This is a genomic window from Clostridium sp. (assembly GCF_036642255.1).
GTDB lineage: Bacteria > Bacillota > Clostridia > Clostridiales > Clostridiaceae > Clostridium_J.
The window spans coordinates 1-53,296 of record NZ_JAVWDJ010000003.1; the positions used below are offsets into that span (position 1 = coordinate 1).

The following is a 53,296-nucleotide window of genomic DNA, read 5'->3' on the forward strand; positions in this document are numbered from 1 at the left end:
ATGAATTAGTAAAAAATATTGAAAATCTACTTGAAGAACCAGTTAAATCTTGGCGATTCAATAACAAAAAGGTGAAGCATGTGGGCTTAGTCTGTGGTAATGGAGGGCCAACAGCTTGCCTTAAGGAAGCAGTTGAAAATAAGTGTGATGTATACATTACAGGTGAATGTAATTTGTATACCATTCAATATGCTCAGTTTAAAGGGATAAATCTTATCATTGGGAGTCATACTTTCACAGAAATCTTTGGAATTCAAAGTTTAGCATTGAAACTGAATGAGAATAAAAAAGTACTTAAAATAGTGAGACTTAATGAAAAGCATTATGAAGCGAATATAAAATAACACATAACATTCTAATTTAACGACTAAAATAAAACCAAATAATTATTAAAATACTGTACTATTCATGAAGGAATTTTACAGTATTTTTATGTGGCAATTTAAAATCCACAATCACTTTTCTATAAATTATGTATATAATCTACATATTGTTATAAAAAAACAATGCCAAACTCCTACAACTTTCCAAGTCACTGATAACTTATTCCATGAAGTATTATTTGTACCATGGCTCTATACAGTTTGTACAATATTATTTTATATATGCTGCTTCAAGTAGCTCTAACATTTCATCACTAAAACCATACTGACTTTCGTTTTTATTGGCTTTGCAAGCCTTTTGATATATATTAAGAAACTCAATAGGGTCTCCAACTACTTTCCCTACAACATCATTCCCAAATGTGTTGCTTATTGTTTTTGCTAGAAAGTATCCAATAGTATGAAATCTCACATCTTCACTAAGAAATTTCACCAGCTCCTTAGATGTCTTTCTACCTTTAAGAATTTCAGTAATGAGGTTATTTGTTTCTTTTATATAGTAACTTATATTTTGCAAAGTCTCGCTGATTTGTCCTGGCCTTGCATAACCAAAATCCGAGTATATTTTAGCTGTTTCCTGAAAATTGCATAAATCAGCAGTCCCCTCTGATTCGAACCAAAATAATGCTTGCCCAATTCCCTCATATTCTTCTTTCCATAGGTATTCTTTCTCAACTTTACTCCTTAGTATATGGTGAAGTTCATGAGCAAGAATTCTTGATATTTCATCCTCACTATATTGAAGTAAAAATGGCACATCAATAATAATGCTTTTATTTCCACCAGCATTGGGTGCAAATACAAGAACTATGACTTCTATGCTATCTTCAAATACATCATTAGGGATGTATTTACTTGCAATTTTTATAAATTCTCTACTTTCAATTGCCTTTTGGATTCTATGTTGCACCTTATTTAGTTCTACTATATTACTTCTTGCTTTTTTTAAGTGGTCTGCTCCTTGCAATTGAATTGATGATAGTAATACTGAATTTACTGTATCATCATCGCACTGAAAACCCTTTGAAAAATATTCTATCCAGTGTTTCTTGTGAGGTAATCCCCAATTTGCTCCCATAAGGTCAATGGCTTTAGTATATGAATTTATGGATAGCAATCTCTCAACATCACTGTTTGATACTGATTTCTTTTGACACAACTCAGCGAATGAATCATAACCTGAAATATCTAATATAACTTCACCTATTTTTTCGCACATTTTTATCCCCCTACTAACTTCAACATAAAGACATTTCTAACTAACTAAATTTATATTTCATGAATTTACCTTGATTTCTTTATATATCTGGCCACTTTCAGCCAAAGCTAACTTAAATGCATTGTTACTTATATTCCATTTAAGGTTATTTATAGCTATGAATTCAACCCAGTATAATTTCTTTTCTGCTTTATCAACTAATGTTATAAGTCATCATAAATTCAATATTACCAAAATCTTTTAGATAATTGTATCAACTCTCCAGTTAGTGGATTAACAATAAAAAAGTATTTAATGCCCTCTTCTGATGCAACTTCATAATAATATGCTCTATTAGATACGAATAATTGTTTAGGGTTATTACTAAGAGGTATGGAATTTTTGCCCATTGAGTAATAATTAAATGAAATATTTTTGTTTTGTCCAAAATGTTGTTCAACCTTCAGTTTCCCTTCAATATATGTATAGTTAGGTAGTGTGAAATAAATTGTTACAGGTAAAATAAATGATATTAGTACTGCAATAACAATCCTTAACTTATAAAAAACTTTTTCTTTTATAAATAATGTTTTATATACATCAGGTTGAAGTATGAAAGGCATAAAAATCCCCACTTGGTATATTCCCACATAATCTATATACACCTTATAACCAAAGTATGCTTCTACTGCTGTTACTAAAATAATAACAATAAATATAAAGTTTTTTGCTTTCTTATCTTTAAGCATTATTTCTTCTCCTCTTAAATTTCTCTTACTATCTATTTTATCACAAGCTTTGGTAAAAACAGGATAAACTATCATACTTTTCAAATAAGTCTCCATGGAAAACCTATACCTTATTCCCTTTAGTCAATTGATGAAGCCATCTTTTTATACTCTTCATTCACTACAAATGAACTTTACAGTGATAATTTATTTATTCTGTGATTATTAAGGTGATGCTGAAGTTCTAATTTCTTAATCATTCTTGTTGAAAAGCACAAAAGCAAAAGCTTATGAATAAGATAAATGATACTGAAATTAGGAGGTGAAGAAATGGAAATGCCAGTTATCATAAAGGGAGTTATTTCTTTATTTTTAATAATGCTCGCAGGTATATATTGTGGTAAAAAAGGAATCATAGATGGCAGAGTGAGTAAGGGGCTAACCTCTATACTTCTAGACATAGCACTGCCCTGCATGATTATTACCTCTTTTAACTTCTCCTATGATGAAGCTGTGAAAAGTAATGTTTTGAAGACCTTTTATTATAGTTTTGCAACATATATTATACTTGCACTTGTATCTAAGATTTTAACGATACCAATAAAAAAAGAAAGAAAGATCATACTGCACTTTGCAAATATATTTACTAATACTGGCTACATTGGTTTTCCTATATTAAATGCTATATATGGTGCAGAAGCAGTTATGTACGGTTCAATATTCAATGTGTTTTTTAATATTTTTCTTTGGACCTATGGAATTATCATCTTTAAAGGTAACCTAGAGAAAAATGAGCTGATAAAAGAAATACTTAAGGCATTGCGGAACCCATCACTTATTGCTGTTTATCTTGGAATAGCTCTGATGGTCTTTGATCTGAAACTTCCAGAAGTAATTTCAGCCAGTGCTAATTCTATAGGCACCATGACCGGTCCATTATCAATGATTATAGTTGGCGCAGCTTGCTCTAAGATTAACATAAGGGAACATTTAACGGACTTAACATTATACTATGGCATAGCTGTAAAACTAATCATAATCCCTTTGATTCTATATTCTATATCCATATTAATAAAAGACAGATCCGTAGTATCAAATTCACTGATTATTTTAGGTTCTATGCCTGCTGCTGCAATGACTTCCATATTTGCAGATAGCTTTAATATAAAAAGAGAGTATGCTGCTGTAGTTGTAGTTGCCACTACGCTGCTGTCCATATTCACCTTGCCTGTACTTCTACGGATAATAATATAAAAACCATCCACTTCACTAAATATACTTATGTTTTTTACGTTCTAAATATGAAAAGCATTAAGAACTTCAAAACTCTTAATGCTTTCTTCAGTTATAATTTAATTGTTTTTAGAGATTACTGGAATTAATATTCTAGCTATATTATAAAAAGAGAGGAACTAAATAAAAATTAACTGAGGAAAGTTCGTGTAAATAAGTGTAACGTATAAAGGAGCTAAGCTCTTAACTCAACTCCTTGAAATATGTATTAATTTTATACTGTAATCTATATCTATATGAATATATTATGATTTATCTAATATTAATTAGCTTCAAATTTACCAAACAGTAAATCATCATAATATTTATCTTCTATGAAAAAGTGATCTTTTAATCTTCCTTCTAGCTCATACCCGTTCTTCTCTAGTAATCTAGCTGAACCGATATTTGCCCCCACTACACTTGCATGAAGTTTATGAAGCTTAAGAGATTCAAAACCAAATTTACTCACCAAAGCTATACTCTCTGTGCCATACCCCTTGCCCCAATAACCTCTATTAAACACATAACCTACTTCAGCTTGGTTTGCTTCTTTGTCAAAATTAAAGAGCATAACAGTGCCTATAACTTTGTCATTTGATTTTAATACAACAGAAGCATACAAATGAGTACCTGCTGATTCACGCCTTACTAGTTCCTCAATAAACTCACGTGTTTCATCAGGATTTTGCATAAGTCTCCAACCTATAAATCTTTTACATTCCTTATCTGAAGTATATTCATGCATATCTTCTGTATCCTCAGTGCTTATTAATTTAAAATAGATATCTGTTCCTTCTAGTGAATGAAATAAATCTTTGTCCATGTTTTTCTCTCCTTAAATTTTAGTTTAGTATATATTTAAATAATAATTTGCCCCAAGTTTATTATATATAAATCTTTGTTATTTGTATAAATGAGGCTCAGGATAAAAGTATTCAATGAATATCTCCATTTGAACTTTCACTATTTTAAAGTTGCCTTGAAGCCTTCAAGTTCATAATATATAAAGCTTTATCATATAAAATTAGAACTCTAATAAATTATTGTATTTCATCATAAGTTAATCCCTTAGGAGATTCATCAGAATAACTGCTTGAATCATCATAATTTTGTGATTTCCATTTATTTAAAACATCAGTACTTACAATTGTATTTGGTGGTAATTTGAGCTCCTCAGGATTATCCAAAAGAAGTGTTTTTCTAAGCTCATCAATGTTATTTACTTTCTCTGAAACCACTGTACTTGTATAAGGATATATACTGCTTTCAACTCCGTTATAACACATAAAATGTCTTATTAATTGGCTTGTGTTAGGATTTTTCACATCATTACTTTCAAGGTACTCATCAACTAGAACATAATATATTAGATTAGGCTTAATACTGTATTCCTCATTCTTTTCATTTGTTTGATTTCCTGAGTTAACTTTAGGTTCATTTATGGTTTTATCCAATTGAGTAACCTTTTCCTTAATGTTATTTCTACAACCAACTATAAAAAAAGTAAGCAATAATAAGCCCCATAGCATCCTATTTCTTTTCATTTTATCACCTCTCACACAAACTCTGATAGATAACAATGATTATTGTAATTTAACACTTAAGATAACTTTTAAATGTAATTTTCACTTTAACTTTTAATTAATTTTCATTAATTTTTAGCAACTTATGTAGTTTTAAAGTAGAAGAAAATACAATATATACTTTTTAACTTTATCTTATATACTGTTTTGCTTTTCCTATTAATATTACTAAATAATTTATAAAGTGGAATAATACCGGAAATAGCGCTATATATACGTTAATTAAGTTATATTCGATCACAATAAATCCAAATATAATGAGATATGCTGAATTTAAAATTGAAATATATAACTGTAGCCTTAAAAACTTGTGTTCATTAAGTATGATTTTGTTATCTCCTCTATTGTAAATATTTACTTTTTTTCTTGATATAACAGAATAAACAAGAAAGATTATTCCTACACTAACCATGAATGCACCAAGAGTATTCAATTTATTTCTCCTTTATTATGATATTACTTCCTTAATTTCATCAATTCTTACTGAAAAATTTCTTATATATCAAAAATCCTATCTCACTACTTGCTACTGGTTTACCCATAATAACCCTTAAATGCCACAGTGTCTTAAAATCAGTGCCCTCATACTGGACAATTATATTTCCCTTGGTATAAAACTTAACTGCTGTTCCCCAATCTATATATGCTGTCCCTATCTTATTTGCACCTTTTGAAATTGTTTCTGCCGCAGATTCTGCTAGTTCCTCTGTTTCAAATTCATAAAAATTTATATAAGAAAAATTCTTAATTATAATAGCTTTATGTATATTAGAAAACTGAAAAAATTTAAAATTATTCTCTGGCATCTCAATAACTTCATCATTATAACCTTTTGACTTCAAAGCAATAATAAAGTCCTGTGAATTTTTTATGTCTTTACCATTATTAAAGATACCGAATAAAGTAACAGAAAGCATAGCAATTACTATAGCTAACATAAATACTTTAACCCATGTTCTTTTAATAAGCTTCAACATTAAAAACACCCTGACTTATCTTTATTTACTCTAAATGATTTATTATCTATTGCCTTTTATACAGCTAGTACACCATCAAGGTGGTCATATTCATGTTGTATTAATTCAGATAAATCCCCTGAAACCTCTAAAACACAATCCTTCCATTCCAAATCTTTGTAGTAGATTGTACACTTTTCATATCTATATAGCTTCACTTCTAACCCTGGGAAGCTCATACAATCATCCCACATCTCAAATTTTTCAGTGTCACTGACTTCTAGTCGAGGGTTTATTAAGGCTATTGAGGAACCATCAAAATTCATATATATTATTCTGAAAAACTCATTAATTTGAGGAGCTGCAATTGCTCTCCCAAAACCATACTTTTTTCTGAATTCCATCATTGTATCATGTAAATCTGTAACTACTTGTTTAGCTTTATCAATCTCATCCTTTGATACTTCCTTACAAATTGTATATAAATTTTCATTTCCTAATAACAATATTTCTCTTGAAGCCATAATTTTTACCCCCTAAATACTATAAATTTATTTATAGTTACCATTGTGTAATTAAAATCATTTAGGATTTTTCTCATAAACTCCACCAGAACCCATTAGTCCTCTTATAAAGATACGGTTATGCTCTTTGTCATTCTTATATTCCATAACCCAATATGGCCATATATAGTCGGTTATTATTCTTTTACCTTCTATGGCTATTCCTATAGTTTTGCCTAGGCCTTCTTCATCAGAAATATCGATAGAATTGCTACGAATATAAATACTATTGTTGATTATTACTGTATTGCCATTATCTTTCATTTCATATCTATCTAAACAAAATCTTGTGTATATAAAGAATGTTATTATGAACATAACTAATAAGATCACACTAATAAAAACTATTTTTCGAATTCTCATTGCATTCCTTCTTTCACCAACAAGATAATTAAATTACAACTATACTTCACAATATCTTACTCTGCCACAATTAAGAATAGTATTCTGTAAGTTATTTTAGAACTTTTGAAAAAATAACTATATCTTCTATTGCCACTCCATCGTTATTAAGCTCAATTTCTATTAAAGCCACTTCATTTATTTTGCTGCTTATTCTAGTTATGTGGTTTTTACAGTACTTAAAGGCTTGTACCATATTTTCTTCGCTTAGTCTACTTGCTATAGTGCAGTGTGGGCTCCATTTTCCAGGTAGATAAAATGAATTTTCATTTTCGTTAAATAATTTAAAGTAGCTATGATGACCCTTATGAAACTCAAACAGATCAGTGCTTATGGTTGGAGCAATAAACAAAGTTCCTGTGTTAACAAAAGTTCCTAATATGTTTAATGAAATATCTATTTTTGATTTGTCTTTGTAATATTTATTTAACAGTTCAATGAATCTGTTTTTATCCAAATTATCATAATCTGCAATAGTAATATGCGGTCTCTTTCCTTTGTTTTCTACTCCATATTGAGTAACATTATTATCACTCAAATCACTCCATATTTTCTTTAATTGTGCTTCGGTTTCATTATCTAAATAACCTACAAATGCATATGCATACATAAAATCTCCCCCTAGAACTTGTTCTTATATCCAGCTGTTTCAAAAACAATTCAGTGATCCAATATATTCTTTATTAACATATCCCTTTTAAAATGTTTTAAGAGAACCATATATACCTTAAGGTTTGACTTTGGTCCCCCTGCATTCTACTTATTTCCCATTCTGAATATCTTAATATTTTCTGATAAATTCGCCACCATATTACCTAACTCCTTTAATGAACACTAATTTCTTATTTAGAGGCTATTTGTTCTTCTACTGCAATATTCAATAATATAAAAGTTGTGTGATATCGTTTATTATTGAACACAAAGAAAGAAGTTATCTAATACAGATTATTTCTATATTAGATAACTTCTTTTTTTGGAATTATTTAAGTCTGAGATTGATATTATAAATTTCTTTCGTAAGCTTCTACCATTCTCTTAACCATTTGTCCGCCAACAGAACCTGCTTCTCTAGAAGTTAGATCTCCATTGTAACCTTGTTTTAAGCTAACTCCAACTTCTTTTGCAGCTTCCATTTTAAATTGGTTTAAACCTTCTTTAGCTTCTGGTACTAATGCTCTGTTGTTACTTCTGTTTGACATACAAATCCTCCTCTATTATACATAAATTGTGTCATTTGACACTTGTATTGAATGTAATATAAGTTTGTGCAATTTCACCTATATTAAACTAGGATTTTGGAGGAAATACTGGGAAAAATAAGTAACCTTTGCAATTCTAAGGCTGATTAAGCTTCTTTTGTAAGGTAGGGAAAATTTTAATGTTAAGTATCCTACAGATTTCACTGCATTTCCCACTATATTAGGCAGTATCTGGCGTGTCTCACTTCATCGAGAAGAACACAATAATCAAAAATTACTTAACATTAAAACTTTGATAAATGATAAAGTCATAGAGTAAATGTGCTTATTTTAATTTTACTTTTACGCTTTCATCCACAAAAATTGTTTTTCTATATCCACTTATATTCATCTTAATAGCATCTTCCTTCTTAATATCAAATCCATCCACAGGCTTAAGTCTCCAATTAGTATTTTCTATATACATTGCTGGATTCTTTCCCCTTATTTCATCCCAGTTTAGAAGTGCATCATAGAATTCATATTTATTATTATCTTTATCTATATAGTAAGCTTTAGTATAATTTCCCCCAGTAGAAAAGTACTTCTCTGAACCGAAGCCTTCAACAGAATAAAAGTTGGTTGATAATATTTCATAGTCCTTATTATAAAGTGGTTGTTTTAAGTCAAAAGCAATTTCCTCACCAACTTTTAAATTCTCTACATATAGCTTTGTTCCAAGATAATCAAATTCCTGAGGTGCAGTTTCATCTAGCTTAATGGTAAATTCCTTTGGCTCCTCCTCAGTAATCTCTTTATTTATCCTACTTATCTTTATTTCAAGATTCTTAGGTTCATCAAAATACATGGATTCAAAAGTCATTTCAGAATCCCCAAACCCAATGCTTGAATAGGGGTTCCAGTCTCCATGTCCAAAGTTGTAGTGCTTATATTCTCTGCCATTGGCAACTATTCTCACATCTTCTAGGCCTATTAGTTCTGCATTTTTATTTGTGCCACTGGTGTGACTAAAGCTTAGTTTAGTAAGGGTTGGTGCTATGGTTATTTTATTGAAATAAATAGTGTAGTCATCAATCTTGACACTTGCCTTGATATCATAAGTTTTGCCTTCATATTTCTTAATTGGGATTTCAAAGCTCCAATTTCCTTCTACTTCTTCTAAAGAGCCATCCACTTTTGTCTCAAGCTTATTAAATGAAAGATTTATTGTTTTTTTCTCAGTATCAATAGGATACAAGGTCAAAATCCCCTTACCTTCCTTGCTAAACATAGAGGTATACATTTCTATATCTGTATCTTCTAATTGCTTTACCCATCTTTCTTTTATATCAATTCCATCATTATATTTCACTCTGTATTCTTTGCCACTTTTTAAGTCCTCAATTTTATATGAAATTAAAGTTTGAAGATTATCTGCCACTACATCCGTAATAGTAATCTTAATATCCTTATCTATTTTAGATATATTTAATCTATCTCCCTTTCCCTTATCTACAATATTCTCAATTCGGGGTTCGGGGTTCATTAACTTGAAAAGCTCAGCAAAGGGAAACTTATCTGCAAATACGGTGCCCACTGACAAAGTTAAAATCACTGCAGCAATGAAAAATACCTTTAAAGGTCTTTTCTTTCTCTTTGCTTCTGGATTATTTATTTTCAAAGCTCTTTCTCTAATCTTATCCATAAAGTCTACTGGTACATTTATCTCTTCTTTGTTTTCATTTATTTCATTAACTAAACTTTTAAGTTCCAACAATTCTGCTCTACATTCTGAGCAACCCTCCAGGTGGATATTAATATTTAGTTTTTCTTCATCAGCTAAATTGTCCTCTAAATAATCTATAAAATATTGTTTAACCTCATCACACTTCATATTTAATCCTCCCTTCTCAATATATCTTTCAGTATTTTTAATCCTCTGAATAGCTTCGTCTTGACAGTTCCAAGGGGCATATCTAACATTTCTGCTATCTCCTTTTGAGAATAGCCACTGTAATACTTTAGAATGATTAACTCCTTGTATTCCTCTTGAATCTGCTTTAATCCATCAATAAGATCCAATCTTTCAACTTGATTTTCTGAATCTGAATCTTTTATATCAATTTCTACATACTCTGAAGGCTGCACTTTACGTCTATATCTCAATGTTTTTCTACATTCATTTAGCATTATTGTAATAAACCAGCTCTGAAAAGCCTGTTCCTTTTGAAGATTGTTAATCTCTTCGACAACCTTAATTATAGTGTTGTGAAACACATCCTCAATATCTGATTCATTTTTAAGATAAGACCAACACAGCCTATAAAGTTTCTGTTTATTTTCATCTATCCACTGCAGTAAAATCTCAACTTTTCCTCTTTTAATACTCTTAATAACCATGGATATATCCATTTCATCAATCACTATCTCACTCCCTTTCTACACTAATAAGATTCATAACCTATATAAAAAGTTTCAGTATTTAAAAAAATATTTTCCGCGTAAAAACAATATATTTAAGTAGCAACCTATTTTCACCTTATGGGGTTTCAACAATCACCTTTTAGGAAAGACGATACAACAAAATCACAAATTAATTTAGCTTCCATATTGTATTTTACAAATCAAAGATTATGTATCTATATACCAACTATACCATCCCTTGTCACAAAATGCATAGAATGAAAAATGATGTTGAATTTATCTAAGTTTAAAACTTAATCATAAAAAACTATTTATTTTTGCAGAAAAAAAACAATCACCCAATAGGTGATTGATTTTAATTATTTTGCTAATAATTGAGCAACTAATGCTTTATTTCCTTCTATACATCCACCACATCCAGTACCGACTTTTGTAATTGCCTGTACTTCTTCAAAAGACTTAGCACCATTTTTTATAGCATTCATTAAGTCTTGTACGGTAAGTTTAAAACATCCACAAACTACTGCATTTTCATTGATTTTTCTTTCTAGTAATAAATCATCTACTAATTTTTTCACACTACCTGTACAATTTCCACAACCAGTACCTACCTTAGTAATGGCTTGTACCTCTTCGAAGGAATTAGCACCATTTTTTATAGTATTCTTTATATCTTCATCTGTAACTTTAAAACATCCACATACTACTTTGCTATTATTCAACCTATTTTCACCTTTTGCTTTAAAGATTTTTGAAATTATTGATTTTATCATTTGTAAATTCCTCCATTTAAGTGTTATTTTATTTAAACCTTTTTTCTATTAAAATGCCGGCAAGCTATTTATGTCTTCAACTCAGGACTTAGATTTAGACTTAACAAAGTACCTTTATGAACAAAATTATTTTGTTACACCAAAATAATTTTTTCATAGGTTGAGCAACTACTATTATAGAAGCCTACAGATTTGAAGCTTTCAAACTGCTTTTAAATACTATTTAGACTTTGAAGTAACTTCTCTATTTCGATTCCATGAACTGCAGCCGCTTCCTCTATACTCTCACTTTGAGATGCAGGGCAACCAATACACCCCATACCAAAGCTCATTAATATTTCAATTGCTTTTGGCCCCACTTTAACTATATCTTTTATTAATGTTGTTCTTTCAATTTTCATTTCATACACTCCTTATTAATTTCTATTTATTTGAACTTAGTTTTCTAATTACTTACTATCTTTTCACTTGGATAAACATACTGCTAATTAATTTTCTGCAAAACACATATTTTCTATTTTTTTGTTTACTTGTAAATATTACTAATTAGTAATATCACTCCAAAAGATAAGGTGTACATATTTATACACCTTATTTTTCTTTGTTAATATAATTGAATTTCTTTTCACTAATATCAATACATTGAAAATATCATTAATTAGTTTTCTTCTTGAACAAATTATTTAAATACCTTAACTCTCTCTTCTAATGGCTGAAATTGTTTTTCATCAGGCTGTGCTGTTGGTTTTCCAAAAGGCATTTGCGCTATTAGCTTCCAGCTCACTGGAACACTCCATGCATTTTTAACTTCAGCTTCAATTAATTCATTATAGTGTTGAAGAGATACTCCAAAACCTTCTATTTCTAAGGAAGTCCATATAACAAATTGGTGCATTCCGCTTGATTGCTGTGACCAAACTGGGAAGTTATCCTTGTAAAGAGGAAACTGATTTTGAAGACCTTCAACTATGCTGTTATCTTCAAAGAATAAAACAGTGCCATATCCACTTTTGAATGAATTTATTTTTTCCTCAGTTGGTTTAAACTTGTCTGCAGGAACTATTTTTCTTAGAGCTTCCATTGTAATATCCCACAATTTATCGTGCTGCTTATCAAGCAGTAAAATCACTCTAGCACTTTGAGAGTTAAAAGCTGATGGTGTATGTTTTACTCCATGTTCAACTATTTCCTTTATTCTTTCATCTGATACTATTTCTTCCTTACTTATACCATAGAATGAACGTCTTTCTGCTACTGCAGAGTAAAAATCTTTTTTCATATTAATAATCCTCCAATTTTATTTAATTATTTTACTTTAATTTTACTTTAATTTTACTTTAATATTAATTTTATTTACTTAAACTGATATTTAATACCTATTTTTATTACTTTAATAAAACTTAACAAATTCATCAGCGGGTTTTCTATAGCCCCTTATTTTATTGCTAGTGTTATCCATTTTTCCCATGGTAATCATTATAACTGGCACTTCATTATCTGGAATATTTAATATATCACTGATTTTAGCTTTATCAAAATATATCATTGGACATGTATCCCAACCTTTATTTTTAGCTAATAACATAAATAACATGGCTGATAGTGAAGCATTTCTTATAGCTTCATCGTGTTTAAAGCTTTCTCCCCAACCTTCGTAGAGATTATTAATAGTGTTAATCATAATGTCATATTCAGTTTTATCAATCATTCCCAATAATCTTGAGCCTTCATAGATTTTATCCGCTGACTTATATGCATTTTTATTACCTGTAACTATTATTGTGGCAGAAGCAGTTTTTATTTTATATTGCTTATAGGCTGCATCATAAACCTGTTCTGTAAGTGCCTTGTCTTCTACAACATAGTATTTTCCGTGTTGTAGATTAAAGGCAGATGGTGCTAAAGAAAGTTCTCTAAATATATCTTTAAAATCCTCTCTTGGAATTTGAATGTTTTCTATGAATTTATTAGCTGATCGTCTTTCCCTTACTACTTCTAAAAATTCTTTCATTAATTACCCGTCCCCCATAAAACAAATTTAATTTATATTTTATTTACCTTTACTTCCATTTTCATGAGTTTTCATGAATAATGGCCTAAACTTTATTTTTATTGACTTTTTTCCATTTCAATTATTAAATAATGTGAAAGAGATTTAGCTTTAATTTTTATATTCTCTTCAATGATTTCCATTGCATCTCTTGGATTTAAATCTATGCCATTAATATTTCCTTCACCTTCTATTTGTACTAAATAAGCCTGCCTGCCTTTTTTAACTTCAAACTCTATTTCTTTGTTTTCTTCTAACTCTAAGGCTGATAGGTTTACGTCTTGATTAATCTTAACAGGTGCATTCCCTTCTTTATTTGATACCATGTGAAGCCACTTATCTTTTCTCTCTTCCCACTGGAATCTATATTCTCCGTAATTTGGTTTATATCCTGCTTTATCTGGATAAATCCATATTTGAAGAAGTCTTGCTACATCATCACCTAAGTTATGTTCACTATGATAAATTCCAGTACCTGCGCTCATATATTGCACTTCTCCACGTTTTAAAGTTCTTTTGTTTCCCATGCTATCTCCATGAGTTAGTTCACCGTCTATCACATAGGAGATAATCTCCATATCCCTGTGAGGATGAGTATCAAACCCTGTTTTTGGATTTATTAAATCATCATTAATAACTCTTAAGCTTCCAAACCTTATATTATTAGGATTGTAATACTCTGCAAAAGAAAAGTGGAATTTACTTTTTAACCATCCCAAGTCACTGGAGCCCATGAGTTTACTTTCTATCTTTCTTAACATTTCTATACCTCCTGTTTTAAATATTTCAATTAAATTTTTCATTAATCTATTACTAATTAGTAATATTATTTTAAAATGCAAGGTGTATTACTTATACACCTGATAATTTCTTCAATAAACTTATTAAATTTTTCTTTTCTTCCGCTGTTAAACTGCTGAAAATTTCATTTATGTTTTCAACATGCTTTGGAAAAATGCTATCGATAATAGCTTTTCCTTTGTCTGTTATACTTACTAAACTAACTCTTTTATCTTCAGGATCTTTATATCTCATAACCAGTTCATCTTTAACTAAGTTCTCGATAACCACCGTCATGTTTCCACCTGTTGAAAGAGTTTTTTCTATTATTTCTTGAACTCTTAAAGCACCTTTATGGTACAAAACTTCTAGGACTGAAAATTGTGAAACCGTTAGGCCTCCTTCTTTTATAGTTTTATATTCTCTTTTATGAACACTATTTGTTGCTCTGCTTAATGCAATTAAAGTTTTTAAATTTAGATCGTTTAATTCTCCGTAAGATGTTTTCTTGTTATCCATGTCTTAATTTTATTACTAATTAGTAATAATGTCAATAGCTTTTTAATTTAAATTTATTCTAACTTGTTTTTGAAATTATATAGAAATTTAAATGGGTAATAAAACCTCACCATATCTTTTGGATCCAGCTATAAAATCAAATTCCTTAGCTTGGCATAAAAATCAATAACAAAGAAAAAAGCACTAGAATCACTAATGCTCCTTCTTATAACTATTCTTCCCTTATATGTGAGTTTAATTCACCTAGGCATTGTGGACCATTAAGCACTTTCCCTATGCTCTTTACGCCTTAATAATCTCCCCCTGATTACAAATTCCATTAACAAAGTAAAACTTGTATAATATCTTAGGAATATCTTTCTAACACGCAACAATTTCCTTAATCATAAACTCTTTCCCACCTAAAAGCTCCCAAACCTCACTTTGACAACTTGGACATTTGCTATTATGTTCAATAAGATTAAAAACTTTATTACACTTTTTACAAATCCCATTCCCAGGTAATATCTCAATTTTTAATTCCGTGTCTTCTAGCAAGGTTCCCTCCACTGCAGCTGGATAACAAGCTTCAATATATCTTGGAATCATGGAAGACAGCTCCCCAATTTGAAGCACCAAAGTCTCAATTTTTGTTAATCCATTTTTTAATGCTATGTTTTCTACAGTTTTGATAACTTCTATCACAACTCCTAATTCATGCAAAAAAAATCACCTCTTTTGAAATGAAAGTTCAAACACGGAAAAGCCATACTTTCCCGTGTTCTATTTATGAACTTTGCAATTTTTTTATTTTATTATTACTTATATTAATTATTTTACCTTTGTTACTCTTTAGCCTTTTCAATTCTTTATCATCACTTATTTTTGCAACTTCTATTAATAAGGCTTGGTACTTCTTACTCACACTATTTTTTACTAAAACTTCTTTATTGCTTTTATTATTTTTTTACTGTATATTGATGAATTACTATTATTATTCTTTTATTAAGATTTGTTTCCTTAAATCTATTATTCTTTTTCAAAAATAGCTTTGAATAATTTTACTGGCTTTTTCACTGCAATTCTCACCTTACGTTTTAAAGCATGTTTTATAATACCAGACTTCATACGATTAAATTCTGGATTTTCTTTATCATACACTCTTACTAGTTTAATTGCATCATATTTGCATTTTGTAGTACAAGCCCCGCAGCCTACACAAAGGAATTCATCCACAACTGTAGCACCACAGCTAAGGCAACGTTCTGTTTCCTTCTTAACCTGCTCTTCTGTAAAGGTAGTACGTAAATCCCTGAAAGTTTCTTTTGATTTATTTCCATCAATATGGCTAACCTGTTCCCTTGAAGCATAATCATAGCCCCCTAGTTCAAGATTATCTTTATCAAGACTTCGATAATCTCTTCTTATACGGCCTATGGTTAAACTTTGTCCTGTATGAACGTAGCGGTGGATTGAAATTGCACCTTCTTTGCCTAGTGCAATAGCATCTATAGCAAATTTGGGTCCTGTTAAGGCATCTCCACCAGCAAACACATCGCACTCTCCTGTTTGCAAAGTAAGAGGATCAGCCTTCACAGTGTTGTTTCGGTTCAATTCTATTTTGGAGTTTTGTAATAGACTGCCCCAATCCATTCCTTGCCCTACTGAAATCAGCACATTATTTGCCTTCACTATCTTAATATCATTTTCATCAAATTTAGGATTAAACTTCCCATTGTCATCGAAGACAGAAACACATTTTTTGAATTCTACCCCTGTAACGATACCGTTTTCCACAAGAATTCTCTTAGGACCCCATGAATTATTTATGCTAATATCCTCTGATAAAGCCTCTTCAATTTCTTCTTGTAGAGCTGGCATTTCTTCTCGACTTTCTAAGCAATACATATCTACCTTAGAAGCACCAATTCTTTCAGCGGTTCTAGCCACATCAATGGCAACATTTCCTCCACCTATTACAATAGTTTCTCCTTGTAATTTCAACTCTTCCCCTAGATTTACTCTTCGCAGAAAATCTACCCCAGTGATAACCCCTTGTGCATCTTCACCTTCAATGCCAAGCTTTCTGCCACTTTGAGCACCTATTGCCAAATAAAACGCCTCAAAGCCTTGTGCTCTTAAATCATTTAGACTTATATCTTTTCCAACTTCAACCCCTGTGCTAAACTGAACTCCCATTTCTTTCAAAATTTGAATTTCTGCATTAACTACTTCTTTTTCTAATCTGAAGGAAGGGATTCCAAGAGTAAGCATACCACCAAGAGCCTTTTGTTTTTCAAACACTGATACTTTATAACCGTCAATAGCTAAATAAAAAGCGCAGGAAAGTCCAGAAGGACCAGCACCAATCACCGCAATTTTATTTCCGTATTCATGTCTTTTTTTAGGCACATATCTAATGTCCTTGTTCAAATCCTGCTGTGCAATGAATTTCTTGATATCATCGATAGCAATAGGATCATCAATATCACCTCTAGTACAAGCTGATTCACACTTTCTTGGGCAAATACGTCCACATACTGCTGGGAAAGGATTTTCCTTTTTGATAAGTTCAAGGGCTTCAGTATATCTTTCTTGAGCTGCAAGCTTTATATAACCCTGAATACCAATGTGTGCAGGACATTCTGCTTTACAAGGACTTGTTCCTGTATCCACTACAACTTTTCTGTTAGTGCGATAATCTGGATTCCATTTTTCTGGACCCCACTCTGTATCGTGAGGAAGCTCTCTCTTCTTCTCTTTAATAGGAGTTTTTGTACAGATTTTTTGTCCTAGTTTCAAGGCACCAGTTGGGCAATTTTCAACACATTCTCCACAAGCAACACATTTATCTTTATCTACCTGAGAAACATAATTTGAACGCACCATATCAGGATTTATGAACATATTTGCAATTCTTAAAGCAAAGCATGAACAACCACAACAATTACAAATGGCGTGGGTTTTTCCTGGACCATCGGTATTAGGAATACTATGCATCAAACCATTTTCTTCTGCTCTTTTAATAATTTCAAAGGCTTCTTCTCGAGTTATCTCTCTGCCTCTACCTGTACGAATATAATATTCAGCAGCATGGCCAAGTTGAATACACATATCTTCCTTCAAGTGGCCGCAGCCTTCTCCCATAACTTCTCTTGAAGTACGACAGGAGCAATCAGACACTGAAAAAATAGTATTTTCATTGAGATACTTGGAAACTTCTTCATAGGAAGCTCTTCTAGTTTCACCTTGAATAGCTTGTTCGATAGGAATAACACGCATAGGGCCTGAGCCTACTGGTACATTTCCTGTGGCCTTAGGACCTCTTAATTTTCCATAGTCATCAAAAGCCTTACCAATTTGCGGATACTTTTTAACATTCTCTTTATGATTAACCATCATTTCCATATGTCCTGGCACCCAAATTTCATGCCAATATTTATCCACACCATCAATTTTATTAACAAAGGCAGCTCCTGCCATTGCTAATTCCCATAAAAGCTCTGATGTTCTTTCTTCAGATTTGCCACATAGTGCAGCAATTTCTTTTGCACTATGTGGTATTCTTAATTCTAGGAAGAGTGCCACCTCTGCCATTTCTTCTGTAACAACAGGTTCCAAAATCTTATACTCCGGATTTTCCGGCTTAATTTCTGATTTTGAACCACGCTTTGTCCTACTAATCTTGTTCGCAAGATCTAAAACTTTTTCTTTTACCATTTATATTTGCCCCCCAAATAATGTTTCACTATGGCTTTATTTACTGTTCCAGTTTTTCACTTCAGTACGTATCCAATCCATCCACTCATCCATTCCTTCTCCCTTTTTAGCAGAGATTGGAATAACCTTGATATTAGGATTTAATTTTTTTACTCGTTGTTTCACTGCTTCTAAGTCAAAATCAAAAATACCTATTGTATCCATCTTGTTAATTAGCAAAATATCCACGATGGAAAACATTAAAGGATATTTTAAAGGCTTGTCATCTCCCTCTGGTACACTTAAAATCATGGCATTTTTTGATGACCCAGTATCAAATTCTGCTGGGCATACCAAGTTCCCTACATTTTCTAAAATCACAAAATCAATGCCTTCTGTTCCTAGACCTTGTAGCCCTTGTTTAGTCATATCTGCGTCTAGATGACACATACCCCCTGTATGTAATTGGATAACCTTTGCACCCGTCTTCGAAACAGTATGAGCATCCACATCTGAGTCAATATCCGCTTCTAAAACCCCAATGTTCATTTCCTTCTTCAAAGCTTCAATGGTTCTTAAAACAGTTGTGGTCTTACCAGACCCTGGGGATGACATCAAATTCAATAAAAAGGTCTTCTCTTTTTTTAGTTCTTCCCTAAGCAAATCTGCTTGATGATTGTTGTCCTCAAAAACACTTTGCTTAATCTCAAGAATTTTATAGTTATCCATATAATCTTTCCCTCCAGTTTATCTTGAATTTTATTCTTTCTCTTGAAAGATAAAAAACAGCTTTTAATCTTTTAGTTTTGTATAGTAATATAAATTCATTGTTATTTTTTTGACACTTCATTACATATTTAAAGGGATCCAAAATCAATTTAAACTTTTATGAACTTACCATGATTTCCTTAAGAATTTTAGGTACTGATATAATGATTTTTTAATTTTGAATCCCTTTTAATTAACTTATCTTCTGAAAGCACCTTAACTTTCTCATATTTATTTAGACCTGTGCAAAGCTTTCTCCATATGAATTCTAGCTTCTGCTAACTACCTTTATTCTCTTAAGCTTCTAGCCCATTGCATAATGACCTTTTAACATGGAGCCTTTTTTTAGAAACTTATATTCTGCAAGTTCCTTACCTCTTGATATTTATATAAGTCTCTTCAAAGCTTCCTCTCATATGAATTCCACTTTGTGCTAATTATCTTTGTTCTCTTAGACTTCTAGCTGCTTGTATAATGACCTTTTAACTTGGATCCACTTTTTACTAACTTATATTCTGCAAGGTCTTTAACCTCTTGATATTTATATAAGTCTGTGTAAAGCTCCCCTCGATATGGATTTCTCTTTGTCTTCATTATCTTATAGATCATATAAGCAAATACTGCAATATTAGCAAGTAATGCAGCAAAACTAAAGGCGAAAAGAGGCACAGGATTATAAGATGATGCCACTGCAAATGCACCCTTATCAATAAATGCAGGGAATGTTTGTGCAAACATGCACCATAGTGCTAGGGTTTGTGCGCGATGCTGTAACCATGCTCCTTTTCCCACTGTAAAAGCACAAAGAGTTGGTGCCAAAAGTAATGCAAAACCGCAATACCAAGCATGTCCTGGTAAACAGTTATAAGTATAAGCAAAGTTCCAAAGATCATAAGCTATAATCCAAAACCATAGCATATCAGGCCACAACATGTCTCTGCTTCCATCCTTTGCGGTTTTCTTTCTTATACATATTCCTACCCATCCGGTGATAGTTATGATATTTAAAATACCAGCTATACCATTCATGAAATTCCATGAACCACCAAGTACATACATAGCATCATCCGCTAAGATTCCTCCACCTTGATATAACATACCAACTTGAAAATCACGAGCTACTGCTTCTAATATATTTATAGCAAGGATTAGAGGTGGGAAACATAATGCCCATTTCATTTCAGACATTCTCCATTCCTTACCTGTTAATTTGTTTTTACCCTTAACATGCCTGATGCACCAAAAACCGATACATCCTGCAGTGGAAGAATAAACTTTTGCTAAATGGAACCAGTCTGTGTAGGTGGTATCTCTTAGTACTGTGAACCATACTGTTGAAAGTATTATTGGCAAAATAACAAAACAAAAAAAACCGGCATGTTTCCATCTGCGAGTTATTTCGTTTAAGCCAAAGAGTATTGCAAAAACTAGTATCCAAACACCCCAAACGTTAAATACTGTTGCCCCTTCAGCATAATTAAAAACAAACATAAATTAACCCCCTTATTTTTATAAATCTAATATTGTTTTTAATTTAATTATACAATTTTTGTTAAAATACTCACAATAGACACATAGCCCAAAGTGTCTGGTTGCAGGCATTTAAACGTTCTCTCATAATAAAAAAACTACAGAGTGGACTTTTATAGTTTGTCTTCTCTGTAGAATACCTTTTAACCCTAGCTAGGTTTTATTATTTAATTTTAAATTTAGAAACAACTCCTTTTAAAGAATTAAATATTACTGAAGTTGTTTCTCTCATTTAAATTGGCTTATCATAATGCTTTTGTGTCATACTCTACAAAAGCAACAACTGAACGAGGAATACTTCCAGTTATCATTAGTAAAAGCTTTCTAAGAATAACTTGGGGCTCTTCTTTCATCCCCTCACTTACCCAGTCCAACATTAACCCATTAAAAATATGTCTATAAAAATTAACAATAAAGAGTAAATCTTTATCCTGTAATTTCAACCCTGCATTACTAGCACATTCATTAACCACATTGTTCAGCAGCATATTTGAGAAATCTGCAAAGTATAGTTTAGCATCATTCCAATAAGAAGAATTGTATATATGCAAAATCATTTTTGAATTTTTCTTGAAATAATTCATTGTGGCTAGAAAGCCACCTTCCCAGGTTTCAAAGGTTCTGTTTTGTGCAATTTCTAGCGATAATTCTTCAAAAATTATAAAACTTAGGATGTCTACAATATCTCTGAAGTAGTAGTAAAAGGTCTGTCGGTTTACACCACATAATGTGCATATTTCTTTTACAGTAACCTTATCCATAGACTTTTTACTTAATAATTCCTTAAATGAATTGATTATTGCAGGCTTAGCGCATTGTTTCATAAATATATCCCCCATTATTTAAATAGACCATTTTATTTATCCCCAATATATATCAACTGAATTTCCTTAGTCTCCCTCAACATTGCTTTTAAACTTTTGAAAATTTGTTAAAATTTATACTTTCTAGTTCTATTATATAATATTTATAGAGTTTACTGTAATAAAAAATTATATCTTCTAACCTGAAGATTTCTATGCTTCATCCAGAATCATTGCAAATAAAAAACGTATTAGATTTCTCCAATACGTTTTTATTCATTATTACCTTTTTTCATTTATTCTCTTTTTTATTTTTTTTATTCTAAAATTGTAGGCTAAATACGGCATAAAATTAAAGGTAAATACAAAAATATTAATTATTGATAATCCAAGGAGAATCAGAAACATAGGTCTTGCAACCTTTATGGAAACATTTGATAAATACATCAGTATTATAGCTACTATTGCAGAATAAAGTGTTCCTTTTCCTGTGCGATTTTTCATGCTTGTGTATTTATCTATTTCTGATTCATAATCACTATAAATTGGTTTAGTTCCAGCTTGTGCTGAAAAAATGTGCATTTGTTTTTCTATAGAAATAACAAGTTTCCATCCTGCTTCTTCAAATATACTAAAATATTCCTCTGTAGCCTCTGTTTGATAGTCTAAGGTATATACAATGTCTTGAGGCTTATCTTTTTTTAATTTATAAAAAAGACCTCCCACTATATCTTCAAGAATCCAACCTTTACTTGCATAATTGTTTAACTTTTTCATATCATTTTCTTCACTAAAAGCAAGTCCGCTAATCATTACATATTTGCTTCCCATAAATATCCCCCCCTACTTCAATCCAAAAAATTTTCAGCAAATTTTATCATCCTTTTTTTACGCTCAATCTCTTTTATAAGCATATCTCGCCCTTTATTTGTAATCTTGTATACTTTTTTATTTTCATCTGTGTCAGAATATAACTCCACCAAATCTGCACTTAAAAGCTTTTTTAATGTTGTATAAAGTGATGCCGGCCCCATACTAACTTCATTATTAGTATAGTTCTCAATAGTTTTCATAATTAGGTATCCGTGCTTTTCCTCAATAACACTAGATAAAATATAAAAAGCAGAATCTGTTAGCTCCCCAATATCAATAGAATCTTTTCTTGCCATGAAAATCTCCTTCCTATTCATATATATATCATTTAATGATATATCATTAAATATAGTATATCATTAAATGATATACATGTCAAATGTTTACATATTCCTTTTTTATTTATATATCTTGTAAAAAAAACACTCACAAGGAAGGCTCCTACTGTAGCCATCCCTATGGGTGTTATCCAAACTCCTCAAATATTCTACTATTTCAACTTGACATTAAGTAACATTTTTCATATATTATAGGTTAGGTTTTAAGTGTCCTCATTTTAAATTAACATGAATCTTCAGGTCTTCTTAGCTCTTTTTCTTTTGTAATTATCCCTTGATCGTATCTTTCTATTTTATAATCTAAACGCTCTATAGTTTTCTTCATATCTTCCATTTTTTCCACTAACTGCTTTCGCTGTTCAGTTAATAGTTCTTTTCTTGCATTAATGGTTTCATCACCCTGTTGAAACAGCGCAACATAATCAATTAATACTTCAATAGGAAGACCTGCACTTCTCATGCATTTGATAAATTCAATCCATCTACAGTCTTCTTCAGTATAGTCCCTTATTCCATTCTTATTACGATTTACTCCAGGAATAAGTCCAATGCGCTCATAATAACGTAATGTATCCGCTGTAAGTTCATATTTTTTGCTCACTTCTGCAATGGTCATATAGCCTCACCTCCAAATATTTAATATTAAAATCCTTAGAATTTACTAATGTGAACAGCAATCTTATGGAAGTCTCTGATCTATATAGATTTTTACTTTCCAAATAGTTTAACTGCCTGTTTCATTTTATTAATAATATCCACACCAAACGGACAGTTTTTCATACATAAACCACATTCTATGCACTGATTTCCGTGATTTTCTAGTAGGTCATAATGATTCTTTAAGGTTTCAGGAACATCCTCTTGAATTAATGCTAGATCTAGATATTTATTTACTGAGGCAATATCTATTTTTTTCGAACATGGAGCACAATGTCCACAATACATACAATGGCCACTAAATGAACTTCTTGGGGCATTTGCAAGGACTTCACTATAATCTTTTTCTTTATTACTGGAAGTAGTATAGGCTGCTGCTGCAAGTACTTGTTCCTTATTAAATACTCCAACCATTACGGAAGAAACTGCAGGTCTAGTTAAGCAGTAGTGTAAACATTGCACTGGAGTAAGCGCCTTTTCAAAGGGTGATTGTTTATCACTTAGTAGCACCCCAGCAGCATATCCTTTCATAACAGTTAAGGCAACACCAGCATTTTCACAACTTCGATATAAATTATCACGTTTTGGGTCAATACCTTCATAAGTTCTGTGTTTAAAGGTGCTTTCTTCAAATAGTGAGTATACATCCTCAGTGGCTGGCAGCATATCATAAGCAGCATTGATACTAAACAGAATCACATCTATTAATCCTGTGTCTACTGCTCTGAAAGCAATGTCTGTATTATGGGTTGACATCCCTAAGGACTTAATAATGCCTTTTTCTTTTAAACCTTTTGCATATATAAATATCTCTCCATTAAAAATGTTATCAAAATCTTTATCATCATCAATGTAATGAAGCATACCTACATCCACATATTCTAGCTGCATTCTAGCTAAAAAGTCTTCAAAAGCACACACAACTTCATTAAAATCCCTGGTGCGTCTATATTGTCCATTATCCCAGGTGGAACATAGATGTCCTTCAATAACAAAACTTCTTCGAGGATATTTACTTAATGCCTTGCCAACATTACTTCTAACTTCCGGATTTGAATTATATATATCAATAAAATTAATACCTTCTTTAATTGCACAATCAATAATTTCTTCACATTGTTCATAATTCTTATTTTCAAATCCCTCACCGCCAATACCAATGGCACTTACTTTTATTCCTGTTCTTCCTAAGATTCGATATTCCATATGATGAACCTCCTAACTTTACCAACCTATTTTTTCAAAGTCTTCCTTGGTGATATTTTTACATCCTTGGCTTTCATTCTAGCACTTGGAGTTAACTCCAAGTCAAGAACTTTTTAATAGAAGAGCTATTAATTTAAAAGTCAATATTATTAAGATAACAAAAAAGCCATGTGATCATTCACATGGCTTTTTCTCCTCTTATCTCAACTTGTGAATAGTAAAACATATTAATATACAGGTATTTTACTACTTCTTTTCACCTTTAATAGAAACCCCAATTCCTGTTGCACCATCATTATTTTTAGCCTTTTCTAAAAGACTTACAAGCTGCCCACTCTCAATATCTTTTGGCGTAACCCCATATACCATTACATCTATCCCATCTTTGCTGGAATATAATCCATACTTCGTGAAATTGCAATTATTGTTTACAAAGGCCTTGTGGGCACCAGTTAAAATCTTTGCAATACTTTCTATTGTGTTATCACTTAAATCCAGTTGAATTGTAACCTCAGGATCCAAAGGTAATGTTTTATCAAATTTCATATCCAGTTCAACAATATTTTTAGCATTTTCCATATCAGCTTTATTATACAAAACCATGGTATTGTTATTTTCATATCCAAGTTCTTTTGAAACGATGTCTTTTGTAATAATAGAATATTCTTTTGAAAATCTATCTAAGGTATTAAACCTACTCTCTACAAAGTACTCATAGTCATCCCTCTGCACCTTACCGCCTCGATAATATATCTCAAATTTAGTATCAATACTTGTTTTAGATTCAGCCATGGCTGCATAGGAAGAAGTTTTAAAGTTGTATTTTGCTTTTTCTATTTCAAGATCCAAAGTGGAGTACTTTTGATTCACATATTGCTTTATAGCCCTATTGGCCATCATTGCTGATATTGGATTTCCAACAAAAGAATTGGTAATAAAGATTATGCCGGAGATAAGTGCTATGGCTACTACCCCTGCAAGTATTTTTAATAATGACTTTTTCTTACTTTTCACTGTGTTCTACCTCTCTTTCTTCAATGCATATTTTAAAAGCATTGTAATAATAACTCCTACACCAACGAGTGAGGCATAAATTATACTGTAGAATAATCCGTAATATAGGTATCCCCATTGAAATCCATTTGAAGCAATACCCACAATTGTTTGCCATAGATAGGATAGTAGAAAAACTCCAAGGGATGCCAAGTACCATTTTCTTTTAAGTGTAAATAAAGAAATACCCCCAACTATTGGCATTATGATAAAATTATAAAACATACTCATGGAATTTGACAGTGCAACACCAATAATGGCACCTGCCATAAGAATACTAAGCTGAGTGATAAAAATACTGCGTTTCATAGCAGAAATTATTTTTTCATCTTTTATTTGTGACTGTTCTATGGTGACCTCTTCAAAAGTTTCTAATTCAGCCTTACAACTGTCACAGTTTTTAATATGGTCCTTAACTATTGAATTGCTATCATCACTTGCAATACCATCCTTTACAAGTGGTATTAAGTCGAGAATTACCTCACAAGATATATTCAACTTAATCCCTCCTTTTCTAAAATTTCTTTAATCCATTTTTTGGTACGAAAATCAATAACCCTAGCTGAGCTTTCTGATATATCCACTTTCTGGGCAATTTCTCCATAACTATAGCCTTCTACTCGCATATTTATTATTTTTTGAGTTCGCGCATCTTTTTTCAATAATAAACTTTTTATTCTAGCTACTGTTTCTTTTGTAATAAGGCCTTCATCTATGCTATTAGATACATATATATTCAAAAGATCATTATATTCCACTGTATTTCTTTCTTTTCTCATTTTTTGAAGCCATAAATTTCTAGCTATAGAAAAAAGCCAGGTTTTCACGGAAGATTCTCCTTTGAAGTTTTTAATAGATGCTATGGCATTTACAAAGGTCTCTGATAGCAAATCTTCTGAAAGGGTAGGATTATGGGTAAGTGACAGAAGATACACGTACACATCCTGCTTATAAAGTATATATAAATCCTCTATTTTCTTCACTTAAATCCCCCTTTCATATAATTAGTCGCATTTTTTACTAAAACGTTACACACTTTATGAAAAAAAATTAGCGTTCTTAGAAATCAAGTACGCTAATAAAGTGGTAAAACTAGCTCCAATAATCCTGGTTCTCTCCACTTGGAACTAAATCATTATTTATTTTTATTTTATTTTTTATTTTTGTTCTTATTTTTGTTTTTATTTTTATTTTGATATGTGTTTTTATTTGTATTTGCACTAGTATTAATTTTAGTGTTAGACTTCTTATCTACTTTATCTGTAATTTTTGAAATTAAAAGTTTTGCTAGAAGATAAGCAATTACAAAGATTACAAGACTTATGCCCATATCCACCGAAAGAATCTTTTCCGTATTAAGACCTATATAATTACTCACATTATCTTCAACAACAAAGGCAATAAAAAATGGTATAACTTCAAGGACATAATTGATTACTTTATTATTTTTCACAACATTCTCCTCCCTACAATATGTAGTTTCTATTTTTACTTCATTTCTTCTAAGGCCATAAAACCCTTCATACTAACTGAAACTTTCCTTATATTTTCCTATATTATAACAAAGGTAAGCCCAAATAACATCTATATTATTATCAATTTATTGTCTTGCCTCTTTATCTTTAAAGTATCCCAAACAGGATGAATCCAACGGTATTTATTGCAAAGTTGGCAAACATATGCACCATCCATGAGGAATATATATTTTCATTTTTCTCATTTAAAAAGTTAAAAATAATTCCTCCTACTATGAGTCCTATCATCACTAATAAAAAAGTAACAATGGAAAACCATCCAATCATCATTGCAACATGATACAATGCAAAAGCCATAGAACTAATACTATAAGCAAAGTACCTAGAAGTAAATCTTTTTAAGGATAAAAAAGCAAATCCTCTAAAGAAGAATTCTTCAAGAAGGGAATTAACGAAAGATATATACAAAGAAACAAATACAAAATTATCTTTACTTACACCCACATTATTTTGCAATGAAGTTGTAATTTGAGACAAATCAAATACCTTTCTAAGGGAGAAATAAGCACCCAATATTACACTGAAAACGCCAATGCCCAGTATCATTGAAATAAAAAAAACTCTTTTCTCAAAAGAAAACAATTTTTTTAAGGACATATTTTTAGCGTAATAAGAATATGCCAAAGGACATCCTAAAAATAAAACAATTTTAATTATTGATTTAACAGCATAACTTGGCCTTATTACAGCATCAACAATCCCCATGATAGTGCAACATATCACCACTATAGCTATAATCACACCTAATTGAGCAGACTTGTTTTTTATTACATTTTCATTCATGTTCATATAATTCCCCCCCATTAAATAATGAACAAATTCGTTTTGATAAGCATCTCTGTAATGAGCTTTAACTTAAACAAAGCTGCCTTTGATATAACAAAGAATCCTTTATTTCAAAGTTTAATTTTCACATAGCACTTCAATTTAAAAGGATTAGATAATTCTCCTTTAAAATGTGGTTAAAGTACCTGAAATATAATAATAATTTCCAATTTTATTATACCACAAATAAAAAACGTATTAGATTTCTCCAATACGTTTTATTTGTACAATAAATTCTCCAGTAGCCCCATATAGCACATGTGATGCTGAATCTAATGATTATTTATATGTGAACTAAGTAATATCACCCCCATTATAGTAATATTGCTGATTTTTCAATACCCATTTAAGGGCATCTTGGAAGGACAAGTGTCCCAACTTAAACTAGTCTAAGGCTTAACCAAGAATAAGATGGTAGTCATGTTCAAAATGCTACATTTTCATTGTAGTCAAATCTCCTTCCAAAGAGGTTGAACAATATGAACTTGTCCATTATTAATAAAATATTTATATCATTAATCTTCATTTTCCTTCATATAAGAAACTAAAGTTAAAACTTAACTTATACAAGAAGCTAACTTAATTTCCTTTAGGCTTTTGAAGATGAATAAATTAAACTTTCCTTTTAGAAGCTTGTGTCTTCTTCCAAAAGTTCTTCTGTTTTTGTCATTACTACATCCACAATTTCTTCATTTTCTTGTATTGCTTCTTCAATATGATTTTTATTTTCTTGCAGAATTTCTTTCATAGAATCTCTATTTTCTTTTATAATTTCTCCCATAGATTCTTCAAGGGATTCTTTATTCTTTATAATATCTTCTTTTACAGGTTTTCTTTTATCTTTTATAACTTCGCCCGAGGTCTCCCTATTTTCTTCTATAGCTGCTCCCCCAAGTGCTTCGTTTATAACTGCTTTTGCTATTGGTAAATTGTATTTCACCCTAATTAGATTTTCTATTTCAAGAGCTACCTCAGGATTATCCTTTAAATACAATTTTGAATTCTCTCTACCTTGACCCAGTCTTGTCTGTTTATAGGAAAACCATGCTCCACCCTTTTGAACTATCTCTTCATTTACAGCTAAATCTATCAAGCTTCCCTCTTTTGAGATACCTTCATTGTACATTATGTCAAATTCAGCCCTTTTAAAAGGTGGCGCAACTTTATTCTTTGTTACTTTTACTCTAGTTCTGTTCCCAAGAAAATTTTCACCAACTTTTATAGTGTCAAATTTTCTTATATCCAACCTAATGGAGGAATAAAATTTAAGAGCTCGTCCACCTGATGTTGTTTCAGGATTACCAAACATAATACCCACTTTTTCTCTTAATTGATTTATAAATATTACAACACATTTTGATTTGTTAATTACTGCAGTAAGCTTTCTTAAAGCCTGAGACATGAGTCTCGCTTGCAGACCAATATGTGAATCCCCCATCTCACCTTCTATTTCAGCTCTTGGAACAAGTGCTGCCACGGAATCAATGACAATTACATCTATGGCATTTGATCTTACAAGAGCTTCTGTTATTTCTAAGGCTTGTTCTCCAGTATCTGGTTGAGTAACTAGTAAGTCCTCAATATTAACTCCCAACTTTTTTGCGTAAGATGGATCTAAGGCATGCTCAGCATCAACGAAAGCTGCTGCACCGCCTCTTTTTTGGGCTTCTGCCACGATGTGTAGTGCAACCGTTGTTTTTCCAGAAGACTCAGGCCCATATACTTCTATTATTCTACCTTTTGGTACTCCACCAACTCCTAAAGCTATGTCTAACGCCAGACATCCAGTTGGTATCACTTCTATATCCATTATTTTGTTTGCACCAAGCTTCATAATAGAACCTTTTCCAAATTGTTTTTCTATTTGTTTCATGGCCGCATCTATTGCTGCAACTCTTTCATCCGTCATATTCATTATTCTTAGTCTCCTTCTAAAAATTTTTATAAATTCTAGTTATTTTCGCTTATAGCTATGAGACTCATGACCTTTTCATATATTTCTTCAAAAGTAGTGTTGAAGGACATTGCCAGTTCAGCGAACAATATATTTTCAACATAAGTCAAAAGATAATTATCTGTCTTATGAAACTTCCTTCCATTACATTCTGCTTTGTATTTTTTTCTCATCAATGTATTGACAACCTTAGCAATTTCTTTTCGATTACCTTGCGTTACCACCTCAGGGCGCTTCATCTGTCCCATAAACTGCCTTGCATAAGATGACAAGGACTCCATATATCGTCTCTGACCGTCTGCATAAATGGTATCAAAGGCTAGAGAGGACTTACCTGATCCACTTAACCCAGTTAGGACAACCAATTTATTCTTTGGAATACCTATATCAATGTTTTTTAAGTTATGTTCTGAGGCTCCCCTAATTCGCATGTACTGGGTCTCTGCCATTGATATCAATCCTTTCTCTTTTTGTACTTTAGAATCTACACTGTACTTTTGTAAATTTACAAATTAAACTTCCTCTATAATAGGCTTCTTTTTCACAGTTTTTCTTACTGCTTTTTTCTTTACTGGCTCGGCTTTTACCATTCTTTCCTTTATTTCAGCCTCTTTACGTTCTTTTACTTCACGTTCAAACTCAATGATTTCTTGCTTTACTCGCAACTCTTCCAATACATCTTCCATAACTGCTTCATTTGTTGCTTTCAGATATTTTTCAAAGGCTTCTGGATATAAAAACGTTTTAATTCCAACTTCACCGGGAAATTGTATGCAGATCTTGTTACTATTTACTTCAGTAATAATCCCTTCACCAAACACTCTGTGTTCCACATTCTCATTTACAATATTCATTAAAAATACCTCCTCTAAACTATTTCAGATTTAACATTAATATTTCTACTTGCCAGAGTTGATTTTAATTATTGCTCTAAATAACTTTAAGTAAACGTTTACATATTCACCTATACAAAAACTAAATATACTACTCATGATTAATCTAATTCATTTTTCTTCTGAAGCTCTAAATTCTCATTCCCTATATATGTTATAACAGTTTTTCCTTCTTTCCAAGGCATAAAGCCGTCATAATACTTTTTAGCGATATGGATTTGAGTTGATATATCTAAGTTTGATAAACGCTCATAGGCATATTGTAAAGATTCACTATCTTCTTCATTTGTTCGTTTAAAGGCACATTCTACACCATGACAATTATATGCAGTTAGCCGAGTGCATCTTCCCCTTTCCGATCTAGCACAACAATCTGAAAGCCTACTCAAATCAGATATTCTGTATCTCGACACACTATTCCCCCCCCTTTCTAATTAAACAAAAATAATAGGAGTTCTTCTTGATTCTATCACAAAAAAATTGGCTGATGTAAGTAAAACTTTTTGTACAGGAGAACTTTTTTACTTAATATTGCGCCTGTTGGTGTCGAAAAAATGAAGATTAAATATCAATAAAGGGAAGTATTCAATTTACTTCCCTTTATTTTTTCTATTATATTTTTCTATTATATTTTTCTATTTTCTATTTTCTATTTTCTATTTTCTATTTTCTATTTTCTATTTTCTAAGCATGATAAACTCTCACCTATTTTAATACATTAGATAACCTACCTATATTTTCAATAGAAACCACAACTTCATCGCCAGATTTTAGCCATTGCTGTGACCCTTCCGAATAACCTAAAATTACTCCACTTGGTGTTCCAGTGAAAATAATATCTCCTGGTTTTAAGGTCATATAATTTGAAATATAGCTCACAATTTTAGCACAGTTAAAGATCATATCACTGGTGTTGCTTAACTGTCGAAGTTCCCCATTTACTCTGCAACTAATTTCTAGATTGCTAAAATCAAGTTCATCAGCTGTAACTAAATATGGACCAATTGGTGCAAACTTGTCACAAGTCTTACCCAGAAGCCATTGTGCACTGCGGAATTGAAGGTCTCTTGCACTTAAATCATTTCCAATGGTGTAACCAAAAATATATGAAGCTGCTTCTTCCTCTGAAATATTAGCTGCTTCCTTTCCAATAACAATAACTAATTCTGCCTCATAATCAAATTTCTCAGCTGCTTTTGGAAGTGTAATAGTTTCATTATGAGCAGCCAAGGCATTGTTAAATTTACTGAAGATTACTGGTGAAGTAGGGATATCTTTGTTACACTCCTTAGCATGACTTATATAATTCAAACCGACACAAAGGATTTTTTCTGGATTAAGTATGCAGGGTGCATAAGTAATATTTTCTTCACGTAGAATTTCCACATCTTTTTTCATCAATTCAATAAGTTGTAATCTGCCCACTTCCCCACTCGAAATTACATCTTCCATTGTGTTTGGTGCTTCAAGAAGATAATCATTGGCAGCTTGCTCAACGTCAATTATCCCTTTTTTACATTTAATTCCTAATTTAATTTTTCCATCTAGTTTGAAATTTACAAACTTCATATTTCTATCCCCTTTTACTCACTATTCCTACAAAGATTCTTGATAGGAAGTATCTAATCCGTATGGGCCCATTTATCCTATTTTTTTATCTAACCATATCTTTATAAGTATTTTTAACACCAAATTTAACGGGCGCAATTTTGCACTGGTTAAATTAACCTTATAAAAATTATTCTAAACATATATATAACTTCTATACTTTAAATACTAACACTTTCAAATTCTTAGTGAATTTATCATTTCTTATTTTATTTTCTACCCTTGTATCTAAATTCCTTCTACCTTAATAGCCTTTATTTTTTATAACTCTGGCAAATTCTCGTGCCATTCTTAAATCTTCATCATTTTGTCTCCCCTTATTTAATCCACCAAAATATTTTGTGAAACTATAATCCATAAAGCCTCTACATGCAAATTCCTCAATTACATTAAATCCTTTTTCACTTAAACTTTTTCTTAGTTCTTTATGAATTGAAGTTATTATAAACACACCAATGTGAAACCATATTATATATGTGAATTCAATGTATAACATAATAGAATATAGCATTTAAAATATTGTTTGCTTTGGAGAATTCTTCTAAACATTTCTAATTTAAAAATGAAAAGAGAGCCTAATTACCATCAGCTCTCTTCTTTAAAGATTTTCCTATATATATGCTTATCTACATCATTACTAAGTTAACACTTTTCATTAATACAATAGATTTTTCTAATCTATTAATATGCTTCAGCAAAAAGCGTGCTATGACCTGATTGATTGCCTGATAAATAAAGATGGGTGGTATTTTCAAACTCAATAGCCATATGCGATGGTGGAAAATATCCCCCCGACTCCTTACTGAGTCTAAGCAAATCCCCACCAACCACTCTTTCAACTTCAGGCAATACATAATGTTTTTCTATGGACCCACCACTTATGATTGCATCTGCTTCTGGAACATCATCAACTAGGAGTATTCCTTCAGTACCATCAATTCCACCAAATTCAAAAGTTATGGCAGAGGCCTTAATGCAATTTTTCTCTGCACACTGTATAGTGAGCATGCCATCAACAGCCGCATTTCCTCCACCTTCCCAGGCCATGACAAGCCCGTTGGCATTCAGAAATTTTGCCAGTTTTACGTTAAAGTTTGCACATCTTTCCTTATGCCAATTGGTTGGGTTGTGACTTCTGCAGAATATTACACCTCGGAAGTTCAAGGTTTTTCCATGATTTTTGTATAATTCCATAACTATAGGATGATTGGTATGGAGATAAGTTGGCACTTTAAAGGCGGGCCATACATAGTTTCCACTCACAATGCAACCATCCAAAAGCTCATTTGGATGCAACAAGGTTGGCACAAGATTATCAATACTTTCACCATATAAAAAGGTGTTTGCATATGGTCCCTGATTCTGACATTGCCATACAAGAACTACATTAGGAAGTTCAGGATTCATCTCATCAATGCTATAACAAACACTTTCATCCGGTACCATATGCTTTGTTAGTGATGCTATAAAGTTAGAAATCTTAATTGCAATAATGCGTATATCATTATCATACTCTAAAGACGATTTATTCTTTGCAAGCTTATATAGAATTACAAGGTTCAAGGTCTCACTAAAAGGTGTAAAGCCTGCAATGGGCCCATCCATATCCATGATGGCATCACGGGGATAAAGTAACCCGCTACTTGCGCTTGACTCATCCCAAGGCAAGGCTGCGCTTTCCATCACAGTAAGTCCTTTAAGTATATTTGTAGTACCGTCTCCAACTGTAACTGGACTTCCGAAAAAACCAGAATACTGCATGCCGTTACCCTCTATCTTATACATGGGTTGAAGGGTATCAAGGAGATGAATAATACGAGTGTTTTCACCAGGTTTAACTATTTCAAAGTCAATATCCTCTACTGCTTTGAATAGGGTTTTCACTTGTTCTTTCAATTCCCCTTTTGAAATTGTAACAATACCTTCTGAGAGGAAAGTTTTATCACCCCACAATATATCCTTTATATTAAAATACTGTCTTGTAAGTTTCACGTCCTATCCCTCCCTGCTTTCATCAACTTCGAATATAGTAGGACCTGGTACATCCTGAGTTATTGCATACAGTGCCTTTATTAATATTTTGCGTCTGTATGCTTTTTCTCTTTCTATAGGAAGTTCAGGATTACCAACAGGTGACGTAAAATCACCACCAAACACTATTCTATTGGCTCCTACATTTAGGGCTATAGAAGTGAATGCAGTTATATGTGCATTGGGAAGACCCTCTCTATCCATTTCCTTTGCTATGGTTGCACAGCAACGCGTGCAGGTTCCTCATGTAGAGGTTAGGATTGCGGCACTAACTCCTGCATTTTTTAATTCAGCTACTATTTTTCTTCCCATATCCTTACTGCTTTCAATATTTGTGCCAACTCCACAGGTTGTGAAGAAATATTTATATACTCCACCTATTACTCCTTCTTTTTCAAGCTCTCTCATCTCATCAAGAGGTATAAGCCTATGTGGATCACTTGTTGCAAAAGTAGTATCATACCCTCCGTGGATAGACTCATATACCCCTTTGTTTAAAGAGTTTACACCTTCCATATCATATCTTCCATAAGTAACAGCAAATGCCTGTTTTATTTTATCCGGATTACCTGTTGGCACAAGACCTCCAGTTGTAACTAACGCAATAGTTGCATCTTTAAGTTCTGTTATTTTGGGAGCTGGCGACACTACTTCGAAGCCCCTTAGTGGTATTTCTGTAATATACTTCTTATTATTAAGCTTGCTTAGCAATATATCCACTACTCTTCTAGCTCCAATTTTTTCATGATATTCATTATATCTATGGCCAGTCCTTAGGTAACCTTCAAATCTTGATGGGCCTATAGCTTCTTTCCTTGCAAGTTTCAAAGCAAGTCTTGCGAGAATCGGTAGAGATTTTGACATACCTGCAGCTGTTTCACTTGTGGAAACAATATAATTATCCTTCACATACATATCTACCGCAGGATTCTCATGCCACATAGCTGTTACACTTGGTATTCCTAGATCCTTCTTTACATAGTCACATAACTTAGCACATGCAACTCCATAGCGACCGGCATTAAAGGCTGGTCCCGCGATAAACACATCAGGTTTCTCTTTTTCTATAATCTCCTTGATATCTAGGATGACACCTTGAAAGTTATCGTCATTATTTATAAAATTGTCTCCACAAACAATTATTTTTACAACTTCCATCTCACCATTCCAGAGCTTCTCCAGACCTATTGCAGGACCTTTCTTTTCCTCTAAAATACTGAGACCTACATCTGCCATAGTTTCTCCACCGAGCCCTGCATAGAATTGGTTTATATAATGTACTGCTTTGAGCACAGTCAAAAAGACCACTCCTTTCAATAACTTTTCTACTTCTTAAATTGCGTTACTCTTATACCTGTGGTATGTTGCCATCAATCATATTAACAAATACAGTCTTTGATATCATATATTTTTGGATGCCAGCCACACCGATTCCACTTTCCTTCCATCCTGTACCTGGGGATTCTATCATTCCTTTACTGAAATAGGTATTAACGTAGATTTGTCCTCCTTTTATCTTCTCTGAAACTCTAAGAGCTCGTTTAATATTTGTTGAGAACACAGCTCCAGCTAGTCCGTATTTTGTTCCATTTGCAATTTGGATTGCCTCTTCTTCTGTTTCAAAAGGTGTTATACACAAAACAGGACCGAAGATCTCCTCCTGAAATATTGTCATATTGGGTGTTACATCAGCAAAAATTGTTGGTGGCACAAAATTACCTTTTAAAAGTTCAACATCCTTATATGGCTCTGCCCCCATGACTACCCTTGCTCCCTCTGATTTTCCTTTTTCAATATAGTCCCAAACATTTCTTGCATGCTCTTTTGATATTAAAGTGCTGAAATTAACACCCTTCTCATAATCAAAACCGTTGCCAGGCACAAACTTCTCACATTCTACTTTTAACTTATTTATAAACTCTTCATAAATATTCTTATGAAGTATAAGTCTTGTTCCCGATACACAGACCTGTCCAGAGTTCAGAGTAAATCCAAATCTTGCCCATTTCACCACTTCATCCACATTCACATCATCAAAAATGATGTTTGGACTTTTCCCTCCTAGCTCCAAGGCAATGTCCTTCACTGTATCTTTTGATCTACCAATAATTTGCTTTCCTACTTCTGTTCCTCCAGTCATGGACACCATATCAACTAGTGGGCTCATTACAAGTTCATCCCCAACTTCACTACCTGAACCTGTAACCACATTCACTACCCCTGGAGGAAAACCAGCTTCATGAAATACCTCGGCAAGTAATAGCATACTGAGTGAAGCCCAAGAAGATGGCTTTATCACAACTGTATTACCAGCTGCAAGTATTGCGCACACCTTTTGACACCCCATCATAAGGGGGCCATTCCAAGGAAGTATTTCACCAACAACTCCACAAGGCTGCCAAAGCACGTAATTTAAGTGCCCAGCTTCGCAGGGAACAACCTTTCCTTCAATACAACGAGCTCTACCTGCAAAGTATTCAAAAGCATCTATACCCATCTGTACTTCGTAATACAAGGCACTCGTGTATAGCTTTCCGCATTCTAAAGTTTCAATGGTTGCAAATTCTTCAACTCTTTTTGAAAGAATTTGACCGGCTTTGACAAGTAATTTGCTTCTTTCTTTAGCTGACATTTGACTCCATGTTCCTTCATCATATGCTCGTCGAGCAGCAAGTATAGCTTTTCTTACATCCCTAATCCCACCTTTATAGGCTGTTGCAAAGGGCTGGTTATTTACTGGATTAATAATCTCAAAGGTGTTTCCTGATTCTGAAGCTATAAACTCACCATTGATATATAACTTGTAGGGCTCCTTCTTTACAAACAATAATGGGTTCAAACAATATTCCCCCTTTTTTAATATTAATTTCACGCAAAGATGGAAAATCAAATATTCTATATATAAATTAATTGCAATTGTAGTTATTCATTCAAGTGTATAACAAACTCTATTTCCGAAAATTCACAACTTTTCTATGTTTGTCCTAATCCACAAAAATGCTTGAGCAAAAGCCATAGCTTCCATTTAATGAGTTCTGTTTATTATGAAAGTAACTCTAACTTAAAAATTTATCTATGGTACTATTTAGATAAATTCATTGTGACTCCTTGATACTTTCTTTAAAAATCAGATTTCTAGATATTTTAAATTTGGTCCAGATATGCTCTGATTGATTCTATGTCTAAATTGACTTGTGCCTTCACTTCATCAAGGTTGTTGAATTTTTTCACACCTCTGATGTACGCGTGAGTTTCAAGAGCAATTGTTTTATCGTACAAGTCACCTGAATAATCAAGAAGGAAAGTCTCAATTGTTACATAATTATAGCTGTCCACTGAAGGACGTCTACCAATATTAGTGAGTCCCTTTACATTTTTTCCATCAATTTCTGAAAGTGTTCCGTAAACTCCGAAAGTAGGTAGTTGCTTAAACTCGCTAAAACCTAAATTTGCTGTAGGCATACCCACAGTTCTACCAAGTGCCTTCCCATGCATAACCTTTCCCATAAGTAAATATGGTGCTCCCAGCAGTTCATTAGCCTTTTGGAGATTTCCATCTTCAAGTGCCTTTGTAATACGTCTCGAGGTAACAGCCTCACCATCGTTAAGTACTGTGTCACATTCCACAAGTGTATAATCATATTTTTTCGCACATTGACGTAACGTATTGATGTTATGGTTGTCTGCGCCCACAACTATAACCTTTGCACCCAACTTATCCACCAAAATTTCCTTAATGTACTGCTCCATTGTAGTGTTTTTGTTTTCCTCTTGAATTTTGTATGAAATCATAACTTCAGGGCCATTTTTACTCAAAATATATTGCTTTTCTTCCTCTGTAGAAAGAATCTTTTTCTCATTTAACAATGTTTCATCATAGTGAAAGCTCAAAATAACGGAAGTAAATCCCTGTGTTGATGTTTCAATTAATTTGCTTATAACTGCACGGTGACCCATATGTACACCGTCAAAACTTCCAAAAGCAACGCAGGTATTTCTCATATTAAAATCATTTCCAATAATATATCTCACAGAAAATCAACTCCATTCCCATACTTAGTCATTCTGCCATGCAGTTTACCCACATGGCAGAATTAAAGAGTCATATTTAGGGGATAAATAAAACTAATTTACATTTCCAAATGTTTATCTAATTAGCTTTCTTAGTGCCCATGAAATAAAAGATCATACCAATTAAGAAATAGCCAGCTGTCCATGCCCAAAGCTGCCAACCACCATTAAGAATCCCAGGGATGTATGCAGCAATAATTACAATTAAAGTTACAATTGGAAGAAGATTTCCTCCTGGAGCCCTGAAGTGATTTTGAACTGATGGGTTTTTCTTTCGAGCTGCAATAATTGTGAGACAAACAATTGCAACAACAATTGCATTACATAGTGAACCTAGGTTTACGATTAAATTTGTGAAATCTGGGAAAGCCGATATTACTCCAACTATGATAATAACAACTATTTGTGCATTAACTGGAACACCTGTTTTTTCATTGTTCTTTGCAAGGAATTTAGGAAGTATTCCACTTTCAGCAGAGGCTTGAAGTGCACGAGCTGAGAGAGTCATAACTACAAGGATTGTTGTCATAAGTGCCAAAACTGCTGAAATAGAGATAAGCTTTGTAAGCCAAGTAATCGTAGCTAGTTTTGTAAAAGCTGCTGCATAAAGTGGAATATATGCCATGCCTGGATTCTTTTGTAAGAACTCAGAAGTAACAAGACCAAGTACTGAAACCATAACTAAAACGTAAAGAGTAACAACAATTAGCATAGCGATGGTCATAGCCTTTGGAACTGTCTTACTTGGGTCTTTAATCTCACCTACCATAAATGAAACAGCTACTATTGATCCGTATGCAACCATTGCTATAGGAATAGCACTCATGAAACCAAATGTACCTTCAGCACCCTGTGTGAAGAATGGCGTTAATAAGCTTCCATCCCATTGGCCGCTAAAAAGTGCAACAACAATGAATATAATCATTGTGCCAGCAAGACCAAATGTCATAATTGTGTTAGCCTTACCTGTTATAGCAATATTAACTAGGTTTAAGAGTCCGCAGATAACAACTGTAGCAATTGCAATAGGAACTTGATATTCACCAAAAGCTGGAAATCCAACCCCTAGATAAATACTGACATAAATTGCTGAAAAAGCAGCTCCTGCCCAACAGCCAAAGAGGTAAGCCCAGGTTGAAATCCATCCCCAGAGACGTCCTTGCTTTTCATTTTTACCAAGTGATCTTGCAGGAAATACAAATATGCCTCCTGAATGTGGATAAATAGTAGAAAGTTCAGCTGTTTGTAGACCATATGCAAATAAAATTACAGCTGCAATAACCCAAGATAATATTGAAGCAGGACCCGCGTTGAGAATTGTCATTCCTGAAAGAGAAAAAATTGCACTACCTATCATTCCGCCAATTAGAATAGTTGAGCTGTCTAGTAAACCAAGTTTGCCATTTTCATTGTTTAACATAAAATCTCTCCTCTCTTCTTTGAAAATTCTATGATTCCAGTGTTTTACTTACAGTAACAACCTGATGTCCATTTCTGTATTTGAGTTAAAACTATCTGTCATGGCAAATTTACTTCATTTATTCCTTAGTACATTGTTTCAATTACTGGCACGAGTTCCCTAGCAATGCTATCCACATCTATTGTACTTTCTATGTGTAAGTTGTATATTTCCAATCTCTTTAACTTTTGTAATCACCTTAAGTCCCTTATCTCATATTTATATATATAAAACCCCTACATCTTTACAATGATGCGGTATGTTTTTGGATCTACTGCACGCTGAAATGCGTACTGAATATTTTCCATGGGTACAACTTCTGATATAAGTTCAGATGGATCTATCATCTTGTTAGAAAGTAGCTTTGTTGCCGCTAAAAAATCACGGGTATTAGGATTTACAGCTCCTGTAATATTCATTTCTGTAGAGTGAACTCTATTGACGTTTAACTCAATAGGTTTATCTGGATGGAAGGATGAGTACATTACCACACGGCCAAGCTTCCCTGCCATCTGAATACTTTCTTCAGCTAACTTTGGGAGTGCTGCAGTGCAAAATACAATATCTGCTCCTCTACCTTCTGTAAGTTCTTTAACTTTCTCTATTGCATCTACCTCTTTAGAGTTAAGAAGAATGTCAGCACCCATTTTTTTTGCAACATCAAGGCGGTGTTCATCAACTTCACAAGCAATAACCCTTGCCCCTCTCATTTTTGCCAATTGGATATGGAAGGCTCCCATGATTCCAACACCGATTACCACAACGTCATTACCAAGTTCAATATTTGCATTATTTATGCTGTGTACGCAACATGCCAAGGGTTCAGATAGTGCTGCGAAGGTCAAATCCAAATCATCAGCCATTTTATAAAGAGCCTTTGCCTCAAGAAGCATGTATTCAGCAAAGCCTCCTGGTCCTCCTATGCCCTCATGGATATTTGCCTTAAAAGAAATAATACATTGGTTTTCGTGACCGTTTCTACAATAATAGCACTCGCCGCAACTTGTAAGCATTCTTGTTGCAACCTTATCTCCTATATTTAAACTTTTTACTTTACTTCCCACTGCAACCACTGTTCCTGCAGCCTCATGACCTCCCGCGAAAGGATATCGCTTCATAACACCATTAAATATCCTTTGTTCTAATGTACAAATAGCACAACTGTCCACTTTAACAAGAACTTGGCTTCCCTCAGGTTGTTTTAAATCTTTTTCAACGAACTCTATTTTTTTCTCATCAGAAATAATTGCTACCTTATATTTGTTACTCATAATACCCCTCCTAGAACTTTTTATTTAGCTCTTTAAGTGCTGCCTCTACACTACAATCCTCATGAATAAGTCTTGCTATGGCACTGGCAAATCTAGCTGGGTTCTCATGATTCCAAATGTTTCTTCCCATTGCTATGCCTGCGCCACCTGCTCTTAGTGCATCTTTGATATCAGTTAGAAGTTTTTCTTCCGCTACCTTTTTGCTTCCACCTAATATAACAACGGGCACATATACACTTTCACATAATTCCTTAAAAGTTTCAGGATCACCAGTGTATTCAGTTTTTATAATGTCAGCTCCCATTTCAGCTCCCATACGGCAAGCGAAGGTGATATTTTCTGGGGTTCTTGAGTCTGCTCCCCCTTCAAATCCTCTTGGAAGCATCTCAGCTGTTAATGGAATTCCCCATTTATTACAATCAAGAATATTTCTTGATAAGTCCGCCAATATTTGATCTTCCCATTTCGAACCTGGAAATCCCATGCTGATTACAGAATCTGCTCCTAAACGTATTGCATCTTCAACACCTACTACACTTTGAAGTGGCTTGTCTTTAGATCCTAAAAATGAACAGGACCCATCAAGTCTTAGAATAATGCCCTTGCCATGAAAATCCTCTGCAAATTTTTCTGCAAGTCCAACAGTAGCTAAAAAAGCATCTGCCCCAGCTCTTGCCACCTCACTGATAATTTTACCTGGATACTTCATACCAGGAAGAACATTAAATCCATTACCGTGATCCATTGCCATAATGAAAGTTTTCTTATCCTCTCTGAATATGTGATTTAAACGATGTATTTTGTTTGTCATGTTGAACTATCTCCTTTCCTCTCTGTGTCCTTATAATTTGAAAATTTATAAATATCTTAAGGCATCCTTGTGCCACGTTACCCCTATGCCCCAATCATAAACTTTTTAAAGTTAACTTATTAAATGTTACATTTGTACAGTATATGAACTTTTGTAACCCGATATGACTTATGTAATATTATTTTTGTAATAATATTACATTTGTAATAATATTTTTAATACATAACTAGGTTTTAGCTGCTAGTTGAATTAACTATATTATTTTAAAGAGAAGAACCTGTGAGCATTTGTAACACATTATAGTAACAAAGTATGAAAACTTATGAAAATAAAAGAATTGTAGTACTTTAACTAGTTTGGAGAGGAGGATTGATGAGAATATAAGTCATGTGTACAAGTAGATATTGTGGTTTATAATGATTCGTAAGCATATTTATATTTACTATACACAAATATTAGTAGGTGTTATAATATAAATGGAATATTTAACAAATAATGGTAGGTGATGTTGTGCAAGAGGCAAATACAAAAAATGAGTACACAAAAATTGCATATTACTATTACAAGCTGGGAATGACCCAGGATGATATAGCAAAAAAGATGTCCATGTCTCGTCAAAGAGTTAATAGAATTCTTAAAAAGTGTCTAGACACTGGAATTGTGAAAATTGTTATACAGGATTATGAGCATGAAAATGTAGAATTAGAAGTACAATTGGAAACACTCTTGGGGCTCAATGAAATAATTATTGCTAATACTACCGATGGTGAAATTAATGAATCCATTGGAGCAGCAGCTTCTTCTTATCTTGAACGTGTTTTGAAAGCAAATGATATAATCGGCTTCTCCAGAGGTAGGGCATTGTCTTCCCTGGTAAGTAATTTACAACCTATAGAAAGAATAAATCTTACAGTAACGCAGCTTGTTGGCGGACTTAATGCTGAGGAAGCACACATTAATTCAGATTACATTGTAAGACACTCATCAGAAATCTTAAATGCAAAACCCTGTTTCATGTATGCTCCTATTATTTTAGAGAATAAGAAACTCCGTGATTCTTTGATGAAAGAAGGCTTTTTTTCCAATGTGTACGATACCATGAAAGCCTGCACTATTGCAATGGTTGGTATTGGTGACATGTCAGTGAATTCCGCCTTTGTTAAGAAAAAATATATATCCAAGACAGAGCGTGATATTTTACAGACTGAGAATGCAGTGGGTGAGATTTGTACTCATTATTTCGATATTAAGGGAAAAATAATTGATAGTGGTCTAAACGATAGAGTTCTTGCCATAGATTTAGACAGTTTCAAAAAGATTCCCATCCGTATTGGTGTAAGCAGTGGTCCTGAGAAGCTTTCTGCAATCATTGGAGCTGCGCGAGGTGGACTAATAAATGTACTTATCACTGACTTAGAAACAGCACTTGAATTATCCAAAATGCTGTAGATTTTATAATTCTTAGACGATCCTTGATGATGAAGATATATGACCATTTTGTAATTCAGTATTCTTTGAATGCTATGGGCTAAGCCTTCTATTACCTTATTTAAAGACTTGAATAAATTAAAAAGAGACTAAGAATTTCATTCTTAGTCTGCTTTTTAACTCTTTTCCTCTTCTTCATAGCAAATAATAGGAGTTCCCTCCTCTATATTTTCATATATTTTTTTAGCTAAATACAGTGGAGAATTTATGCACCCATGGGATCCTCTGCTTTTATATATCTCTCCTCCAAAGGAATATCTCCAACTTGCATCGTGGATTCCTATATTTCCATTAAAAGGCATCCAATATGTTACTTCAGCTTCATAATCTGCTCCTCTTAAAGTTGATCCCTTTTCTTTATAATTAAGCATATACACTCCAAGTTTAGTACCGCGACCTCTATTTGGATTTCCTGTTACTACAGAACCTTGAACTATAAGCTTTCCATTTTTATAAAACCACAAATGTTGCTTTGTTATATTAATTTCCACATAAGTTTTACCTATGTCGTTTTTTTCCCTAGACACAGCCCTTTGAGTATATATTGGCTCTTTTTCAAGGACTTTACCCTGTTTTATATTTTCTAATAATGCTTTTGCTTCTGCAGAGCAATTTATTTTCCAACCATAAAATCCGCCATTTACTTCTACTATTTTACCTGTAGAAGTTTTAATTTCTCTAGGGATACCAACAGTATCATATTTTTTACTAAGTCCTAGCACATATTCAAAAACTGACTTTTCATTTAATGTTACTTCTAAATCTTCATCAACGCTAAGCCACTGATTTATAATATTTCCATCTAATATTTCATTTACATTACCGAAGATGTAAGTTATTTTTGTTTTTACATACTCATTTAATAAATTCTTGGTCTCAGAAGTTTTATCCGAATCCAAAGTGTACTTTGGATTTTCATAACATCGATTTTCATTTAAATCTAATTTTGTTTCTCCTTTTAATATACTTTTTTCTACCGTAGCCTTTAATTTATCTTTATACAACTTATTTCCATATACTTCTTCAGTAACTTCATAGAAACCATTTGAGTACTTAAAGCTTACACTTTGTGGCTCTATAATATCTTCATTTAAACATTTTAATTCATTTATTTTATTTTCTAAATTATCACTATTATAAACATATAAATCATGCACAAAATATTTTTGTTCCCTTAACAGTGAACTTATCCATTTAAATGAGTTTTGCATTTTATAAACTTTGGCAATACTATTTCTTTCATTGAAGTCCATTTCTATATCTTGTCCTATTATTTCTTCTATTTCATCGTTTCTCTCTATTAACTGCAATCTGTAATCTTTACCATAACTTCTAAATTTATTATCTACTTCATCATGTGCTTTTAAGGACACCTCTACCCCATTTATTACTGTATTAAAAAAGAAATGATTGGCAAAGTATATTGAGATAAGTAAATATGCTAGTACAATTGAAGCTATTGAAATAATAATATTTCCTGTAATTTGGTTTTTAAAAAGCTTTTTTGCATTGATATTTTTCATATAGATATTACCTTTCATCAAAAATACATTTTTTAGAATAATAAGGAACTTAACCAAGTTTAACAACCGCGAAAAAGATTTAACTTCCACAAAAGTTCATACTTCTCTTTTGGATTCTTCTCTTTTGGATTCTTTTCTATGGAGTATAAGAGAAATATCTTTCCAAAAGGTTGTGAAAAACAATCACTAATTTATAATATGTTTGCATTTCTCACTTTAAAACTTAATGGTATATAGTAGTATTAATTTTTTAATCATAAGTTGTTTCTATTATTTTTCTTCCCTGCACTGCTTAAAAATTAAACCATTTAGTTTTATAAATTAGATCTTACCTCAGTACCTTTAATTTTTTCACTGGATATTGGTTAAAATAACATCAATATTACACTTAGCTTCAGATTCTTAGAATAAGGAGATATTTTATATGGATTTTTTGCAAGGTCAGGAAACACTTACAGCCCTTCAATGGGTTTATCGTGCAATTGTTGCTTATTTCTTTTTGGTCATTGTTGCAAGAGTCTTAGGTCAGCGCACCATATCCCAATTAAGACTCCTTGATTTTGTTATTGCCTTAGTGATTGGGAATATTATTGCTCATCCCTTGTCTGATGAAAATCTTGGGATGGAAGGCTCCATGATATCAACGGTTGTATTAGTTGTCCTTTATATTATTAGTATTTTTAGTATTCTTCAATTTCCATCTGTAAGAAAACTTATTAATAGCTCACCAATCACCATAGTCCAAGATGGAGAGATTCTTTATAAGGGATTAAAAAAGGCAAGAATATCAATTGATGTTTTACTAGAAGAATTACGTGAAGAAAAAGTGGAGGATGTAAAGAAGGTTGCTTTAGCAATTTGGGAAGCTGACGGAAAGATTTCAGTTTTTTTACATCCAAAATACGAACCCATCACCCCTTCCTTCTACCAAATGGAAACAGAACCATTTAGTTTGCCTAGTGCCGTAATTAAGGACGGTAAAATTAATTTTGAGGAATTAACCCAAATTCAAAAGGATGAGAACTGGATTATTTCTAATTTGAAGAATTCATATCAAACTGAAGTGAAAAATGTTCTCCTTGCAACTGTTGATAGTAAAGGAAATCTAAAAGTTTTTTTATATAAGTAATATCTTAAAGCCCAAAACAATTTGCTTAAATAAAAAGAACTTCAATTCCTTTATTTTGGAAAAAACATACCAGTTTACAGTGAATTTTTATTCATAATGAAAATTTAGTATGACTTTCACATCTTTTTCCTATAAGCTATCTTTTTATGCCACAAAAAAGATAAGCTCAAACCACATAAAAAAATCCAGCTAAACAAGGTGCTTAGTTGGATTCTCTTTATTTTATAGTTATACCTGGATTTTTACTCTCCTCATCTGAAACAACGGATATACCGTAGATCTTTGTTGCCTCTTTAACCCTTGATTGAAGATAGGGGACCATTGGATAAGTTATTCCATCATACCGTGTTCTTACAAAAACATTACTCTCTTCACCACTATCAACCATTGTTATAATATCCCTATACCCATTAGTCCTTTCATCACTTATAATGAGAGGCTTTTTAATAAGTATAATTTTTGATAACAATTTATATTGTCCATGTTCAACTTTAAAAATTGCTGCTTGACATGCTCCAGTTATTTTACAACAAACACTACTACCAACAAGATATGCAAAAATTTCTGGAACACCATCATCATTAAGATCTACTTTATTATAATAATATCTAATACCTTTTTCATTTAAAACATATTCTTTTCTTATTGCTTCTTCAAGGTTTATATCCCTTTCAGTTTCCGAATATATAGGCTTCACATCAGAAATATCTATACTTGATGTTTTATTTTCTTGCTTCTCTTGATTTTCTCCAATTATATTATTTGCATTAAACTCCCGATGGCTAGTATCCTTTTCATAATCATAGATTTTAACAAGCCTATTATTTACATAATTATATATATAGTGAAAAGGCACCGACTTCAGCTCTCCTGAATCTATGCAGATAATAATATTCACTATGCTATGGTTCATTGTTTGCAACTCAATTCTCGAATTGTAGCCATAATTAAATCCTAATCCAACAGTACAATATCTGTTAGTTTTAGAATCATAAACTACAAGTCTTATATCATGTGCAAAATTTCTTGCAATAAAATTATCTCTTTTCCCAATTAAATATATATCATCTTCAATATTATCACCATTGATGTCCATATGTTTGTAGTCTAATATATAAAAATCATCACTATAGGGTATTTTATGTGTTTTATAACGGAATTCCTCATATCCCATATAATTACTCCTCTAAATATTGCTTCTAATAACATACTATGCCATAAGAAAAATATCGATTCAAAACACGGAATTTATTTTCTCTTAATTAGAAAAATCATATCCGTGAGTTGCCTTATTAGCTTCCCTTTTTAATATTGCGGTGATTACTGAAGGCACTCCAATACCATTTAATATTTATTAACACACTTTTCATGCAAATGACCTGATCCCTACTCCTTTTCAGTAATAAACATTGAAGTAACGACTTTTACCTCCGGATACTTGCTATTTTGCTCCTCAATGAAGCTTCCAGTTTTATTCTTTAAAAAAGCATCGAAAAAATTAAGGGTATATGAGTTCACAATAGAATCAGCTCTTTTAGTATCACTCTTCCCCGTTGCTCCAAAGATTTTGAAAATCGGTGAAAAGAATTGTACGTCAGTGAAGTTCAAATGCTCCAAATTTTCAATATACACTATTTGTCCCCCATTATCAGCCACTTTCCTCATATGTTCGATTTCGACTTTCTTATCTTGTATTTCTTTATCTTTCCATTCCCTTGTAGTTCCCATTTTCTTAAGCTCTTCATCAGTATACACATAGTTATTCATAATAGTTTTTAGTTTTTGAAATCCGCTTTCTGAAAAAACGAATGAAAATGGTTTATTTGCGCCCATTTTATCATTCAAAAGGTATAACCCTCCATCCAAATTTATACCTACTGTAATTCTTGGATCATAGGAAGAATCATATGCTGTAGCTCCACCAATTGAATGTCCAAATACACCTATATGTTCCAAATCAAACTTTCCTTTTAGACTACTTTGAATTTCCCCAGAATTCATTAATTCAAACTGGTCGAGAGCAAAAGTCACATCATCAGTTAAAACCTTTCCTACTTTGTCACGATTACCTGTTTCAGTGTCATAATCATTTTCAGCTGAAAAATATTTATTGGTTTCACAGGCAGTTATTCGTCCATCTGGAAATACTGTTGCAAATGTGTTATAGGTATGATCGATGACTGCAACTATATAACCCTGACTAGCTAGATTCTCAGCTTGCGACGTATGAAGAATTCTAGATGACCCAAAGCCAGGATTAACAACGATTAGAGGATATGAACTCTGTACAGAAGAGATATCAGCATCTTTATAGGAATGGCTAAGAACGTACTTTAGATGTTCAAATGTAAATCCTGGAAGCCCATAATTTTTTGCCATTGGCTTCATGATTTTAGTATCAGGTATAAATGGAGCTGGTTTTCCACTGGTATTTTCTGCTGGGTACCATACTTGGATCATCAGCTCTCTCTTACTCTTTGCAGTGTCTAAAAAAGCTTCCTCCCTTTCTCTATCTATGAAATGAAAGGCTTGGGTTCCAACCTTAAAATCTCCCGTTGGTATTGGTAGTTTAAATATAGGAAATACATACATTAAAACTGCGGTGATAACCATAGACATAACTATAATAATTCTCCCAGGCAACCTCATAACATGTAAACCCTGTGGAATCACAGATGTTTTATGATTGTAAATGAATGAACAAATTAACATGAATATGGTGAAACAATATGGAAACAGAAGCTGTAACCTATATCCTTCAACCACCAAATGGATAATAAGGAAAATAAAACTTACTCCACTTGTAATGAGCAACGTAGATTTACGGATACTACTTTTTAAGAAAAATATTGTTATAAATAAACCTAAATTTGATAAGAACAGTAACATTTCAAAAGGTCTCATTTTCAATCCTCCATATAAAAACATTTTAGAATTTGAACTTAGAAACTAGTTTCCAAGTTCACTCTTATTATATAAAACATAGCTTCCTGACACCATTTCATTTGCCTTACAAAACTATACAGATTCCTTACACTTTTGTCACATAACAAAAAAAGTAACAACGGGCTTTTAAAACTTTGCATTTTTATGCAAAGCCTTCTACTATTTGTAATTCTGTGGCAATTCTAGCTTATACATACTAAATGATAGAATATTTGGTTGCGTAAAACTCAAAAAAAAGAAAAAGTGCTCTACCCATCAGGATAAGCACCTTCTCTTTTTTACTATTCATTAATCTAAATATCATCTAAAGGTTATTATTAATCACACCTAGGGTGAAATGGCTAAAAGTGTATAAAATAGGGGGACTATTTTATGCATTAACTTTATTCTGATTTATAACCATTATCACCATAATACCCAACCCTACTATGAGGAATGCTACTCCTACTATATAGAAGTATTGTAAAAAGGGGGAGTTTGTACCGGCAATTTCAAATATACCCTTTAAAAAACTAGCAATAGTAAGTGTTGCTATTCCTGAATTATGAATATTTAAAAACCCTCGGTATCCTTCAAATCTGATAATATGAGGCATAAACTTTTCAATTATGAAATAAATCAGAGCACCGCCAATCAAGGGGTATAAAAACATCCAAGTCATTGCTTTTGAATCTACTCCATGACTAAAAATGCCATAGACTTTATCTATAACTACAGCCGTTACTGACAATATCAAATAAGTTACAATTGTTTTTCTAAGCTGTTTTTCATTATTTCTCTTATTAATATCCAAAATAGACAATGTCGCTCACCTTTCTTTCTCCAATGGTTTTACCACTTGTAGGTTTATTTATAATTTCTCCATTAAAGTACATGGTTGAGGATCCGCCTCCATCTAGATTATATGCTACACTGCAACCTCTTTCCTTCAACTCCTCTGCAAGTTGTAGAAGGGAAAGTCCCTCACTTTCGCTAGTACGCCCATCGGATACAATTACAATATAGTGAAGAGGATCAATCTGACCAATTGCAGTTCTAGGATTACTTGACATTGATTTCCCCACTTCACTAGAGCTATCTACAACAATTTTATCATCTACCACAAGGCCAGGGCCAAAGGATAAAACCTGCCATGCATCATTGTCACTTAAGGAATCTAAACTTGTGTCACCTTCTGAAACAACGGAAAAGTTACCTTCCTTGTCTATAATCAAAGCATCATTATCTCCGCTTCTTGCCGTGTCCCTGTAAGTTACACCATTTCGCAGTACATATCCGCCATCTCTAAATCCGTAGTAATCTCCGTTTATGGCAAATACAGCCTTGTTTTCCTCTGCCATGTCAGAAGTTGTTGCGGTTATATTTCGGCCATAAGTATTATTTGCAAAAGCTGTTTTTAGATATGATGCATTCGAAACTTGAATATCAGCCACGTAGATGTTTGAGTCATGATTGCGAACTGTTTCAATGTTAATTTTAATATTCTCATCTTCATAGGATTTGCTTGTAACAACCGCCTCCGACTGAACAATAGAGTTTACTGAGGTTTCTTCCTCCGCTTTTGTGGTTGTTGAGCCTGAAGATGCTGTGGATGACTCTTTTGAAGGTACTGCTTCTGCTGAAATATTAGTTATTGATTTAGGCAGCACAAAGGTATCCAGTAGTGTGAAACTAATAGCCCCTGTCAGTATAATAGAGTAAATAGCTGCCCATCTATAGGGCCTAGCTAGTATTTTTTTCATTTGGTTTCATCCTTTCATTTTGAAGAGTTAGAAGAACTATTTTTAAATAAAGTTACGGGTAGAAATACATTTTCAAGTAAAATTCTTAGAAATGTACCTAAATATGCAAAACCATCCATAAATTTATAACTCATTGCTCAATATTATTGTCCTTCTCGTATAAACTTCTACTTAACAAATACAAACTTTCTTTGAGACCAGTAACTGAAGAAGAAGATTGTTATTTCAGTTAAGACTTTGGCTAAAAATAAGGAAAAACCTATAACACTGTAATACATACCAATTACTCCATAATTTAAAAACATCATGAAAGCTGCTAGTATGAAATATCTAGGTAAAGAAGTTTTGATGGAGTCATCCTTAAATTTTGAAAATACATAAAACTTATTTACTGTATAGTTAAACACGGCACTGCAAATTCTTGCTCCTACTACTGATAAAAATAAATTTGAAGTTAAGAGTTGTATTACTCCTAGAAGCGTAAAATCAAGTACCCCAGACAAAAGAGAAGACATACTAAATTTAATGATAGGTAGGTATACCCTGAGAGAGTCCTTTAAAGGATGAAAATGTGAGGATTTATTTTCTTCCAAGTACACTGTGTCTATATCAATCTCATAAAAGCTGTAACCTGCTGGCACAGTGTCTAAAAGCATATTCATTTCATATTCAAATCTGTCACCCTTAATCTCACAAAGCCAAGGAAGCATTTCCATTGAAAATCCACGAAGACCAGTTTGCGTATCATAAACCTTAGCACCACTGGTAAAGGAGAATATGGACCTTGTAATGCTGTTTCCAAAACGACTACGAAATGGAACTTCCCCTACAAAACGTCTAGTTCCAAGGACTACAGTATTATTGTGATTTTTTATAGACTCAGCAATTTTCACAATATCCTTAGGTAAATGCTGACCATCACAGTCTGCTGTAACAACTCCTATAGCTTCTTTAGTTTCTTCTATATATTTAAAGCCAGTTTTTAAGGCTGCTCCCTTTCCCCTGTTTTTCTTATGAGTTAAAACAGTACATCCAAGAGTTGAAACAGCATCAAAAATATGTCTATGTTCCTGTCCACTTCCATCATCTACAACTACAATGTCATATTCACAGATAGATGTTAAATCTTTTATTAGGTTAATTAATTTTTCGCTTGGTTCATATGCTGGAATTAAAATTACCATAGATTTACCCTCCTTAATTTCTAATCTATAGGGAACCAAAGTTAGAACTTAATTCGTCCAGGGGCCAACTTTGGTTCCTTTAAGACTTTTAAGAATGAATTAAACATTCACCTTGGAAGCCACCATTACTTTATTTTATAAAACCAACCTTAAACACACCTTAAATGAAAGAATATATAAACTCATGACATAAAAAAAATCCCCTCAAACAATATGTCTGAGGGAAAATAAAGCTCACTTTAATATTTAGTTAGCTTCTTGAAAGTTTTTTAGATGTCCCTTACAAAGGGTATACTTTAATCTTAAGTTAGATTATTCTTTTATTTTAGATATGTATGGATTTTTGCTCACATCATCTGAGACAACTGGTATACCTTGAAGTTTTGCCCTTTTCAATTCTTGGTTGAAGCTTGGGGATCATTAAATAGTTTTTCCCATCATACCTTATATGTTGTTTCAAAAATGACTTTCACATTTCTGTATCATTCTGTATTAATTTTCATCAGCACCTTCTTTTGTTCACTAATAATTCTTCTTATACTTTTATCCGAAAGATAGTATTCCTGAGCTAAATCTAAAATTGCAGTACCTTCTATATATTTTAGATAAATTTCTTCATTTCTTCTTTTTAGAGTGTCTCTTGAGCCACTCTGTTCTCCCCATTTCTTTTGTTCTTCCTCTTTTCTAGGTATATATAAATATTCACCATCAACATATTCTTGAATAATTTTTAAAATATCCTCAGGTAAAACATTGTTTGCATTAATATATTTCATATCTTTACTCCTCCAAAAATTTATTTTTGTTGAAGCAAAGACCAAAAAAACTGTTGCAAAGCTATGTTTGCAACAGTTTCCATTCTTACATAAAGGAAAAAATTTATGAAATCATCTATTAAATCACCTAATGCTGAAAAATTGCACACTAAATGAAGTCCTTTTTAAGGTTAATTAAAAAAGAACTTAACAAAGCCATATAATTCAACATCAGCTATTTTAACAAAATAATCTCCAAGCAAAGCATAGCCGATTTAGCTCTTATGGCCTTCGCAAGGAGTTGTTTTTAATCCTAAGTCATTTTTGCAAATCATAATATTTTCCCTTTCATA

The 53,296-nt window shown here is 32.5% G+C and carries 53 protein-coding genes and 2 pseudogenes; 4 read left to right on the plus strand and 51 right to left on the minus strand.

The genetic code is table 11. From position 1 onward, the window contains the following. On the plus strand, positions 1-344 hold a 344-nt coding region (locus tag RR409_RS01830; RefSeq protein WP_332556014.1), incomplete at its 5' end, for a Nif3-like dinuclear metal center hexameric protein. Between the two features lie 250 nt (positions 345-594). Here RR409_RS01830 and RR409_RS01835 read toward each other — a convergent pair. Together RR409_RS01835 and RR409_RS01840 are read right to left on the minus strand one after the other, a co-directional pair. Then, entirely contained in the window at positions 595-1,602 is a 1,008-nt protein-coding gene (locus RR409_RS01835; RefSeq protein WP_332556015.1) for a DUF5700 domain-containing putative Zn-dependent protease, read from the minus strand. 227 nt (positions 1,603-1,829) lie between these two features. Next, entirely contained in the window at positions 1,830-2,414 is a 585-nt protein-coding gene (locus RR409_RS01840) for a hypothetical protein (protein ID WP_332556016.1), read from the minus strand. A gap of 225 nt (positions 2,415-2,639) precedes the next feature. Here RR409_RS01840 and RR409_RS01845 point away from each other — a divergent pair, with 225 nt between their 5' ends. Further along, the gene (locus tag RR409_RS01845; RefSeq protein ID WP_332556017.1) at positions 2,640-3,563 is read left to right on the plus strand and encodes an AEC family transporter; all 924 of its coding nucleotides are present in this window, start codon (positions 2,640-2,642) and stop codon (positions 3,561-3,563) included. A 301-nt stretch (positions 3,564-3,864) separates the two neighbouring features. Here RR409_RS01845 and RR409_RS01850 read toward each other — a convergent pair whose 3' ends face one another. The 42 genes and pseudogenes from RR409_RS01850 to RR409_RS02055 all read right to left on the minus strand — a co-directional run bounded on the left by RR409_RS01850 (position 3,865) and on the right by RR409_RS02055 (position 42,176). Further along, positions 3,865-4,407, minus strand: coding sequence for a GNAT family N-acetyltransferase (locus RR409_RS01850; protein ID WP_332556018.1), 543 nt, complete (start codon positions 4,405-4,407; stop codon positions 3,865-3,867). A gap of 217 nt (positions 4,408-4,624) precedes the next feature. Further along, positions 4,625-5,128, minus strand: coding sequence for a hypothetical protein (locus RR409_RS01855; RefSeq protein WP_332556019.1), 504 nt, complete (start codon positions 5,126-5,128; stop codon positions 4,625-4,627). Between the two features lie 512 nt (positions 5,129-5,640). Further along, positions 5,641-6,144, minus strand: coding sequence for a hypothetical protein (locus RR409_RS01860; RefSeq protein ID WP_332556020.1), 504 nt, complete (start codon positions 6,142-6,144; stop codon positions 5,641-5,643). A 56-nt stretch (positions 6,145-6,200) separates the two neighbouring features. After that, on the minus strand, positions 6,201-6,647 hold the full coding sequence (locus RR409_RS01865) for a peptide deformylase (protein WP_332556021.1): 447 nt from the start codon (positions 6,645-6,647) through the stop codon (positions 6,201-6,203). 57 nt (positions 6,648-6,704) lie between these two features. Continuing rightward, positions 6,705-7,049, minus strand: coding sequence for a hypothetical protein (locus RR409_RS01870; RefSeq protein ID WP_332556022.1), 345 nt, complete (start codon positions 7,047-7,049; stop codon positions 6,705-6,707). 91 nt (positions 7,050-7,140) lie between these two features. After that, the gene (locus RR409_RS01875; protein ID WP_332556023.1) at positions 7,141-7,698 is read right to left on the minus strand and encodes a 2'-5' RNA ligase family protein; all 558 of its coding nucleotides are present in this window, start codon (positions 7,696-7,698) and stop codon (positions 7,141-7,143) included. A gap of 391 nt (positions 7,699-8,089) precedes the next feature. Beyond that, positions 8,090-8,287 carry an alpha/beta-type small acid-soluble spore protein gene (locus tag RR409_RS01880; RefSeq protein WP_332556024.1) on the minus strand — a complete coding sequence of 66 codons (198 nt, stop codon included), beginning with the start codon at positions 8,285-8,287 and terminating at the stop codon, positions 8,090-8,092. A gap of 325 nt (positions 8,288-8,612) precedes the next feature. After that, positions 8,613-10,160 (minus strand): DUF4179 domain-containing protein, encoded by a 1,548-nt coding sequence (locus RR409_RS01885; protein WP_332556025.1) that lies wholly within the window; start codon positions 10,158-10,160, stop codon positions 8,613-8,615. 2 nt (positions 10,161-10,162) lie between these two features. Continuing rightward, on the minus strand, positions 10,163-10,690 hold the full coding sequence (locus tag RR409_RS01890; RefSeq protein WP_332556026.1) for an RNA polymerase sigma factor: 528 nt from the start codon (positions 10,688-10,690) through the stop codon (positions 10,163-10,165). A gap of 359 nt (positions 10,691-11,049) precedes the next feature. Then, positions 11,050-11,463, minus strand: a complete 414-nt coding sequence (locus RR409_RS01895; protein ID WP_332556027.1) for a (2Fe-2S)-binding protein — start codon at positions 11,461-11,463, stop codon at positions 11,050-11,052. A gap of 212 nt (positions 11,464-11,675) precedes the next feature. Continuing rightward, positions 11,676-11,864, minus strand: a complete 189-nt coding sequence (locus RR409_RS01900) for a DUF1858 domain-containing protein (protein WP_332556028.1) — start codon at positions 11,862-11,864, stop codon at positions 11,676-11,678. 278 nt (positions 11,865-12,142) lie between these two features. Next, entirely contained in the window at positions 12,143-12,742 is a 600-nt protein-coding gene (locus RR409_RS01905; protein WP_332556029.1) for a nitroreductase family protein, read from the minus strand. 111 nt (positions 12,743-12,853) lie between these two features. Then, entirely contained in the window at positions 12,854-13,474 is a 621-nt protein-coding gene (locus RR409_RS01910) for a nitroreductase family protein (protein WP_332556030.1), read from the minus strand. A gap of 98 nt (positions 13,475-13,572) precedes the next feature. Then, complete coding sequence (locus tag RR409_RS01915; protein ID WP_332556031.1) at positions 13,573-14,274, minus strand: pirin family protein; 702 nt, start codon at positions 14,272-14,274, stop codon at positions 13,573-13,575. A gap of 91 nt (positions 14,275-14,365) precedes the next feature. Continuing rightward, positions 14,366-14,812 carry a MarR family transcriptional regulator gene (locus RR409_RS01920; protein WP_332556032.1) on the minus strand — a complete coding sequence of 149 codons (447 nt, stop codon included), beginning with the start codon at positions 14,810-14,812 and terminating at the stop codon, positions 14,366-14,368. A 360-nt stretch (positions 14,813-15,172) separates the two neighbouring features. After that, entirely contained in the window at positions 15,173-15,514 is a 342-nt protein-coding gene (locus RR409_RS01925; RefSeq protein WP_332556033.1) for a hydrogenase maturation nickel metallochaperone HypA, read from the minus strand. A 306-nt stretch (positions 15,515-15,820) separates the two neighbouring features. Next, positions 15,821-18,511 carry an FAD-dependent oxidoreductase gene (locus tag RR409_RS01930; protein ID WP_332556034.1) on the minus strand — a complete coding sequence of 897 codons (2,691 nt, stop codon included), beginning with the start codon at positions 18,509-18,511 and terminating at the stop codon, positions 15,821-15,823. 36 nt (positions 18,512-18,547) lie between these two features. Further along, on the minus strand, positions 18,548-19,219 hold the full coding sequence (gene hypB, locus RR409_RS01935) for a hydrogenase nickel incorporation protein HypB (protein WP_332556035.1): 672 nt from the start codon (positions 19,217-19,219) through the stop codon (positions 18,548-18,550). A gap of 498 nt (positions 19,220-19,717) precedes the next feature. Beyond that, complete coding sequence (locus tag RR409_RS01940; RefSeq protein ID WP_332556036.1) at positions 19,718-20,749, minus strand: DUF5692 family protein; 1,032 nt, start codon at positions 20,747-20,749, stop codon at positions 19,718-19,720. A gap of 284 nt (positions 20,750-21,033) precedes the next feature. Further along, complete coding sequence (locus RR409_RS01945; RefSeq protein ID WP_332556037.1) at positions 21,034-21,612, minus strand: TetR/AcrR family transcriptional regulator C-terminal domain-containing protein; 579 nt, start codon at positions 21,610-21,612, stop codon at positions 21,034-21,036. A 261-nt stretch (positions 21,613-21,873) separates the two neighbouring features. Beyond that, positions 21,874-22,422, minus strand: coding sequence for a DUF2812 domain-containing protein (locus tag RR409_RS01950; RefSeq protein ID WP_332556038.1), 549 nt, complete (start codon positions 22,420-22,422; stop codon positions 21,874-21,876). A 17-nt stretch (positions 22,423-22,439) separates the two neighbouring features. Then, a complete protein-coding gene (locus RR409_RS01955) occupies positions 22,440-22,760 on the minus strand; it encodes a PadR family transcriptional regulator (protein ID WP_332556039.1) in 321 nt (106 codons plus the stop codon). Positions 22,761-23,025: 265 nt separating this feature from the next. Then, on the minus strand, positions 23,026-23,418 hold the full coding sequence (locus tag RR409_RS01960; protein WP_332556040.1) for a MerR family transcriptional regulator: 393 nt from the start codon (positions 23,416-23,418) through the stop codon (positions 23,026-23,028). A 92-nt stretch (positions 23,419-23,510) separates the two neighbouring features. After that, positions 23,511-24,665 carry an aldo/keto reductase gene (locus tag RR409_RS01965; protein ID WP_332556041.1) on the minus strand — a complete coding sequence of 385 codons (1,155 nt, stop codon included), beginning with the start codon at positions 24,663-24,665 and terminating at the stop codon, positions 23,511-23,513. A 246-nt stretch (positions 24,666-24,911) separates the two neighbouring features. Beyond that, complete coding sequence (locus tag RR409_RS01970; protein WP_332556042.1) at positions 24,912-25,679, minus strand: hypothetical protein; 768 nt, start codon at positions 25,677-25,679, stop codon at positions 24,912-24,914. 6 nt (positions 25,680-25,685) lie between these two features. Then, positions 25,686-26,216, minus strand: a complete 531-nt coding sequence (locus RR409_RS01975) for a zf-HC2 domain-containing protein (RefSeq protein WP_332556043.1) — start codon at positions 26,214-26,216, stop codon at positions 25,686-25,688. After that, positions 26,213-26,701: an RNA polymerase sigma factor gene (locus tag RR409_RS01980; protein ID WP_332556044.1), complete on the minus strand. Its 489-nt coding sequence runs from the start codon at positions 26,699-26,701 to the stop codon at positions 26,213-26,215. The genes RR409_RS01975 and RR409_RS01980 overlap by 4 nt, the downstream gene beginning before the upstream one ends. Positions 26,702-26,868: 167 nt before the next feature. Beyond that, complete coding sequence (locus tag RR409_RS01985; RefSeq protein WP_332556045.1) at positions 26,869-27,171, minus strand: hypothetical protein; 303 nt, start codon at positions 27,169-27,171, stop codon at positions 26,869-26,871. A 169-nt stretch (positions 27,172-27,340) separates the two neighbouring features. Next, on the minus strand, positions 27,341-28,042 hold the full coding sequence (locus tag RR409_RS01990; protein ID WP_332556046.1) for a CPBP family intramembrane glutamic endopeptidase: 702 nt from the start codon (positions 28,040-28,042) through the stop codon (positions 27,341-27,343). Between the two features lie 949 nt (positions 28,043-28,991). After that, a pseudogene (gene recA / locus RR409_RS01995) lies at positions 28,992-29,993 on the minus strand (recombinase RecA); the annotation flags it as partial. Positions 29,994-30,253: 260 nt separating this feature from the next. Then, positions 30,254-30,481: pseudogene (locus tag RR409_RS02000) on the minus strand (hypothetical protein); the annotation flags it as partial. Between the two features lie 63 nt (positions 30,482-30,544). Then, the gene (locus RR409_RS02005; protein WP_332556047.1) at positions 30,545-30,886 is read right to left on the minus strand and encodes a hypothetical protein; all 342 of its coding nucleotides are present in this window, start codon (positions 30,884-30,886) and stop codon (positions 30,545-30,547) included. Between the two features lie 140 nt (positions 30,887-31,026). Then, positions 31,027-31,338 (minus strand): hypothetical protein, encoded by a 312-nt coding sequence (locus tag RR409_RS02010; RefSeq protein ID WP_332556048.1) that lies wholly within the window; start codon positions 31,336-31,338, stop codon positions 31,027-31,029. 292 nt (positions 31,339-31,630) lie between these two features. After that, complete coding sequence (locus tag RR409_RS02015) at positions 31,631-32,494, minus strand: fumarylacetoacetate hydrolase family protein (RefSeq protein WP_332556049.1); 864 nt, start codon at positions 32,492-32,494, stop codon at positions 31,631-31,633. A gap of 283 nt (positions 32,495-32,777) precedes the next feature. Further along, on the minus strand, positions 32,778-32,984 hold the full coding sequence (locus tag RR409_RS02020; protein WP_332556050.1) for a hypothetical protein: 207 nt from the start codon (positions 32,982-32,984) through the stop codon (positions 32,778-32,780). Positions 32,985-33,214: 230 nt separating this feature from the next. Further along, positions 33,215-34,525 (minus strand): glycine/sarcosine/betaine reductase component B subunit, encoded by a 1,311-nt coding sequence (locus RR409_RS02025; protein WP_332556051.1) that lies wholly within the window; start codon positions 34,523-34,525, stop codon positions 33,215-33,217. 3 nt (positions 34,526-34,528) lie between these two features. Further along, entirely contained in the window at positions 34,529-35,857 is a 1,329-nt protein-coding gene (locus tag RR409_RS02030) for a glycine/betaine/sarcosine/D-proline family reductase selenoprotein B (RefSeq protein ID WP_332556204.1), read from the minus strand. A 55-nt stretch (positions 35,858-35,912) separates the two neighbouring features. After that, positions 35,913-37,403: an aldehyde dehydrogenase family protein gene (locus RR409_RS02035; RefSeq protein WP_332556052.1), complete on the minus strand. Its 1,491-nt coding sequence runs from the start codon at positions 37,401-37,403 to the stop codon at positions 35,913-35,915. 305 nt (positions 37,404-37,708) lie between these two features. Beyond that, a complete protein-coding gene (gene ribF / locus RR409_RS02040; protein ID WP_332556053.1) occupies positions 37,709-38,596 on the minus strand; it encodes a riboflavin biosynthesis protein RibF in 888 nt (295 codons plus the stop codon). A gap of 118 nt (positions 38,597-38,714) precedes the next feature. Next, positions 38,715-40,055, minus strand: a complete 1,341-nt coding sequence (locus RR409_RS02045; protein WP_332556054.1) for an APC family permease — start codon at positions 40,053-40,055, stop codon at positions 38,715-38,717. A gap of 275 nt (positions 40,056-40,330) precedes the next feature. Then, entirely contained in the window at positions 40,331-41,365 is a 1,035-nt protein-coding gene (locus RR409_RS02050) for an alcohol dehydrogenase catalytic domain-containing protein (protein ID WP_332556055.1), read from the minus strand. 10 nt (positions 41,366-41,375) lie between these two features. Further along, positions 41,376-42,176 (minus strand): aldolase, encoded by an 801-nt coding sequence (locus RR409_RS02055; protein WP_332556056.1) that lies wholly within the window; start codon positions 42,174-42,176, stop codon positions 41,376-41,378. Between the two features lie 510 nt (positions 42,177-42,686). Here RR409_RS02055 and RR409_RS02060 point away from each other — a divergent pair. Next, positions 42,687-43,625 carry a sugar-binding transcriptional regulator gene (locus tag RR409_RS02060; RefSeq protein WP_332556057.1) on the plus strand — a complete coding sequence of 313 codons (939 nt, stop codon included), beginning with the start codon at positions 42,687-42,689 and terminating at the stop codon, positions 43,623-43,625. A 155-nt stretch (positions 43,626-43,780) separates the two neighbouring features. On the opposite strand, the gene RR409_RS02065 is transcribed toward RR409_RS02060, so the two are convergent. Next, positions 43,781-45,187: a peptidoglycan binding domain-containing protein gene (locus RR409_RS02065; RefSeq protein WP_332556058.1), complete on the minus strand. Its 1,407-nt coding sequence runs from the start codon at positions 45,185-45,187 to the stop codon at positions 43,781-43,783. A 424-nt stretch (positions 45,188-45,611) separates the two neighbouring features. Between RR409_RS02065 and RR409_RS02070 the strand changes: the two genes are divergently transcribed. Then, positions 45,612-46,316 carry a DUF421 domain-containing protein gene (locus RR409_RS02070; protein ID WP_332556059.1) on the plus strand — a complete coding sequence of 235 codons (705 nt, stop codon included), beginning with the start codon at positions 45,612-45,614 and terminating at the stop codon, positions 46,314-46,316. 217 nt (positions 46,317-46,533) lie between these two features. Here the strand turns inward: RR409_RS02070 and RR409_RS02075 are convergent, their stop codons facing one another. The 6 genes from RR409_RS02075 to RR409_RS02100 all read right to left on the minus strand — a co-directional run bounded on the left by RR409_RS02075 (position 46,534) and on the right by RR409_RS02100 (position 52,964). Further along, the gene (locus tag RR409_RS02075; RefSeq protein ID WP_332556060.1) at positions 46,534-47,490 is read right to left on the minus strand and encodes a hypothetical protein; all 957 of its coding nucleotides are present in this window, start codon (positions 47,488-47,490) and stop codon (positions 46,534-46,536) included. A 212-nt stretch (positions 47,491-47,702) separates the two neighbouring features. Continuing rightward, entirely contained in the window at positions 47,703-49,220 is a 1,518-nt protein-coding gene (locus tag RR409_RS02080) for a hypothetical protein (protein WP_332556061.1), read from the minus strand. A 412-nt stretch (positions 49,221-49,632) separates the two neighbouring features. After that, on the minus strand, positions 49,633-50,064 hold the full coding sequence (locus RR409_RS02085) for a hypothetical protein (protein ID WP_332556062.1): 432 nt from the start codon (positions 50,062-50,064) through the stop codon (positions 49,633-49,635). Continuing rightward, positions 50,045-51,004 (minus strand): phosphodiester glycosidase family protein, encoded by a 960-nt coding sequence (locus RR409_RS02090; protein WP_332556063.1) that lies wholly within the window; start codon positions 51,002-51,004, stop codon positions 50,045-50,047. The genes RR409_RS02085 and RR409_RS02090 overlap by 20 nt, the downstream gene beginning before the upstream one ends. A gap of 167 nt (positions 51,005-51,171) precedes the next feature. Next, entirely contained in the window at positions 51,172-52,188 is a 1,017-nt protein-coding gene (locus RR409_RS02095; RefSeq protein ID WP_332556064.1) for a bifunctional glycosyltransferase family 2/GtrA family protein, read from the minus strand. A gap of 482 nt (positions 52,189-52,670) precedes the next feature. Further along, on the minus strand, positions 52,671-52,964 hold the full coding sequence (locus RR409_RS02100) for a CD3324 family protein (RefSeq protein ID WP_332556065.1): 294 nt from the start codon (positions 52,962-52,964) through the stop codon (positions 52,671-52,673). Positions 52,965-53,296: the final 332 nt, after the last annotated feature.

Coding starts and splice junctions, on each gene's coding strand:
- RR409_RS01965 (WP_332556041.1), bottom strand. CDS start 24,665: ATGGAATATCGAATCTTAGGAAGAACAGGAATAAAAGTAAGTGCCATT.
- RR409_RS02095 (WP_332556064.1), bottom strand. CDS start 52,188: ATGGTAATTTTAATTCCAGCATATGAACCAAGCGAAAAATTAATTAAC.
- RR409_RS02005 (WP_332556047.1), bottom strand. CDS start 30,886: ATGAATATTGTAAATGAGAATGTGGAACACAGAGTGTTTGGTGAAGGG.
- RR409_RS01875 (WP_332556023.1), bottom strand. CDS start 7,698: ATGTATGCATATGCATTTGTAGGTTATTTAGATAATGAAACCGAAGCA.
- RR409_RS01885 (WP_332556025.1), bottom strand. CDS start 10,160: ATGAAGTGTGATGAGGTTAAACAATATTTTATAGATTATTTAGAGGAC.
- RR409_RS01845 (WP_332556017.1), top strand. CDS start 2,640: ATGGAAATGCCAGTTATCATAAAGGGAGTTATTTCTTTATTTTTAATA.
- RR409_RS02065 (WP_332556058.1), bottom strand. CDS start 45,187: ATGAAAAATATCAATGCAAAAAAGCTTTTTAAAAACCAAATTACAGGA.
- RR409_RS01850 (WP_332556018.1), bottom strand. CDS start 4,407: ATGGACAAAGATTTATTTCATTCACTAGAAGGAACAGATATCTATTTT.
- RR409_RS01895 (WP_332556027.1), bottom strand. CDS start 11,463: ATGATAAAATCAATAATTTCAAAAATCTTTAAAGCAAAAGGTGAAAAT.
- RR409_RS01860 (WP_332556020.1), bottom strand. CDS start 6,144: ATGTTGAAGCTTATTAAAAGAACATGGGTTAAAGTATTTATGTTAGCT.
- RR409_RS01855 (WP_332556019.1), bottom strand. CDS start 5,128: ATGAAAAGAAATAGGATGCTATGGGGCTTATTATTGCTTACTTTTTTT.
- RR409_RS02100 (WP_332556065.1), bottom strand. CDS start 52,964: ATGAAATATATTAATGCAAACAATGTTTTACCTGAGGATATTTTAAAA.
- RR409_RS02055 (WP_332556056.1), bottom strand. CDS start 42,176: ATGACAAACAAAATACATCGTTTAAATCACATATTCAGAGAGGATAAG.
- RR409_RS01870 (WP_332556022.1), bottom strand. CDS start 7,049: ATGAGAATTCGAAAAATAGTTTTTATTAGTGTGATCTTATTAGTTATG.
- RR409_RS01950 (WP_332556038.1), bottom strand. CDS start 22,422: ATGGGAAGCAAATATGTAATGATTAGCGGACTTGCTTTTAGTGAAGAA.
- RR409_RS01880 (WP_332556024.1), bottom strand. CDS start 8,287: ATGTCAAACAGAAGTAACAACAGAGCATTAGTACCAGAAGCTAAAGAA.
- RR409_RS02045 (WP_332556054.1), bottom strand. CDS start 40,055: ATGTTAAACAATGAAAATGGCAAACTTGGTTTACTAGACAGCTCAACT.
- RR409_RS02075 (WP_332556060.1), bottom strand. CDS start 47,490: ATGGGATATGAGGAATTCCGTTATAAAACACATAAAATACCCTATAGT.
- RR409_RS01990 (WP_332556046.1), bottom strand. CDS start 28,042: ATGAACATGAATGAAAATGTAATAAAAAACAAGTCTGCTCAATTAGGT.
- RR409_RS01920 (WP_332556032.1), bottom strand. CDS start 14,812: ATGGATAACAAGAAAACATCTTACGGAGAATTAAACGATCTAAATTTA.
- RR409_RS01900 (WP_332556028.1), bottom strand. CDS start 11,864: ATGAAAATTGAAAGAACAACATTAATAAAAGATATAGTTAAAGTGGGG.
- RR409_RS01865 (WP_332556021.1), bottom strand. CDS start 6,647: ATGGCTTCAAGAGAAATATTGTTATTAGGAAATGAAAATTTATATACA.
- RR409_RS01945 (WP_332556037.1), bottom strand. CDS start 21,612: ATGAAACAATGCGCTAAGCCTGCAATAATCAATTCATTTAAGGAATTA.
- RR409_RS01960 (WP_332556040.1), bottom strand. CDS start 23,418: ATGACCATTGCAGAAGTGAGCAAAAAATATGAACTTACAGCGGATACA.
- RR409_RS02090 (WP_332556063.1), bottom strand. CDS start 51,004: ATGAAAAAAATACTAGCTAGGCCCTATAGATGGGCAGCTATTTACTCT.
- RR409_RS01910 (WP_332556030.1), bottom strand. CDS start 13,474: ATGAAAGAATTTTTAGAAGTAGTAAGGGAAAGACGATCAGCTAATAAA.
- RR409_RS02080 (WP_332556061.1), bottom strand. CDS start 49,220: ATGAGACCTTTTGAAATGTTACTGTTCTTATCAAATTTAGGTTTATTT.
- RR409_RS01955 (WP_332556039.1), bottom strand. CDS start 22,760: ATGGCAAGAAAAGATTCTATTGATATTGGGGAGCTAACAGATTCTGCT.
- RR409_RS02015 (WP_332556049.1), bottom strand. CDS start 32,494: ATGAAGTTTGTAAATTTCAAACTAGATGGAAAAATTAAATTAGGAATT.
- RR409_RS02070 (WP_332556059.1), top strand. CDS start 45,612: ATGGATTTTTTGCAAGGTCAGGAAACACTTACAGCCCTTCAATGGGTT.
- RR409_RS01940 (WP_332556036.1), bottom strand. CDS start 20,749: ATGTTTGTTTTTAATTATGCTGAAGGGGCAACAGTATTTAACGTTTGG.
- RR409_RS01835 (WP_332556015.1), bottom strand. CDS start 1,602: ATGTGCGAAAAAATAGGTGAAGTTATATTAGATATTTCAGGTTATGAT.
- RR409_RS02050 (WP_332556055.1), bottom strand. CDS start 41,365: ATGAGTAACAAATATAAGGTAGCAATTATTTCTGATGAGAAAAAAATA.
- RR409_RS01915 (WP_332556031.1), bottom strand. CDS start 14,274: ATGTTAAGAAAGATAGAAAGTAAACTCATGGGCTCCAGTGACTTGGGA.
- RR409_RS01905 (WP_332556029.1), bottom strand. CDS start 12,742: ATGAAAAAAGATTTTTACTCTGCAGTAGCAGAAAGACGTTCATTCTAT.
- RR409_RS01930 (WP_332556034.1), bottom strand. CDS start 18,511: ATGGTAAAAGAAAAAGTTTTAGATCTTGCGAACAAGATTAGTAGGACA.
- hypB (WP_332556035.1), bottom strand. CDS start 19,219: ATGGATAACTATAAAATTCTTGAGATTAAGCAAAGTGTTTTTGAGGAC.